Source organism: Primorskyibacter flagellatus, assembly GCF_048268605.1.
Taxonomy (GTDB): domain Bacteria; phylum Pseudomonadota; class Alphaproteobacteria; order Rhodobacterales; family Rhodobacteraceae; genus Primorskyibacter; species Primorskyibacter flagellatus.
Genome location: NZ_JBLWVF010000009.1, coordinates 1 through 55,807, shown reverse-complemented (window position 1 = coordinate 55,807; position 55,807 = coordinate 1). Strand labels below are relative to the sequence as shown.

The window sequence follows — 55,807 nt, the reverse complement described above, 5'->3', positions numbered from 1 at the left end:
GCTGCGCGATGACGTGCCGCCGGGCGCAGGGGAGTTCCGGGGCGGTATCGGCGTGGTAAAATCGCAGCGTGTCCTGACGCCGGGCTTCATCACACATGAAAGCGAACGCCACACCGAAGCACCTTGGGGCATCTTTGGCGGCCATGAGGGTGCCGTAGGCAAGTGCCTGCTTTACAACTATGCAACGCCGGATGACGTGACCGAAATGCACTCCAAGTTTTCCGGTCTGGAGGTCAAGGCGGATGACGTGATGGCCTATTACAGCCCCAACGGAGGTGGTTTTGGCAATCCGCTCAACCGCCCGGCCAAGAAAGTGCTGGAGGATGTGCTTGACGGGTTCTGCACGGTGCAACATGCCCATGACGCTTACGGCGTGGTGATCGATCTGGAGGAAGAGACCGTCGACATCGAGGCAACAAACAAGCTGCGCGAAAAGATGCAGCGCCAGAACTGAACACAGCCCCGGTGCATCACGCACCGGGGTTTTTCGTCGAAAACCAAATATTGAGCGACAACAGGGGATCACACATGACCGTCGTAGACCGGGTACGAGATGCAGAACACGAACGCAGTGCGCTTGTAGAGGAATCCATACTTCCCACACTACAAGGCCAAAGACCCATCGGGATGCTGGGCTATGCCTGGATCTGGGTGGGCATTGCCGTCATCATCGCGACCTATTCGCTGGGCGCGGCGGGGGTCGGCGGCGGTGTGCCCCTGTCCACCGTCATCATCACCATCGCGCTGGCCAATCTGGCAATCGGCGCCTTCATGATGCTGACGGCGGATATTGGCACCGAACACGGCCTGACCTTCGCCGTCTATCTGCGCGCGCCATTCGGTGTGCATGGAACGCATCTTCCCGCCATGTCGCGCGGCGTTGTGGCGGCAATGTGGTTTGGCATCCAGACCTATCTCGGCGCGCTGGCGCTGAACGGCATCGGGCAGTATTTCCTGGGCTTTGACAGCTGGGTGGTCTGGTACATCGTCTTCGCGCTTGTCCAGATCATCAACACGGCCTCGGGGATCAAGTCGGTGGAACGGCTGGCCTCTTTGGCGGCACCTGCAATCATCGGCATTTCGATCTGGATGTATTTCACGCTGGAAGGCGTGGCCGAAACGCAGGGCATCAATATCTGGACCTTCCAGGCCACGGGCGAGATGTCCTTGTTGGTGCTGTTCATCGCCAATATGAGCTTCTGGTCGACAATGGCTATCGACGTTCCGAACCTGACACGTTTCGTCAAGGTGCCGTCCGGCGAGCGTGCCTTTTTCAAGCGCAATCGTAACGTGTTTCTTGCTCAGCTTCTGGCGCTTCCGGTCACGCAAGCCTTCATCGCCGGGCTGGGTGCGGTGTCGTTCATTGCCACTGGTAACTGGAACCCGATCGAAGTGATCCAGGGCGAAGGGCAGGGGTTGTCGCTGGTCCTGTTGCTGGCGCTTGTGGTGCTGGCACAATGGTCGACGAACAACTCTGCCAACCTGATCCCGTCGGCGCTGACCTTCATTAACCTTGCACCCAGAGTGATCAACTACAGGATGTCGGTTGTCCTTGCCGGGATCGTGGGCACATTGTGCTTTCCCTGGCAGATCCTGAACAATCTGTTCGTCTTTCTTGGCTATTATGGCGCATTCCTGTCAGCCATTGGCGGTATCATGGTCGCGGATTACTATCTGCTGCGCAAACGCCGGATCAACGTTCCGGATCTCTTCAAGCTTGACGGACAGTTCCGCTATGCGGGCGGGTTCAATCCGGCCGGATTGATCGCCTGGATCGTGGCAGGCGGGATCGCTGCATATTTTTCGCAATATGCCTTTGTCATCGGCTTTCCGCTTGGGTTGGTTCTGTATGTGGTGCTGATGAAGGTATTGGTGCTTCACGCGCATCCGCAACAGGAAATCGAAAGCGGATATTCTGACGAGTATCTTGCAAGTTCGGAAGGCAAGAGCTGGGTTTACCTGGGCCAGGGTCAATTCGAGCGCCTGAACGAAGCTGAAGCGCAGGGCAGCGCGGTGGGCCGCGAAGACCTCTGACCGCTGCAAAGACACCTCCCCGACTGGTCGCGCCTTGGGGCGCGGCCTTTTTCATTGCATGAGCCGGACTGAAACGTGCCCCCTACCGGGAGGGATGCAGCAGGGTCGCTCCGCGGGCAATCGAGCTACGCGAGTGAGTGCCGGTTGCCTTATTGCCGGGCTAAGGCAGCGGCGACACCCCCAATACGACCGGATGTGCGGCAATCAACATCGCGTATAAGCCTGCGGAGAGGATCCCCCGAATGACAGTTCCGCGCCAGGAGGCCGGGCTGGGTATCATGGGGCTTCTGGTGACACGCTCGCGCAATTCTGCCCATTGATCCGGCCCCATCTCGCGCTTTCGGCGCCGGTCTACCAGCTTCATTCCCAGCAATGCGAACGCGCCGAACACGCCAAAAAGGATCACATGGGCCAAATCGCCGTTGGGCACGAGATGCGCCAGCGCCCACAGCGCCAACGCGGCCAGCAACGGATGGCGCAGCCAGCGGATAAGTCCGGGACGCGCCGGATCGAAGGTGTTGTTGCGCGCCCCGCCAAATGAAAACGGGTTGGGTCGGGCCGCCCCGAAACAGACCAAAATACAGACCGCTGCCATCGCGGTCATGGGCACCCATGTCTGCCAATTGGCGCGAGTCCATAGCTCGACAAATGGCGTCTGCGCCGCTGCCACGATCAGCCAGGCCAGCGCGGCAAGCGAGATCATGGAATACGCGGTGCTGAACCCTCGTCTGCCGAGTATGTTCACGAGCCGCCCCTTGATCGCAGGCCGCAATGGCAAGCTGTGCATGATGAAGAAGGTTGCAAAAGCCGCAAGATAATTTGCCCAGCCCATCAGCTCTTTCCCGGTGTCGGCCGCAGCAGGGAAGGTCCGTACAATACGGCGAAACCTCCATAGGCGCAGATCCAGAGCACCGCCGCACTGGTCAGGAAGGGCAGATCAGGCCAGACTGACGCGCCGACGCGGGCCAGAACGGACAGGACCATCAAACCATAAAGCGCAACCGTGCCACGACCGGCTGTCAGCGTCTGCCCGGTATGTCCCAAGGTAGCGCGCGTCATCACGGCAAGCGTCATCAGGCCGGCGGCACCCGCCATCCACAGGTGCTGTGCCGCATCCGACGCAATACTGCCCGGCCACAGCGTCGCGCAACCAATCGCAACCGCGCCAAGCGGAACAAACCCGTATCCCGCGTGCAGGACCAGCACCAGAGGCTCTGACATGGTGCGCAAACCCTGCCACCGCGCCAAACGCAGTGCATGCAGAAAACCAATACCCAACAACGCGATGCCGGTCAGTTTTGCCATCGGCCAAAGCGTCCACACCACCAGCGTCCCGGCCGTGAGCACAAGCGCGATCCGGTCAAATCGTTGCATCGGTGGGGCAGGGCGCGCCGCGTCGTTGGCTTTGACCAGCCAGTTGCGGGTGAAGCTCGGGATGATCCGACCGCCAATCAACGCGATGAACATGACGATCGCGGCGGTGCCAAGACGCAAGCCGATGCCCTGTGCCGCGACACGCCCGTTGGCCGCGTCCAGAAAAAAGAGCGCATCGGCCAGCACGAAAAGGCTTAGAACGGCCAGTACCCCAAGATTGCGCCAGTTCCGACCTGCGATGATTTCGCGCAGGATCACGGCACCCAGCAGAGTAGGGAGCGCCAGATCGACCACGGCGGCGAAGCCCAGGGGCAGAAGCCCCGAGAACGCCACCGCTACGCGCCCGGCGATCCAGATCAGCGCAAGAAACCCAAGACGCCAACCCGTGACAGGCAATCGCCCCGTCCAGTTGGGCACGGCTGTCAAAAGAAAGCCTGCGAGGATAGCGCCCAGTGTTCCAAAAAGGAACTCGTGCGCATGCCACGATACCGGATCGAACCGCGTTGGCAGACTAAGCCGTCCAGACAGCACAAAAACCCAAAGCATCATCGCGCATACGGCCCAAATGGATGCCCCCAGAAAAAAGGGACGAAATCCATAGGACAGAATTGCGGGGCCGGTCCACCGGCGCATGCTTGTCATTGTTCGTGCCGCCATGGGTGTCAACCTGTGAGAAGGACCGTCGATGCGGTCGGCTTTGAAATTGCCACGGCAGCCATCAACGATCATCCGTTGCCGGTAGCGGATTTTTCTTGACCCAGGCCTCACCCAGATAAGGCATCGCGGGCGCGCCTTGTTCAGACGGCAGACCATAACTCAGCCCGCGCCCGATCCGGTGCGCAAGCGCGGACCAGGCCTGCGCCAGCGGTTGCGGCAGCTCTTGGTCGAGAACGGCGTCGAACAATGACAGCCAGACGGGAAAATGCTGCGATTTTACGTTGCCGGCGGCCCTGTGCACCTGCATCGGGTTGCCGTCATAACAGCGCTGAAGCAGCAGGGCGTTGCGCCAGAACCGACCGATCTTTTCTTCGTGGGTCGACCAGTCGTCGACATGCGCGGCGAAAACCGCGCCGAGCGCCGGATGGCTTCGGACACGGGCGTAGAACTCGGATACGACCCGGTCGATCTGGTCTTCTGTGACGGGAATACGCGGCGGCATGGTCACGCCACGATCACCCAGACGACAAGCAGGCTTGCCACGAGGTAGACAAGCGTGTTGACCATCCAGCGGATGAGGGCGGCTTCGCCCTCCGGGTCGACCCCCAGACGTTCGCAGGCCTTTGTTCCCGGCCAAAGGAATAGTTCGGACAATGTCATCAACTTGATCCTTAATCAGTATTTCTGATGCGTAATATATAGAGCTTTTAAATGCGTATTGTAAATGCTAAATATGTGTCATGCAGTTGGATAAATTTACCGATTACGCCCTGAGGGTGCTGATGACGCTGGCGGTGCGCGCACCGGCGCGTGTGCCTACGTCAGAGATTGCCGCGCTGTACGACCTGTCGGATCACCATCTGTCCAAGGTCGCCACCCAACTGTCTCGCGAAGGGTTTGTCGCGTCTGAAAGAGGACGCAATGGCGGGCTGACCCTGGCGCGGCCAGCAGATCAGATCAGTGTCGGCGCGGTCATTCGGGCGATGAAGCGCGATGATCCGGTCGTGGAATGTTTCGGGCCCAACAAATCTTGCCTCATCCTGCCTGCCTGCGGGTTGCGCGATCCTTTGGCCGAAGCGCAAGAGGCGTTTTTCTCCACCCTTGATCGCTATACCCTTGCAGAGGTAACGCGTTCGCGCAGTGCGCTCGAGGCATTGTTGAAAGTGTGACGCAGAAGATGTCCCTCGGAACAGCGCATGTATCGGGGTCCAAAGGCATCTATCCCATGACAAACATGCCGACCGCGCCGCGTAAGCGCCAAAGTGGCGCTTGCAGCTATCCATACGGTATGCGCAATTGGCCCCGAACCTATCCAAGACACCAAAGCCGGTAAGACAGCCCCATGACCATCGTCACCCGATCCGGAACCCATCTGACCGTTCTTGCGGTTCTGGGTGTGACACATCTGCTGAACGATCTGATGCAATCGCTGATCCCTGCGGCCTATCCGATCCTCAAAGAAGCCTATGCGCTGGATTTCGTCCAGATCGGAATGATTACGCTGACCTTCCAGATCGCCGGAGCCATGCTGCAACCGGTGGTCGGCATGATCACCGATAAACACCCCGCGCCCTATTCACCGGTGGTCGGCATGATGTTCACACTGTCCGGCCTGGTCTGCCTCGCCTTTGCGCTGAGTTACGCGATGATTCTGGTGTCGGTGGCGCTGATCGGGATCGGGTCGTCGATATTTCACCCCGAAGCAACGCGGATGGCGCGATACGCCGCAGGCGGCCGTCAGGGCTTGGCGCAGGGGATGTTTCAGGTGGGTGGACAGGCCGGCGGGGCGCTGGGGCCGGTATTCGCCGCCCTGATCGTCGTGCCGTGGGGGCAGCCGAGCCTGGCCTGGTTCGCGGTCATCGCACTGATGGCGATGATGCTGTTGACGTGGATCGGAAGCAAACAACGCCAGATCAGTGCCGAGTTCGCAGCCCTGCGGGCGCGCAGTAAGGCCAATCAGGTGGCGGTCAGTCATGCGCCCCTGACGATCGGCATCGGACTTGTGGTGCTGACGCTGCTGATGTTCACCAAGAATGCCTACAACGAGAGTTTCCGGTCATTCTACACATTCTACCTGATCGAACGGTTCGATCTGTCGATTCCGGCCTCGCAGATGATGCTGTTCGTGTTTCTGATGGCCGCGGCGGTCGGCGTGTTGATCGGCGGCATGGTCGGCGACCGGATCGGGCGGTATCGGATCATCTGGTTCTCGATGTTGGGGCCGCTGCCGCTGACATTGATGCTGCCATATGTAGACTTGTTCTGGACCGGTGTTCTGACGGTGATGATAAATCTGATCATGGCCAGCGCCTTCGCGTCGATTCTGATCTACGCGATAGATCTGCTGCCCGACCGGATCGGACTGATCGGAGGCTTGTTCTATGGGCTTAACTTTGGACTGGGTGGCGTGGCCGCTGGGTTCCTGGGCGTGCTGGCGGACAGTTACGGGGTTGAGGCGGTGTACCGGTTCTGCTCGATCCTGCCGCTTGCTGGGCTGTTGGCGTGGTTTCTGCCACGGATCGACGACCGGCCGGGCTAGTCCGCGTGCCGCAGTGTATCCGTGCGGTCGGTTGCGTCATTCATGCAGAGATTCGTGGACGCGCGCATCGTAACATTGAATACTGCCCTTGAACCAATGGGCATAAAGGCAAGCGAAAGGCCCGGACATGGAATGGCCTTGGACTTCCGGCGGTTCTGGCCGATATGAGAGGAACCTGTCAGACAGGTAGCGTTACGCGGATATGTCTCTTGCGCATACCTGACATGCCACTGACCGGATTGACCGGACGCCGGGATGTTTCTATCTCGACATGAAAGGTGGACCGCGATGGCGTCGCGGTGGGTGCCTTTAATCCTTTTCCTCCTGAACGCCCGGAATATGCCCGCGTCCCTCAGATGCGGTTCTGTTATGATGAGGTGTTGTGATGATCCAGAATTACGCTCTGCGCAAAATTGGTTCGCTGCCGATGTCGGATGCAACTGTCGGCACGCTGCTGATGATCGTAGCGATGCTGTTGTTGCCGGTCGGGGATACGTTTGCAAAACTGCTGACCGGCACGATGCATCCGGTCGCAGTGGCGATGTGGCGGATTCTGGCGCAGGCTGTCTTTCTGATTCCGGTCGCGTTTTTGCTGCGCAAACGCCTGCGCGGTGCCATGTTCTCGCCGATCGTTGCGTTGTCGGGCGGGTTGCTGGTGATTTCGCTATCAAGCCTGATCGCCTCCTTCTCCGTGATGCCGATCGCCACGGCCATCGCCATCTTCTTTGTCGAGCCGCTGATCCTCACCGTTCTTGCGGGGTTGCTGCTGCGTGAACGGGCCGGACCGCGCCGCCTGATTGCCGTCGGCGTCGGGCTGATGGGTGCGCTGATCGTGATCCGTCCCGGGCTGTCAACCTTTGGCTGGGCCACCGCTTTGCCGTTGCTGTCGGCTTTTGCCTATGCGCTCAACATGATCGTACTGAAGCGGGCCTCGGTCACACGCTCGGCGCTGACGGTCCAGTGCGGTGCGACAATCTATGCCGCGATTGGCATGCTGGTTCTGGTCGGCGGGCTGTCGATGCAGGCCGGCGGAAACATGGTGCCGCCAGCTGGTCAGCTATGGGCCTGGGTTCTGATCCTTTGCGCCGGCGCTGTCGCCGCGACCAGTTTTGTTCTGATCGCCGAGGCATATCGCACGGCGGACGCGACAGCGCTTGCGCCGTTCCAGTATCTTGAGATCGTTACCGCGACGACGCTTGGATTCTTTGTGTTCGGTGACTTCCCCGATATGTTCACCTGGCTGGGGATCGCGATCATTCTGGGCTCTGGCATCTACATCTTCCACCGAGAGGGACAGGCGGACACGTCGGCACCACGGCGGAAGCGGGTCGCGCGTTGACAGAGCTATGCTGCTTGCGGCTGTCACGGGTACTCCAAAAGCCGGAATAAGCCACGCCGCACCTGCGACGTAGGGCTGGTCAATTACCCCTCCGGTTCGAGCAACACGGCGCGGCTGGTCGCAGCACTTGGGGTGGGGGCGCAGCGCATCCCGATCCGGCCAGCCGATCCCATGTCATCGGTGCCAGACCGAAGCGTTCTGAACCGCCCCAGCTATGCCGCCGGTGACGGGCGGGGCGCCGTGCCCAAGCAGGTCATCCGCTTTCTCAACAGCCTATCCGGCCGCGCCTTGCTGCGCTCGATCTGGGCGGATGTATTCGCGCGGAAGCTTGCTCGAACCGACAAGAATGAAATTGCCCGTCGGGTTCGGGAGGCTGCGGAAATGCTCGGGCTCAGCCCTATCTCGCACGCTATCCCCGTCAATTGAGCGGCGGTCAACGGCAGCGTGTGGCGATGGGGCGTGCCATGGTGCGCAAGCCCTCTGTTTTCCTGTTCGATGAGCCGCTTTCAAACCTAGATGCAAAACTCCGCGTCCAGATGCGCTCTGAAATCAAGCAGAACCATCAACGGCTCGGAACGACGACTGTTTATGTGACTCACGACCAGATCGAAGCAATGACCATGGCCGACAGGATCGTGGTATTGCAGGGATGCAGGATCGAACAGATCGGGGCACGCCTCTGGATCTGTCTGATCGCCCGGCAAACCTGTTCGTGGCCGGGTTTATCGGGGCGCCGGCGATGAACAGGTTCGAGGGAACACTGGATGGCAACGAATTCGTTGCCAAAGACGGCTCCCGCATTCCGCTTGGCATCGAAGTACGGAACTCCGACGGGCTGCCCGTGACCTTGGGCATCCGCCCCGAACATCTCCACATCGATGATGAACGAGGTTCGACGGAGGTTTTGACCGTAAGGCCCACGGGGCTGGACACGCAAGTCGTCGTTGGTTTTTGCGGGCAAGAAGGCGACCTGCATCTTTCGACAGCTTTCAGACCTGCCACTCGCTGACCGCACGGACGCGATCGAGTGCCTTCTCCAAAAGGTGCGGTGAAGAAATGGAGCCACTGCACAGATCGATATTTCGAGAAGTCGAACACATCAGATACGTGGCGTGGCCGGATCTGGCCGTCGGAATCAAGTATGGAATCTGTTTGCGCGTCGGAATTTCTCTGGCCGCCGTGACAGGTCTGCCATTGATCGTATACGAGGTGCCAGTGCGCACCGGTAGACCACTCCCCTTGAACAGGTCGCTCGAGCGCATTCTTGATTTGCCGAATGGCGCGGGGATCAAGTTCACCTCAACCGACCTGTTCAAGTTCTTGATGTTGCGTCGCCACCGGCATGCTGAACTATTTTACCGTCGCTCGGCGATGCTCGGTTTCTGATCCGCACTCCTCTCAGTTTCGCCCATTAGGCTCGGGCGCGGCAGCTTCCGGATCTGGCCCGATGCGCGGGTCGAGCGCCAATGCCGTGGGTGAGCTGTCGGGAAGCGGCACGAATTTCTCGCGCTCTGCCCCTGGCAATTGGGGCACCGAGCGAACGTTGGACAAGACGAAAAGCGCGTAGGCTATTGCGATCGCGGATTCGAAGACAAAGAACGATGAAGGTCCAAAAGCCGCCATCAGTCCCGAGGTAAGCAGTGGGCCGATAGTCGCGCCGATGGAATAGACCATCAGCAAGCGCCCTGACGCCGCCACATAATACTTGCGATCCAGCCGGTCGAAGGTCTGGGCGACGCAAAGCGGATAAACGCTGCTGATCGCGCCGCCAAAGGCCAGTGCCATGACCATCAGCGCGATCAACGAAACCCCGTTCGCGATCGAGATCGACAGAAGGCCCCATGACGCGCCCACGGCGATCAGGATGCCTGACATGACGATGCGCCGGTCAAACCTGTCCGCCAGCATCCCGATGGGAACCTGGAAGGCGAGGCCTCCCAAGACCACGACCGACATGAACATGGCCGCTTCGGATACGCTGAGGCCGATCTGGCGCGCAAAGACGATGGCCAGCCCGTAGAACGATCCGATCAGAATGCCGGCAACGCCGGCACCGACCACGCCGACCTTGGAGGCCGCGAAAATCTGTCTCACTCCCAGAACCCGGATATCGCGAAGATCCGGCTTGCCCAAACGCGTCATCGCAATGGGAATGAGTGACAGGCCGATCAGCACCGCAGACAGATCCAACAGCTCGCCATCGCCAACCGGGGCGACGTTCACCAATGACTGACCCAGTGCCATCGCAAGATAGAAAGCCAGCATATAAAACCCGAGAACACGCCCGCGGGCCTCGTTACTGCTGCGCTCGTTCAGCCAACTCTCGACCGAGGTTGTCATGCCGGCAATGCAAAACCCGTTGATGACCCGCAGGATCACCCAGGCGGTCGGGCCAAAGAAGGTGTCATAGGCCAGACAGGTTGCGGCCGTCACCGCCGCAAAGACCGAAAACGCGCGAATATGGCCGATCCGCAGGATGACAATTTTCGACCGGAACCCGCCAAGAGCCAGCCCCAAATAATAGGCGGCCATGATCGCACCGATCAGCGCGACAGGATAGTCAGCAGCTTCCATGCGGAGCGGGAGCACCACACCGAGCAGACTGTTGCCCGCTACAAACGCTGCTGTTCCGCCAAGAAGCGACCTTACCGAAGCCAGCGTTTCGCGTATGTTCTGGGCCATGGTGTCCATCCCGATTTCTTGTCCCCTCAAGAGAGTCGGGACCTGCAACCTGTATAGCGCGAATCTAGGATGTGTAAGTTGGTCATGCAAAAGCCCCGGCCTTGGCCGGGGCTGCATCGAGGCTCGATCACCTCATGCGGGTCTGTGTGGGGCGGCTGGTGGGTCTCCGGTCAGGCCGGCCGTTGCGCTCCGTGTGGTGCGCGACGGGGCGGAGTTCAGATCGGAGCACCATCGTCGAGCTGACGCACGACGCGCGGGATATCCCCGCGATAGATGCCGATATCCCGCAATTCCCGATCGGACAGTGTGTGGAGTTGGTTCGCCGTTTCGCGACGTTTCCACGATCTTTTCATTGTGCGGACCAGCCGGCCCAGAACGCCGGTGGCATTTTCGTATGGCCATTCATGCGCTGCCTGCCGGACCATTTCACGGGTGATATATGCGGACATGTCATCCTCCAATTCAAAACTACTGTTGCCGCGACGACGGCAGCCGCGAATTGGATGTGGAACGCAAAGGTCCAACCCCCGCTTTCGGAAGCCATCGTCCTGTTCATGTGGGCGAAGAGAGATCAAGAAACCCCGAGGCGCAGACAGCACAATGGCTGGCCCGCCCGGGGTTACCGGCGGTTCAGTAGCCTTCCCGCATTCGGCGGGAACCTCATATGGAAGCTGAACTTCGTCATGCTCTACATCTGGTGTGCGTCCAGCGCATTTTCAAGCCTGCTCGGGCCGACTGTGCCTTTTCTGCCACTTCTCGGATCAGGGCCAGGCACTGCTTGGTCGCGGCCCATCAGCGTCCATGACGCCGGACCGAAACGCTTCCGTGTCGATTGATGCTTGCGCTCCGGGCAATTGGGATATTGCAGCCTTATGGATATTATCCTGCTCACGACCATTATCGCGTCGTTGTTCCTGCTGGTCGGCGCGGCGGATCCGCCAGCGCGCTATTTGCGCCTGCGCTACGCGGTGACGAATTGACAGGTGATCCCCGCCCGGTGGGCGCTTACTGAAGTTCGGCAAGCGCCTTCTTGATCTGCTTGAGCATTTCCGCCCGATCCTCACCTTCCATACCCTCATCGGTGGCGCGCATGTAGCTTTTCTTGTCGTCCCGCCATTGTTCGAGCATCGTGATCTTTTCTTCGCGGCTCACCGTATCGTCGCGCAACAGCGCGTCCGGTGTTTCATATTTTCCGAAATACGGCACGGCAATTCTCCTTCGAGTGATTTGAGCGAAGGTTAACTTAAGATAAGTAAAGGCAACAAGAGGTCTGTTACTGGGCGGCCGGTTTGCGAAGCTGTTGGAATTGTCCGAGCATTATTTCCGAGTGACATCAGGCAGGTCTTAAGCCAACATGACGAGGCTGCGGATGAAAAACCGGGAGGGCGTCGATGTTACTGAGCATGCATGAGCAGGAACGGCTTATGGTCTACACGGCCGGCAAGCTTGCGCTGGAACGCAAGGAGCGGGGCCTGAAGCTGAACCTGCCCGAGGCGACCGCGCTGCTGACCTCCTATCTTCTGGAAGGGGCACGCGACGGAAACACGGTCACGGACCTCATGGAGTCTGGGCGCAACGTCCTGAGCCGCGAGGATGTGATGGAAGGCGTGCCGGAAATGATTGCGCAGATCCAGGTCGAGGCGACATTCCCCGACGGCACCAAGCTTGTCACAGTGATGGAGCCGATCAGATGACCCTCAAACTCAATCCCTTCGCCCAGCTTGTGTCTGACAACAAGGATGCCGCCCGGGCGAAACATGTGTCCGACGATCCGGGGCGCGAATACGACCAGACCAGTTCCGACGCGCCCGAGCAGACGAAATCCTCGGGTGTCAGCGCGCCCAGCACACCGCGCCGCCCTGGTGGCGGCACGCGTCAGGCACCGCGTCGGCAGTCCGAGGATGTGCTGGATGAGGTGCGCGATCCGCTGGTGCCCGGCGAGATCCTTTACGGCGAGGGCGATGTCGTGATCAACAAGGGGCTCGAGGTAACGACCATCCGTGTCGCCAATACCTCTGACCGTCCTATCCAGATCGGTTCGCATTTCCATTTTGCCGAAGTGAACGCGGCACTGGAATTCGACCGCGACGCCGCCTGGGGCAAACGCCTTGCGGTGCTGTCTGGCGGTGCCGAGAGATTTGAACCCGGTGCCGTGGCCGAAGTGAACCTGGTACCCATACAGGGCAAGCGCATCGTGCTTGGCCTGCGTGGCCTGTGCAAAGGAGATCTCGACAATGCAAAGGATTGATCGCCGCGAATACGTGGCCTCTTACGGGCCGACCAAGGGCGACCGGATCCGGCTGGCTGACACCTGCCTGACCATCGAGATCGAAGAGGACCGCTCGGGCGGGGGCGACGAATCCGTTTTCGGCGGCGGCAAGTCGATCCGCGAATCCATGGGGCAATCCTCGCATACCCGCGCTGAAGGCACGCCCGATCTGGTCATTACCGGGGCCGTCATTCTGGATCACTGGGGGATCATCAAGGCCGATATCGGCATCCGCGACGGGCGGATCGTGGGGATCGGCAAGTCAGGCAACCCGGACACGATGGACGGGATCGACCCCGCGCTGGTCATCGGCCCCTCGACGGAGATCATGGCGGGCAACGGGTTGATCGCCACCGCAGGCGCGGTGGACACACATGTGCATTTCGTAGGGCCGCAGATGCTCCAAGTTGCGCTGGCCGCGGGCGTCACGACCGTCACCGGCGGCGGCACCGGCCCGACCGAGGGGTCCAAGGCGACGCTGGCCACGCCCGGTTCCTGGTGGATGGAGCGGATGCTGGAAGGCTTCGATCCATGGCCCGTCAACGTTCTGTTCCTGGGACGCGGCAACACCATGTCCAAGGAAGCGATGTGGGAACAACTGCGCGGCGGTGTCGGCGGCTTCAAGGTGCATGAGGATTGGGGTGCAACCCCCGCCGCCATCGACGCCTGCCTGTCGGTGGCCGAGGAATCCGGCGTACAGGTCGCCATCCACTCGGACACGCTGAACGAGGCAGGCTTTGTCGAGGATTTGCTGAAGGCGGTCGCTGGCCGCACCTTCCATGCCTTCCATACCGAGGGCGCGGGCGGCGGGCACGCGCCCGACATCATCTCCATCGCGGGCGAACGCAACGTGCTGCCCGCTTCGACCAACCCGACACGGCCCTTCACGAAAAACACCGTGGCGGAGCATCTGGACATGGTGATGGTCGCCCATCACCTGAACCCGCAGGTTCCAAACGATCTGGCTTTTGCCGAAAGCCGGGTGCGGGCGGGCACGATTGCCGCCGAGGATATTCTTCAGGACATGGGCGCGATTTCCATCATGTCGTCGGACGCGCAGGCGATGGGCCGGATCGGTGAAACGGTCATGCGCACATGGCAGACCGCGCACCAGATGAAGAAGCTGCGCGGCTCGGCCCCCGGCGACGACCGCGCCGACAACCATCGGGCGCGCCGCTACGTGGCGAAATACACCATTTGTCCCGCCGTGGCGCACGGGATGGAGCGCGAAATCGGCTCCATCGAAGTGGGCAAAAAGGCCGATATCGTGATGTGGCAACCGGCGCTGTTTGGGGTGCGACCCCACACCGTATTCACCGGCGGCATGGTGGCCACGGCGGCACTGGGCGATCCAAATGCTTCGATCCCGACACCGCAGCCGGTGATGGAGCGGACCGGCTTCAACGTCCATTCGCCCGCGTCGGGTGCCACCAGCCTCGCCTTCGTTTCGCAGGCGGCGATCGACGACGGGTTGGCGGACCGGATCAACACCAACCGCAAATTCGTTGCCATCGAGAGCACGCGCGGACGTGGCAAGGAGGACATGCCGGAAAACACCGCCCTGCCGAAGATCGAGGTCGATCCCGACACCTATTCGGTGAAAATCGACGGCGAGATCGCCGATCACGAACCGGCCGATGAAGTGCCGATGGCACAGCGATACTTCCTGTTCTGAGATGGAAACCGCCGGCATGGAAAGGCAAGCAGCCCTGTTGCTGCTGGCGGATGGTCGTCTGCCTGCCGGGGGCTATGCCCATTCCGGCGGGCTGGAACCTGCTGTCACGGCGGGACGCGTCGCCGATATGGAGGGGCTCGAGAAATTCCTGACTGGCCGCGCGGAAACCACCGGGTTGATCGCAGCGGCTTTTGCGGCAACGGCTTGCGCGCGGGCGGCCGCCGATGATCTCAGCGATCTGGCGACGCTGGAGGTGGAGCTTGACGCGCGCACGCCATCGCCCGAATTGCGCAAGGTCTCGCGCGATCTGGGGCGACAATTGCGCCGCGCCATGAGCAGTATCCATCCGCATCCGTTTTTTGCTGCTCTGGGCACTGCGCCGCATCAGCCCATCGTGATGGGAGTCGCGGCGGCGGTTCTGGGTCTTGGCCCGCGCGATGCCGCGCTCGCGATCCTGCATGAAAACAATTCCGGCGCGGCGGCAGCGGCGGCCAAGCTGATGCGGGTCGATCCGTTCGATGTGCATGCCATCCTTGCCCGGATGACGACACGGCTGGATGCGCTGGCGGGGCGGGCCGCGGTGGCTGCGGAGGGCGCTCCCGCCGATCTGCCGTCGCCCGGCGCACCCTTGTCCGACATCGCCGCCGAGCATCACAGGAGGCGGGATGTACGACTCTTCGCGTCATAACCCGACCCACGGCCCCATCGGTGCCATGTCCGCGCGCGCGGTGCTGTCCAGCGAGCTTGGCCCGAAGGGCAGCAGCCGTATCGGCACGCTGCGATCCGACGGGTCTTTGGTCCTTCGCAAGAGCAATCCCAAGGGGCCCGAACCGCTGGCCCATCGGCGGCCCGACGTTGCCCGCGTCGCGCTCGCGGCAGGAACAGCAGGACCACTGGGAGGGGACGATTATGCGCTCGACGTGCTGGTTGGGGCAGGCAGCACGCTGGTGCTGCAAGAGGTCTCGGCCATGCTGGTGCTGCCAGGGCTTGGTGGCGCGGGGTCGCATATGGCGATCAGCGTGACCGTGGAGGCGGGCGCAACCTTCATCTGGCTGGCCGAGCCGATCATCGCGGCGCATCGCTGCAACCACCGCCACGATGTGCGGATCGCCCTTGCGCCCGATGCCCGGATGATCCTGCGCGAGGAGATGCTTTTGGGCCGTCATGGCGAAGCCGCCGGCGATTTCGCAAGTCGGCTGCGCGTCACGCGTGGCGGCGCTGCCCTTTATGACCAGCAGATTGATTTCGGGCCCGCGAGCGATGGCTGGGGCGGGGCTGCCGTGTTGGGGAAGAACCGCGCGGTCGGCTCGGTGATCGCGGTCGATCCCGACTGGTCCGACGCGGTGCCTGCGGCATTGCCCTATGACACGAACGCCGCCCTGACACCGCTGGCCGGGCCGGGCGTCGCCATCGGCGCGGTCGCACCCGACAGCCTTTCCCTGCGCCATCTTCTGACGCGCGGCATCAACGAACTCGGGCCCCCCTGGGCCATCTGAAGGAGACCAACCCATGCATGACGAGACCACAACAGCCCCGCAAGCCCGTGCGCTACGCCTTGGCGTTGCCGGTCCCGTGGGCACCGGCAAAAGCTCGGTGATCGCCACGATCTGCCGACACCTGCGCGACGAGTTTGCGCTCGGGGTCATCACCAACGACATCTATACCGACGAGGACGCGCGGTTCCTGAAATCCGAAGGCGTGCTGCCCGAAGAGCGCATTCGCGCCGTCGAGACGGGCTCTTGCCCGCATACCGCGATCCGCGATGATGTGACGATGAATCTGATGGCGGTCGAGGACATGGAACGCGATTTCGCGCCGCTCGACATCGTTCTCGTGGAAAGCGGCGGCGACAACCTGACCGCGACATTCTCGCCCGCGCTGGTGGATGCGCAACTCTTCGTGCTGGACGTGGCCGGCGGCGGCGATGTCGCACGCAAGGGCGGACCGGGGATCAGCGGTGCCGACCTCCTGGTCATCAACAAGATCGATCTTGGGCCGTATGTGGATGTGGATGTCGAGCAGATGGTCACCGACGCCGAAAAGGCCCGTGACGGTGGGCCGGTCCTTGCGCTGTCGCGGAAACATCCCGATACGGTGGAAAAACTATGCGACTGGGTACGCGAGATGCACAAGACCTATGCCGGCGGCGGCCACATTCCCGTCGATCCCGGTCCGATGGCACCGCATCATCATGCGCATGACGACGGTCATACCCATAGCCACGAATAATGGCCGGGATCAGACGGACGAAGTGACTGCAATCTGAAAGGTGCCGATGGACAGTCTGGGCTGGCAGATAAAACATGCACTGCGCATGGTCGTGTCTGGTTCGGGTGCATACCTACTGGTGTTCTCGCTTGGTCTTCAGGTGGATTTCTCGGCGGTCATAACCGCCATTTTCGTCACCCAAAGCAATGTCGGCGGGTCGTATCGCGTCGCGGTCGAGCAGTTCTTCGCGGCGATTGCCGGCGCGGTCTGCGGAGCGGGTGCCGCCGCGCTGATTCTGCCGCAGGATCCTGCATCGACGGCCATCGCGCTGGTCATCGCCCTGACGCCGCTGGCCCTTCTTGGTGCCCGTTCGCCCGGTTTTCGGGTCGCACCGATCAGCGCCGTCATCATCCTGCTGGAAGGGCCGGGATTCGAACTCCATACGCTGACGCTCGCCCTTGACCGGGTGCTGGGTGTCGCGCTCGGCTGTGGTGCCGGTGTGGTGGTGTCCCTGACGGTGTTTCCCGCGCGCGCCTTGTCCGCCGCTGTTGAAACAGCCGGTCGGGTCACGGCCTTGCTGGCCCGGCAGATGCAGATCCTATCAAGGAACGAGCCATCGCTTCGTGGTGAACACGGCGCTCTTGCGGCGCAGGTGCGCGAAAACCTCGTGCGGCTTGATGAACTGGTGGAGGAAGCCGAGCACGAGCGACGAGGAAGATCCACACGCTATTCCGGCACACCGCGCCTGCTGCGGGCTCTGCGGAGACTGCGCCACGATACGGACATGCTGCGGCGGGCAGGCCGCGATATCAGCAGTGACGCGCTGCCAGCCAGCATTGCCACACCTTGGTGCGAGGCCGCGGGTAGCGCCGCCAAAACCTTGCGCGGTATTGAACGCCTTCTTGCCGGCGGGAACGTTCCCGAGGATTTCGACACACTCACCCCCGCCGTGCGCGCCTATCTCGGCACCTTGGAGGATATACGAAAAAGCGGCGAGGCGGCGACGCTTCCGCCCGCCACCCTTCGGCGCATGTTCGGGATCGGGTTCACGCTAGATCAGTTCCGGCGGGATATCGGCGACATGATCGAGATCGCACAAGAGGTGCCGAAGCCAAGGCCCGGTCTTGTCGCGGCGATGAAAGGCTGGCGGTCGGCACGCGGCTGATGCAGGCGCATTGGGCCGAACGACTTGCCGAATTTCGCGACAAGCCCTACGGGACATCGCCTGCGGGGCTTTGTTACTTCCCGCAGGGTAGTAGCGCCGCGCTCAGCCTTCGCCGACCCCCTTTTCGATCCTTTCGCCCAGCGTCTCGTCGACGTTACGCCAATACTCGAACGCGCGTTTCAGCACCTTTTCGGATACACCGTCCTTGAGGTGGCCGACGACATTGCTGACCAGCCGGTCGCGGGCGGCATCATCCAGCACATCGCGCACCAGGGTGCCGGCCTGCCCCCAGTCGTCGTCATCCTCGCGCAGGGTATAGGCTTGGCGAACCATGTCGCCATCGGCATACCACAGTCCGGCATCGTCGGTGAGCGAGGGATCGGCGGCCGGTCCGCCGTAGGAATTGGGCGCATAGACCGGATCCGAGACGTTCTCGACCCGCATCGCGCCATCCTTGCTATAGCTGTGGACGGGTGATTTGGGTCGGTTGACCGGGATCTGCTTGTAATTCGCGCCCAACCGCGCACGGTGCGCATCCGAATAGGAAAAGCCGCGCCCCAGCAGCATCTTGTCAGGGCTCAGGCCGATGCCGCGCACCAGGTTGCTTGGTTCGAACGCCGCCTGCTCGATTTCGGTGTGGAAATCGGTCGGGTTGCGGTCCAGCGTCAGCTTGCCCACCTCGATCAGCGGGTAATCAGCATGGGGCCAGACCTTCGTCAGGTCGAACGGGTTGAAGCGATAAGTCCGCGCATCTTCGAAGGGCATGATCTGCATCTTCAGGGTCCAGCTGGGATAATTCCCGTCGCGGATCGAGTTGAACAGGTCGCGGCGATGGTAATCGCCGTCGGTGCCGGCCAGCCGGTCGGCCTCTTCCTGGGTCAGGAAATCGTTGCCCTGATCGGTCTTGAAGTGGTATTTCACCCAGAACTTCTCGCCATCCGCATTGACCCACATGTAGGTATGGCTGGAAAAACCATCCATGTGCCGCCAGGTCTTGGGAATGCCGCGGTCACCCATCAGCCAGGTGACCTGATGCGCCGATTCCGGCGAGAGCGTCCAGAAATCCCACTGCATGTCGTGGTCTCGCAGACCCGAGTCGGCGCGGCGCTTCTGCGAACGGATGAAGTGCTGGAATTTCATCGGATCGCGCAGAAAAAAGATCGGCGTGTTGTTGCCGACCATGTCGTAATTCCCCTCACTGGTGTAGAATTTCAGCGAAAAGCCGCGCGGATCTCGCCAGGTGTCGGGGCTGCCCTGTTCGCCGGCAACGGTCGAAAACCGGATCAACGTATCGGTCTTCGTGCCAGGCTGAAACAAGGCGGCCTTGGTATATTTGCTGACATCCTGCGTCACTTCGAAATGGCCGAACGCGCCTGCCCCCTTGGCATGTGGCTGGCGTTCGGGGATGCGTTCGCGGTTGAACTGCGCCATCTGCTCGATCAGGTAGTGGTCGTGCAAAACGATCGGGCCATCGGCACCGATGGTGAGCGAATGCTCGTCACTAGCGACTGGAATGCCCGCATCGGTCGTGGTGGGTTTTTTGGCGTCGTCGGTCATGGTCATATCTCCTCACGCTTACGGTACACCGAATCTCCGACAAGCCTAGCAGGAATCAGACTTCTTTTGTGGGCGCTCCTGTTTCAGCGGCAATAAGAAGCAACAGCCAACAGCGGGATCGTCAGCGCAAGAGGCATCCATGACCAGCGGCGGGCATGATGAGCACTCACATCGGCATTCCGTTCGGCGACTGGATGGGCCACTCGGTTTTTGGCTGAGGGCAGTTTGCGTTGGCAACGCCGGCGGTCTGGATCCGTCGCCCTTAACTTCACGCGCGGCTGGCGTCGGCCGTGAACCCATGAGGTATTTGGCATTACATGCAATAATGACGGCAATATTATCGCCCTGCACCGCAACAAATAGACACTCCATATCGGACGTAGGCAAACACGAATACACTGGAGGCACAGAATGGGTACCCAGCTAGTTTGAAGGCTGAGCATACGCTCTGCGGAACACAAAGGAGCGCGCTGGCGTTTAACCCCCGGACCTAGCACGTCCCCATCTTGACCCAAGAGGAGAATGATAATGTCTGTCAAACTTGCCATAATCTACTATTCCACCTACGGCACCAATCATCAGATGGCCTCCATCGCGGTCGAAGCGGCAAAGGACGCAGGTGCGGAAGTGCGCGTGCTGAAAGCGCCGGAAACTGCACCCGAAAGCGTTGTAGCGGGTCAGGACGCGTGGAAAGCACAGGCCGAAAAGACAGCAGATATCCCTCAGGCATCCGTCGAAGACATGGAATGGGCGAATGCCTATCTTATCTCCGCCCCCACCCGGTTCGGCGTCATGGCCAGCCAGATGCGCGCCTTCATCGACACGCTGGGCGGCATCTGGAGCAAGGGCGGTTTGGCGAACAAGCCGGTTTCGGCGATGACATCCGCGCAGAACACCCATGGCGGGCAGGAAACGACGCTGATGTCCTTCTATGCCACGGTCATGCACTGGGGCGGGATCGTCGTAGCACCCGGCTATACCGACGAGGTGATCTACAAGACCGGCGGCAACCCCTATGGCTACAGCCACAATGCTGGCGAGGATTTCTCGGACGAGGCCAAAACCGCCATCGGCCATCAAGCGCGGCGTCTGGTCGAGATTGCGGGCAAGCTGGCCTGAGGTTTGCCTGCCGCAATCAAGCCCGCATTTTCTGAAAGGATGAACACATGATGGAACTTCACCTCGATGGAGCTTTGAAATGAGCTATTCCCCATGCCCCGATCCTGTCTTGGGGGACGCCGAAGGTGTAGATGCCATCGAAACCCTGATCGTGCCGCGCGCTGTCGACCTGGGCGAGATGGAGGTGCGTCGCGCGCTGCCGTCGACCAAGCGTCAGATGGTCGGGCCCTTCATCTTCTTCGACCAGATGGGACCGGCGGAATTTCTGACCGATCAGGGGATCGACGTACGTCCGCATCCGCATATCAACCTTGCCACGCTGACCTATCTGTTCGAGGGCGAGATACTGCATCGCGATTCACTGGGAACCGAACAGACCATCCGCGCCGGTGCGGTGAACTGGATGAAGGCGGGGCGCGGCATCGTTCATTCCGAGCGTACATCGCAGGAGCGCCGGAACACCGGCCAGCGGCTGTTTGGTCTGCAGACATGGGTGGCCTTGCCCGAGGCCGACGAGGAAACCGCGCCCGATTTCATCCATTACGGGGCGGACACATTGCCGATGCTCGACAGCGACGGGATCAAGGCACGCATCATCGCGGGGGAGGCTTTCGGGCAGAAAAGTAGTCTTAAAACGGCGTCCGAAACCCTCTATGGCGATGTTGAATTGCAGGCGGGTACAAGCGTGCCGATCGATGCCACCTATGAGGAACGTGCGCTTTACACGATTTCCGGCGAGATTGAGATCGCGGGCGACCGGTTCGGCAAGGGCCAGCTTCTGGTGCTGCGCCCCGGCGATGCGATCACGGTCAGGGCCAGCAAGGCCGCACGGTTCATGCTGTTTGGCGGCGCGCCGATGGGCGGGCCGCGCTATATCTGGTGGAATTTTGTGTCGTCCCGACCCGAACGTATCGAAACGGCGAAACAGGAATGGGCCAGGGGCCGGTTTGACACAGTGCCGGGGGACGAGGCCGAATTCATCCCGCTGCCTGAGAGCATCGGCAAACCGCGCCGCGCTTCCGGTGGGGTCCGCTACCCCTGAACCTGAGACAGGAAAGGGCGCAACATAGCGCAAACGATCCCCGGCCTGCATCACGGCACTGTCATTCCCGGCGCGCCGGGTCGCGGCAGATATCGCCCATGCCGACTTCCCGCGCATGTTCTGGACACTCGAAAAGCAAAACCAACGTGTCATCCTGCGCAATGAGCTGTGCACGCTGTGTGACCGATACCTGAAGTGCGCTCCCAGCGACAAAAATGTGCCGATAATAGACGTTATGGTAATACGATCTGTCATTTGCCACCGCCGATTTCGCTTCTTCTTGCCTGAGATTGTTAGCCAGATTTCATCAAGCTTGGCTTCGAACGCGATCAAAAGGTTTGCGCCTTGACCTGAAAGCCAGAGATTTCACCCCAGGGCTGACTCTGCCTGCCTGATTGACGTCCATAACGCACATAGGCACGCATGATCGGGTCGCCTTTCCGACTGTTTCTATCAACTTTTAGCTTGACCCATCTAACTCGGCTGATAAACGATCAGACTGTCCAGCCAGCGCGCAGCCATAACAAGCGCCAGCCAGCATCGCATGAAAATTCTGACTGGAGGGTGCCATGGCTTTGCGCGCATCAACTCTCGCCCTTGCCTGCCTTTGCGCGTCGCCGCTCGCGGCGCAGGAAGACGCGGCGGGTAAGCTGACCATCGAGCTGAACTCGGTCGAGCCCGAGCAAGATAATTGCCGCATGAGTTTTGTCATTCTGAATGGCCATGATGTCGACATCAAATCCGCCGTGTTCGAGGCGGTGCTTTTTGACATTGACGGCCGCGTTGATCGCCTGACGCTATTCGATTTCGGTTCTCTGCCTGCCAGCCGCCCGCGAGTGCGCCAATTCGTCGTGCCTCAGCTTGCTTGTGACCAGCTGGCGCGGGTTCTGATAAACGGTGCGCAGACCTGCGAGACGGACGTGGCGCGCAAGGACATTTGCACCGAATCCATTGATCTGAAATCCAGGTTAGAGATCGAGGTGGTCGGATGATGCAATCGCTGGTCGAGGCCATTCAGCGGATCGCCGATCTGGGCGGGCCTGTTGTGCTCCTGCTTTGTGCATTGTCCATCGTCGTAATGACAGTGGTTCTGTACAAGCTCTGGCAATTTACCACCGCAGGCGTCGGGCGTCACAAGGCGCTTCGCGACGCTGTGGCCGCGTGGGACGCAGGCGACCGTGCGGGTGCGCGCAGTTACCTGAACCGGTCGCGCAGCTATCTGTGCCCGGTCGTGGACATGGCCATGTCCGGGCAACGCGATGGCGAACGTCTGGAAGCCGAAGCCGAGCTTCGCTTTGCCAAGCTGGAGCGCGGCTTCCGCCTGCTGGATTCTGTGGCGCAGCTTGCGCCGCTTTTAGGACTGTTTGGCACGGTCATTGGCATGATTTCGGCGTTTCAGGCGCTTCAGGACGCGGGCGCGCAGGTTGATCCCTCCATTCTGGCCGGGGGCATCTGGGTGGCGTTGCTGACCACCGCAGTCGGGTTGGCCGTCGCCATGCCGACGGCCCTGATCCTGAGCTGGTTCGAGGCCCGGATGGATGCCGAAAGGGTGCTGGCGGGCAAAGCCCTGCGCACCATCCTTGCCCCCACGGGCCGCACCGCTGACCTGCAAGATGTGGCCACAGGTGCCGCGGTTCATGCGTAGACGCACCCGCCGCAGACGCTTGTCGATGACATCGCTGATCGATGTTATCTTCTTGCTGCTGTTGTTTTTCATGCTCAGTTCGACATTCACCCGGTTTTCCGAAGTCGAATTGGCCGCCGGGGGCGCAGCGGGTGCCGCAACTGCGTCCGACATCCGTCCCTTCTTCCTGCGCTTGGGCACCGACAGCCTTGACCTCAACGGGCGTGATATTGCCTTCGCCAGCTTGGCCGACGGGTTCGGCGAGGATGCGGCCCCTGTGGTGTTGGTCTCGATGGTGCCATCGGTGACAGCGCAACGTCTGACGGACTTACTGGTTGCCCTTCGGGCCGTTCCGGGCGCGAAAGTCACCGTTCTGGAGAGATCCTGATGCGGCGCCTGAAATCCAGTTCCGAACGCGAACCGACCACTGCGCTTATCAACATCGTCTTCCTGATGTTGATTTTCTTTCTTGTTGCCGGAACGCTCGCGCCGTCGCTGGACAAGGACCTGAAGCTGGTCCGCACGAAAGACCTTGACCGGCATGCTCCGGCAGATGCGCTTGTGGTGCATCCGGATGGCCGTTTGTCCGTGCGCGGCATGGATGTCAATGACGCAGCGACATATTTCGCAGGGCTGGACAAAGACGCGCGCAAGCGGGTTCGGGTCGTCCCCGATCAAGACCTGCCCGCCAGCGCGTTGGTGGCCTTGGGTCGAGACCTGCGCAGTGCCGGCGCAGAATCTGTCGTCATCGTGACCGAGAGGGGGCTGGAATGATTTCGACCTCCCGCTCCGTGAAACTGGCATGTGTGCTGTTGGCAGCAAGTGCCCATGCCGCTTTGGCACTGGCTTTGATGACCAATGATCCGGTCAGAACGGAGGGCGCGCCCGGCAGCGCGGATGTACAACTGGGGTCGTCCTTTGCGGATATGGCTGCGGGGACGATGACAAACGAAAGCGTTGAGAAGGCGATTCAGCCTGACAGCGCCGCGCGCCCGCTACAGCCTGACCAAGCAACGCCATCCCCTGGCGAACGCCTGAAGGTGACCAAGGCCGCGCCTCCGGAAACGACGCTGCCCAATCCGGATGCGATCACCAAAGCCGTGCAACCAGCGCCCCCGTCTCCCTTGACGGTTCCCGTTGCGCCTCTCGCGCCCAGTAGCACCATTCAAGCCACGCGCCAAACGGCAGCACCGCCGCGGTCGTCTGCGCCGACATCACGAGAAATGATCAAAGCCGAAGCGACAAATGCAACGGCTGTAGCGCGCTCCCTGCGCCCCATGGCCCGTAGCCGCGAAGTCGAAGAAAAGGCGCAACGACAGGCCGAAGCCGAAAAGGCCACCAAGCCCAAACAAACCGAACAGCCACGCGGCAATTCCCAGAGAAACGCCCGTGCAGGTGCCACAACCGGGACACGCACTGCGAAGTCCAAGTCCAGCGGGTCCGGCGGGAAAAAGCCCAACGCCAGTGGCAATGCGGCAGTGAGCAACTATCCTGGCGTGGTCATGTCCTGTGTGTCTCAGTCTGGTCGCCCAAACGTCCGTGGACGCGGAACCACGCGTGTGTCGTTCAGCGTTGCGAACAACGGGCGCATTACAAATGTCGCTCTGGCGGGCGCATCGGGGAATTCACGACTTGACCGGGCGGCCCTTGATCTTGTGCGACGGGTTCGGTCCTGCCCGCCCCCACCTGCGGGGGCAAGACGGAGCTTTTCCATCGGGATCTCGGCGCGTTGAGCCGGGTGGTCGCCACATCGCACTCTGGGTGAACGGACCCTGTTTAGCAGTATGCGCAGAACGAAGTGGCCGCTGCGCCGGACGTTGGGACATTCACCAGAAGCGTATTGACGAATAGCCAACAGATATACGTCGCCTTGCTGGAAGGCCCAAGATGTCCAGCCGAGACAATCGGCCGGACACAATGTCAGAGTGATCAGTTCTGCAAGTAGACTTCGAGCGAATCGTCCAGTGCATCTTTCCAAGGCGTGTGGTGAACCGGGGCCATCGTATTTGTGATGACCGACCGATAGGAGTTGTCGCGAAACGCCATGATGTCATCCATCTTGTGCTGTTTCCACGCAAAGAACGCGGCGCAAGCGCCATCCACATCAAAACTGGGATAGTCCGTTTCGGCAATCAGTTCCTTGATGTAGTCGCCTTGATACTGGATTGCATATTTCACATCATCGCTGGCTTCTTCGCGCTCCATGCGTTCCTTCACGTCGTCCGTGAGGGTTTTCATGTCAGTCGGCACTTGCAGTTTGCCCATGATCGCATCGCGAACCCACCATGCCTGAGCGTCGAACATGTTGAAGGTGAACCATTGGTCCTGCATACCGATGTAGAACATCTTCGTGTTCTTTACGAAAACCACGCCCTTGTAGAGATCGGACGACGCCAGCCGGTTGGCCGTTTTCAGGCGCAGATCGTCTGGGAGATAGTTGAAGAAGTGCTTGTAGCCGGTGCAAAGGATGATCGCATCGACATCGCGCGACGTGCCGTCCTTGAAATATGCGGTCTTCTCGTCAACGCGCTCAAGGGCCGGAACTTCGTCCCAATTGTCAGGCCATTCAAAGCCCATCGGCGCGGTGCGATACGACGAAGTAACTGATTTGGCACCGTATTTCCAGCATTGCGACCCGATATCCTCTGCCGAATACGATGCTCCGACAACAAGGATGTCCTTGCCTTCGAATTCGCGCGCGTCGCGGAAATCGTGCGCATGAAGGATTCGCCCGTTGAATGATTCGAATCCGTCATATTCCGGGACGTTCGGTGTTGAAAAGTGACCCGAGGCGCAGATGACGTAGTCAAAATCCTCTTCGTAGGTTGTGTCCTTGATCTGGTCATGCACCGTGATGGTGAAATTCTCTTCGGCTTCGTTGTAGCGCACCCAACGGATCGGTGAGTTGAAGCGGATCCAGTCGCGGATGCCCGCCTTTTCAACCCGACCCACAATATAGTCGAAAAGAACCGCGCGAGGAGGATAGGAGGCGATTTGCTTGCCGAAGTGCTCTTCAAAGGAATAGTCTGCAAACTCAAGACCTTCCTTCGGACCGTTTGACCAAAGGTAACGGTACATGGAGCAGTGCACAGGCTCACCGTGCGCATCCAGCCCGGTACGCCATGTGTAGTTCCAAAGGCCACCCCAGTTGCTCTGCTTTTCGAAGCAAACGATTTCAGGGATCTCTTCGCCGTTCTGATGTGCAGACTGGAAGGCTCGCATCTGGGCCATGCCCGAAGGACCGGCTCCGATGATGGCAACACGCTTGGCAGTCATATGTGATTCTCCTGTGGTATGGACCAAATAGTCGTTTGTGGTTCTTTTGGTTCCGCAAATGGTGCAATTCATTATACCAAAATGTCAACATTATTCCAATTTGGACCGAAAGATGATGAATTCGTCTGTCTTTACTGCTAACCCGGAAACATGATGCCTTCCAGTTTTGCACATCAACTTGCGGTTTCTTCGGCCTTTCCCCGTTTGTCGGTGGGCATGAACGAGCCCGTGAAGATCGGATTTCTTGCACCGTTGAGCGGGCCGGTTGAATCGTGGGGCCTGCCTGGCCTGAACGGTTGCCAGATATGGGTCGACTCGTTGAACCGGTCCGGAGGCGTGATGATCAGCGGGCGGCGCTATCCGGTCGAACTCCGGGCGTATGACTGCGGTTACAATGCCGACCGCGCACAAAATGGCGCGCGCCATCTGGTCGAAGAAGAAAATGTAAAGCTGCTGTTGATGCTCGGCGGCGATACGATCACCCCGATTCTGGATTATCTGAACGGACGGAAGATCCTGACATCGACATTGCTGCCCAGCGACCTGTCACCGGACACGCCGTTCTTGATTGCCCCCAGCGAGTTGCATCCGATCTACAACGTCACCGGGGTTGAATGGCTCTCCGCCAACCGGCCAAATCTGAAGACTGTCGCACTTTGCAGCCAACAAGACGCGCTTGGCCTGCCCTCTCTGGCGACCTATCGCGCGGCTTTCGGGTGTGCCGGCATGTCTCTGATCAAGGAAGTGCAGTATTCGGCGGAATCGACGGATGTCAGATCAATCGTGCAGCCGATGCTGGACGCCAACCCGGACATCCTGTGCTGGTGCACAAGCTATACGCCGATGGTTCATGCGATGACCGAATACGCCCATGCGCATGGGTTCAAAGGCCAGATCATGTCCTGCACGCTGGATCATTATGAACGCCTCGTGGCGCGCACCTCCGTCGAGTTCATGGAAGGTACGGTCTTTCAGTTTCCCGATTTCGATGATCCCTTGCTGCGCGAAAAGACGTTTTTCTTCAACCAGCCGCATGTGTTCTTCGAGGAATATAACCGCCGTTTTCCTGACAGCTGGAGCGCGGTGAGCTGGGAATATGCCGCCATTCTGGACATCTGGCATTCGGCTGTCGAAAAATGCAACAGCGTCAACTCGGTCTCGGTCCTTGCGGCGATGAAACAGCTTGGCCACGTCTCGCACGCATTCGGTCCGGCGCATTGGTGGGGGCACGATATGTTCGGAATCGACAACGCCCTTGTCGGGGATTGGCCGGTTGTCTCGATCAGCAAGGGCAAGGCCCGCGTCGTTGCCTTCGGCTCCATTCCCGACTGGCTGGCGCGTCACGGCGAAACTCTGAAGCAGGAAATGTCAGATTTGGGGCAGCTTTGGGATCAACGTCTGGTCACCGATGCCCCGCGTCCCGGCTTTATCTGCGAACCTCCGTCGGTCTGATCAGAGATTCTGCAACAGCAGCTTCTGCTCTTCGATCAAATGTAATTTGATAAACTCGACAGCACGCTCCACATCGCGCGAAGCGATGGCGTTGAACAGGACATTGTAGCGCTGCTGATAATCCAGAATCCGTTTTGGTGTCAGGTGCCGCCGCAACAGCGTTGTCCGAAACGAGGTCCGGCAAGATTCGATCGCCAGATTGTAGCACGACGCCAAAAGCGGGTTCCGCGTTCCGGTCGCGATTTTGCGGTAGAAGTTCTCTTCGCATTTGATGAATTCCAGCACATCCGTGCGCACGCCTTCGATTTCGGACATCAACCGTTCAAGGTCGCTTATGTCGCGCGGGGTCATGTTGATGACGGCAAGCCGCACCATTTCCGGCTCCAGGATGCCGCGAACGACCAGATGATCCAGCGGGCTTGTTTCAAAGGCCACCGCAATCTCCGGGCTCTCGGTCTCTGCCTCGGATTGGTAGGTCACGAAACTGCCGCTGCCGGGACGGCGATTGATTACGTCGCGGGCCTCAAGAACATCCAGCGCTTCGCGCACCGTATTGCGCGCAACGCCAAGCTCTGCGGCCAGCGCCCTTTCGGAGGGTAGCCGCGTGCCCAACGGATATTCCTCGTTTTTGATCTGTGCGAACAATCGGTCGAGCACGACCTGCACCGTCGCACCGACCGAATGGCTGGCGATGATTTGCGAGGTTATCGTCGGGGGGTTGTCGTTCATTGGTTCTGTTTCCGGTGCGGCTCCAGCGTCTGGCGCGGGACAAAATTTCGATTCCTGTTACTGGACGGGGCACCGCCAGAAGACTTCACATAGCAGGCCGGTCGGGCGGCTTGGGTGCAGAAGGTATCGGCGCGTGACGGCGCATACCAGCAAGTAATCGGTTCAAAACAGTCTATTTTGGTTCACTCCAATGTCAGATTCCTTCAATAATATTATACCACTTTAGAGCCACCCACAACTTTCAGAAAGCCAATCTGTAAATTGTTAAAATAATATTCTTGTGTGGAAAATGCTATCCTGTTAGCTTTTTTAAGAGAACCATGAAGAAATTTGGGCATGCCACCGTCAAGAGTGGGCCGGAGATCATCCGGAAATTGGCCTGAAATTGGTTTCTTCGCAAACCGCACTGATTGCGGCAACCAACAGGAGAGATTGATGTTTCCCAAGGGATTGAAAAACGGCTTTTCGCGCCGCACCTTTCTTAAGTCTACGGCCGCAACAGCACTCAGCGCGGGCCTACCGTCCATTGCGCTCGCTGCCGGCGAAACGGTCAAGATCGGCTTTCTTGCACCTTTGACGGGGGCGACCGCCGCATGGGGCGCGCCAGGTCTAAGCGGGTGCGAAATCTGGGCCGAGAAGGTCAACGCTGCTGGTGGCATCAAAATTGGTGACGACAGTCACCACATCGAATTTGTCGCCTATGACAACGAATATGACCCGGCAAAAGCCCGCACAGGTGCCACCAAACTCATCCGCGAAGACGGCGTGAAATTCGTGATGATGCTGGGCGGTGACACATGGCCGGGCGTTCAGCCCGTCGCGGACCGGACCGGCATGCTTTTCTCGACGCTGCTTCCGTCTGATCTCTCGCCCGATACCGAAACGCTTCTTGCCCCGACCGAGGTTCATCCGATCTATCTGGTGACGGGCGTGCAATGGCTGGCAGAAAACAAGCCGGAACTGAAAACGGCCGTGATGTGCGCGCAGGACGATGCGCTTGGCCTGCCTTCGGTAGCAACCTATCTTGCCGCATTCGAGGCCGCAGGCATCGAGATGCAGGATGAGCCACTTCTCTTTGATCCGGCGACCACTGATTTTGCGCCGATCGTCACGCGGCTGCTGTCAACCAGCCCAGACATTGTCTGCCTTGACACCTGCTATTCCGACTATGTGCATCCGATCTGCGAACAACTGTTCCAGCAGGGCTATAAAGGCCAGATCATTTCGGCAACGGCAGATTTCTACGACCAGATGATTGCCAAGACGTCCAAGGAGTTCATGGAAGGGTTCATCTTCCAGTTCCCGGATTTCGACGATCCGGCCCTGAATGCCGACAACATCAACTTCAAGGATGCCAACGGGTTCTATGCTGAATACAACAAGCGGTTCCCCGGTCAGTGGGGCGCTGTAAGCTGGGAATATGCGGCAATCATGGAGCTGTGGAAAGACGCGGCGGAAAAGGCCGGGTCGGTAGAACCCGACGCCGTGCTGGCCGCGATGACAGAAGGCGGCAAGGGCAAGCACGCTTTCGGCGACGCCGACTGGTGGGGCGAAGAGATGTTCGGCATCAACAACGCGCTGGTTGGTGACTGGCCGGTTGTCGTGATCGAAGATGGCAAAGCGGTCATCAAAGGGTTCAAGTCGATCCCCGACTGGTACGACCAGCACGGCGATCTGCTGATCAAGCATATGTCTGCCTATGATCAGATGTGGAATCAGCGCAGCTGAGCCTCTTTCCCGGATACCCGCAGCGACGGTGCTGACCGCGCTGCGGGAACCCTGCAAAAAATGAGTATTCGTGATGTTTGAACTTCTGGCCCAGACCGGCCTGAACGCCGCCTATGCTGCGTCCTATATTTCGCTTGTGGCCGTCGGGCTGGTCCTGATCTTTGGCGTCATGGGCGTGATCAACTTTGCACATGGCGAGCTGTTCATGGCCGGCTCTTACGTTGTTGTCGCCCTTTATGCCGATAGAATGGTTCCTTTTTTTGTGGCCGTGGTGGCAGGTCTGATATTTGTCGGCATTCTCGGGCTCATCATGGAGCGCGCGCTGTTTCGGCCCTTGCGCGACAATCCGTTGGGCGGACTTGTGGCCTCGATCGGCTTTCTGCTGATCCTGCAAGCCCTCGCAGTGCTGGGTTTCGGTGTACGGATGGAATATGTTCCGCCCCTCACCCAGGATGTCATCGTTTTCGCTGACAAGATCAGCATACCCGTCGCGCGCCTGTATGTGATCATTGCCGCGGTCGTGATGCTTTCGGCGCTGTGGTATTTCCTCAAGCGCACCCGCTTTGGCTGGGCGCTACGCGCCTCGGCGCAGGATCCCGAAGCTGCCGCGCTGCAAGGCATATCTGTCACGCAGACAGCGATGATTGCAATGTTCATCGGCGCGGGATTTGCCGGGCTGGCCGGGGCGCTGACCGCGCCGCTGGTTTCGGTAAACCCGCATATGGGGCACACCATCATCGTCACAGCGTTCATCGTCATCATCGTGGGCGGTGTCGGATCTCTGGAAGGGGCGGTGGTGGCTTCGGTCGTCTATGCCTTCGTGCACACTTTCGTGACAACCTTCTATGACGGCGTTTTGGCGGATATCACCGGGCTTTCCCTGATGCTGATCGTGCTGATCGTCAAACCCACAGGCCTGTTCGGGAGTGCGGATCGTGCGTAATCTCCTTATCTGGGCCGTCGTAGCCGTCGCATTGATCATCCTGCCCAATCTGGTCAGCTTTTCGCAGCAGGAAGTGCTGGTATTCCTGACGATCAATATCCTTGTCGTGGCCTCTTACCGGTTGCTGACGCTGACTGGTGAATGGTCGCTTGGCCATGTCGTCATCATGGGCGTTGGTGCCTATGCTTCGGCGCTGGTGACAAAGGAATTGGGCCTTTGGGTGCCGTTGGGCATTCTGGTGGGCGGCGCTTCGGCGGCATTCATCGCCTTTTTGCTCAGCTATCCGCTGTTCCGGATGAAGGGCTTCTATTTTCTGATCGGCAGTTTCGCGGCGGGCGAGATCATCCGCCTCTTGTGGAAGCGCTTTCGTGATCCGTTCGGCGGTGCCAAAGGGATCAAGGGCATTGATCCCATGCCGGACTTTTCCATTGGCATCTACCAGTTCGATTTCTTCGAGCCGGTCAGCTACTTCTACTTCTCCGCTGTCGTGGTCGCGCTGTGCCTGTGGATCCTGTGGCGGATCGAGAAATCGCCGGTCGGCCTTACCTTTCACGCCGTTCATTGGCAGGACAAACTTGCACAGGCATCCGGCGTGAACCTGCGCAGCTACCGCACGCTGGCCTTCGTGATCGCCAGCGGGTTTGCAGGGATCGCCGGCGCACTGCTTGCGCATTACATCGGCACGATCAACCCCAACAGCTTTGATGTCGAGGTGATGGTGTTCGTTCTGACCTGGGCCATTGTCGGCGGCACAGGCACATTTTACGGCCCGATCCTGGGATGTATCGTCCTGACCATCCTGAACGAAATCGTGCTGCGCGAGCTTGGCCTCGAACAGACGCGGCCGCTGATCTACGGCCTGATCCTGATCCTGTCGATCCTGTTCATGCCGAACGGGTTGGAGAGCATCGTGCAGAAATTCACCCGTCGAAAGGAAGCCAAATGACCTCCCTTCTCGAAGTGCAGAACCTCACCATGCGGTTCGGCGGCCTGACGGCCGTCGACGGCCTGAACTTCAAGGTCGAAAAGGGCCACATTCACGGTCTGATCGGACCGAACGGTGCCGGCAAAACCACAACCTTCAACATGATCTCGGGCTTTTATACGCCAAGCGACGGCAAGGTTTTGCTGAACGGCGAGGAAATCTCGGGCCTGCCCATGCACCACGTCGCCAACCGTGGCATCGTGCGCACCTTCCAGCATTCGACGCTTTTTGGCGAACTTTCGGTGCTGGACAATGCGCTGGTCGGCACGCATATGACCTTCCGGCCAAACATCTTTGCAGCCATCCTGGGCCTTGACGGCGCAGCCCGGCGGAATGCGCTTGACCGGGCCAGGTCGTCGCTGGAGTTTTTCGGCCTGGGCGGTCTTGAAAACGAGCTTGCGGGCGATCTGTCGCACGGGCATCAACGCGCGCTTGGCATGGCGGTGGCCTATGCCTCGCGCCCCGACCTGATCCTGCTGGATGAGCCTTTTACCGGGATGAACCCCGAAGAGACCCGACAGATGATGGAACTGATGCGCCGTCTATGCGCCGAAGGGACAACGATCCTGCTGGTGGAACATGACATGCAGGCGATCATGGGCCTGTGCGACAACATCACCTGTATGAGTTTCGGAAAATTCCTGGCCGAAGGCGGACCGTCCGAGATCCGCAATCATCCCGACGTTATCGAAGCCTACCTGGGAGGCGCGCGCCATGTTGCTTGAACTGCGCGACATAAGTGTGAATTACGGTAAGATTTCCGCAATCCGCAATATCTCGATTGGCGTTCCCGAAGGTCAGATCGTGACGATCATCGGCGGCAACGGGGCGGGCAAGACGACCACGCTGCGGGCAATGTCCGGAATGCTGCCGCTTCACTCGGGTGAAATCCACTTTGATGGAAAACGCATCGACGGGATGGCCTCGCACAAGATCGTCGCGAACGGCATCGCGCATGTGCCCGAAGGCCGCCGCATCTTTCCCGACATGACGGTCGAGGAAAACCTGCGCACGGGTGCGTTTCTGCGCAAAGATCGCGACAAGATCGAAGCCGACCTTGAGGATGTCTTCAAGCGGTTTGAACGGCTGCGCGAACGGCGGCGGCAGCGGGCGCAAACCATGTCCGGGGGTGAGCAGCAAATGCTTGCGATCGGGCGGGCGCTGATGTCTGACCCGCGCATTTTGCTGATGGACGAACCGTCCATGGGTCTTGCCCCCGTGATCGTCGAGGAAATCGCACAGATCATCGAAGAGATAAACGCGCGCGGGCTTTCGGTGGTATTGGTCGAACAGAATGCTGTGTTGGCGCTGGAATTGGCAAACCATGCTTATGTTCTGGAATCCGGCAATATGGCGCTAGAGGGACCGGCGGGGGATTTGCATGACAACGAACACGTTCGGGCGGCGTATCTGGGGCTTTGATCGCAGCGATGCCGAGATGAGGATGGCGCGCGCGGCTGGCTGGTCGCGCGCCGATCTGGTCTGGGAACGGTTGCTTGAGGCGGGAAATATCGCCTGGGCGGAGGACGCGCGGGCCAAAGCTGCAAGCCGCTTTCGTCAGGCCGATCTGTTGGCGCGCCTGTGTTTTGACCGGAACGATCTGCGGCGCGCGACATGCCACGCAAACCTGTCACTGCTTGCCATGGCCGGGAACAAGCCACGCCGTGCCGCGCGCCATCAGGCCCGCGCCTTGCATATCTGGAAAACCGCCGCCGGACAGATCGCAGCGATGAAAGTCGCACCTCGCTCGCGCAGTTCGCTGTTTCATCTGCGGCTGGAGGCCAAACACCGCGACACGTTTCACGACAACATGCGCAAACGGTTCACCAATTTTGCCGCCGAAACCGAAGAGACTTTGCGTCTTTTGACCGCCCCTGCCCCGTCAAGGCATCGCCATTTCGGACGTTGGCGCGGCGAAAGACCGAACGTCTATGACGACACCCGCAAGATCATGGGTGCTTGCCTGCTGATTATCGACCGGGCCTGACAAACGCGAAAGCCCCGAAGCCTGGTCGGCCTCGGGGCTTTTTAGTGGGCGCGTTTTACTCTCAGTCGTAATTGCCCTTCACGCGCTCTTTCTTCGGGTCGAAATGCGGGAACGGCACGATGGTGGCTTTCAGGCGCTTCTGTTCGCCATCCAACTGACCCACTTCGATCTGTGTCCCGATTTCCGCGTGTGCAACGTCGATCCGCGCCAACGCAATGACTTTGCCGAGAACCGGCGATTTCATGGCCGATGTGATTTCGCCGATCTGGGGCTTTCCGACGCGAACGCAGTCACCGGGAACGGGTACAATACCGCCTTCCAGATCCAGTCCGACCAGTTTCCGCGACGGTGTCGCCTTGCGACGCTCCAACGCGGCGCGACCGATGAAGTCATCCGTCTTGCTTTTCAGCGGAACGGTAAATCCAATGCCGGCTTCCATCGGGTCGGTCTGTTCGTCGAATTCGGAACCGGCAAAGATCAGCCCGGCCTCGATCCGCAGCATGTCCAGCGCGGCCAGACCCAGCGGGATCATGCCCATCGGTTCGCCGACCTTCCAGATTGCGTCGAACACCTCTGTCGCGTCCTTGGGATGGCAGAACACCTCGTATCCGAGTTCGCCGGAATAGCCGGTGCGGCTGACCACAACGGACGGGCCGTTGAATTCATGCAGGCGCCCGATCGTCAACCGGAACCATGCCAGTTCCTCGACGGTTGCCTGCTGCGGCGGTGTCCAGATCACCTGCTTGAGAATGTCACGCGATAGCGGGCCCTGAACCGCGATGTTGCAAAGATGGTCCGTGGAGGCCCGCACCCACGCGTTCAAGCCACGCTCGACCGCCTGCTTGCGCAGCCACAGACCGGATTGGTCGTTGCCGCCGATCCAGCGAAAGTTCGTTTCGCCCAGACGGTAAACCGTGCCGTCGTCGATCATGCCGCCATGTTCATAACACATCGCGGTATAGACAATCCCGCCGACCGACAGTTTCTTGATGTCGCGGGTGACGCAAAGCTGCATCAGCTCTTCGGCATCCGGGCCAGTGACTTCGTATTTGCGCAGCGGCGACAAATCCATCACCACGGCTTTTTCGCGCGCGGCCCAATATTCGGCAATGGCACCGTGATTGGTCATCTGGTTTGGCAACCAGTACCCCTGATATTCAGTGAAATCGCGCGTATGGCGCGCAAAAGACTCGTGAAATCCTGTCTTCTTGGTCTCTTCCATATCCGCCTCCGGAGTCTTTCGCCAACCGATAGAGCGGCTGAATTCGTTGCTTTTTTCGTAAGTACGGACCTGAATATCCGTGGGGTTCCAACCATTTGCCGGGTCCACATCACATGGACAGGCCGTCGAAATGCAGACCAGATCGGTCAGCGCGCGCAACAACACGTAATCCCCCGGACGTGAATACGGGTCATTCATGCTGATCGCATTCGTATCGTCCAGCATCGTGTTGAAGAAGAAGTTGATCGCGGGCCAGCCGCCGCGCGGCCGCACGTCATATTGCGCCAGTTCGATGTTCATATTGTCTGAACAGTTGACGTGACCCGGATAGCCGAGGTCTTCGTAGTAACGCGCGGTACAGGACAGGCCGAACGTGTCGTGCCGCCCGACAGTATCGCGGACAATTTCTACGATCCGCTCCTGATCGGAGTTGAAGTATTTGGCGAACAGCCCAGGCTCAGGATAGAGCGACCCCACCATCGAGCGTGTTGTGGTCGGGTCGATTTCACGTTCCAGCCCGCGGTCCAGCGCGCGATGCGAAAACGCCTGAAAATCCGAACATTCCCGGCCCTGTACATCCAGAACCTGGATGTACTGACCAGCGCGCACTTCATAAGCCTTCGCTTCGCCCGGCAGAATGTTGAAATCCAGCAGCGGATCGGCCAGCGGTTCGGGCGGCAACAAGCCGCCTTTCACCTCGCCCGGATCGGCGCGTTTCACATAAAGCGCGACTTCGGTCGGTGCCCATTGTTCATGCGGCTCCATCGGTGCGCCGGGTGCGCAGACGATCAGCAGGCCATCGGACGTGGCTGTAAATGTCTGGTAATCGCCCGCATGGGACCCGTCTGCGAAAACCACTGTGCCGTCGGCCTTGGCAATGTCGAATCCGGCCGCCTCAAGCGCCTTTACAACCTTGGCACCAGAAGGGTCGCCCAGCAACGCCGCCTTCAGACCGGCAGGATCCCGCCCGCCTTTTGCACCGATCATTCCGGCATCCGAACTGCCGTCCGGAGAAAAGAAGACCAACTCAACCGGTTGCAGGCCTTCACGGTCCTGTACGGTGATCTCGTCCCCTTTCAATATTCTGACCGCGCGGCTACCTCCGCCGGGCACCGGATGTCGCTCCACTCCATGCGGCAGGATGGGCAGTCCGGGTGTCACCACGCCGGCACGTTCATAAGGGGTTTGGAAAATCGGCTTGATAGTCATGTTCATGGAAGTCATCCCACTCGGCATTGGCGGAAGTGAACGTTTCAGGCCCTCTAGGCGTGAAATGGCGTAGATTTTCGATCCGTCCGAGTCTGCCTCGAACTGGATCTCATACTGCCTCTGAATCTGCTTTTCTTCGAATGTTATTTTGATATTCTCTGCCCGCATTAATTAGCGCCAGATATACGTTGGCGGCAGCCCTCTGGATGTTAGTCAAGAACGTCGCAACCCCCAACGAAACGGTGGTCGGAAGATGAAAAAAGGCAACCCCGCACTGCCGCCGCTGGACTATCTGCTGGCGTTCGAAGCAGCGGCGGAACACATGAGTTTCGTCGGCGCATCCAGCAAACTGAACATCAGCGAAACCGCGATCAGTCGGAAAGTGCGGCTGCTTGAATATCACTATAATGTGCCATTGTTCATGCGCGGCCACCGATCCATCCATCTGACGCCACAGGGCGAACGGTTCTTGAACCTGATAAAGCCCGCCTTGCAAAGCTTGCGTGACACGTCGCGGCGCATCGTGTCGGAAGACCAGATCAAATCCGTCACACTGGCGGCGACGAATTCGGTCGCGGCGCTTTGGCTTATGCCGCGCCTACAGGTATTCCGTCGCGACAACCGAAGCATCAAGATCAAGCTTGTTGCCTCGGACGACGATTCGGAATGTCTGAGCGATACCGTGGATCTGGCAATCCTGCGCGGAAATGCTGAATGGCCAAGCCATGAGGCGCAACATTTATTTGGAGAAACCGTTTTCCCGGTCTGCTCGCCTGACTATCTTGCCGCCAATCCGTCAGCATCAAGTCTTGCAGCGTTAGGCGAGCAGGACCTGATAGAAGTGAGTTCGGAACACAAGGAATGGATGAACTGGAAATCCTGGGTGTCCGAAGTCGACGCCAGCGGGAGCGAACCGGAACAGGCTGCGCTTTTCAACACATATCCGCTGGCAATACAGGCCGCAGTAGATGGGCTGGGATTGGCACTTGGCTGGGGCCATCTTGTCGACGGACATCTTGAAAAAGGCACGCTGGTGCGCCCGATGGGTGATTTGCGGGTGCGGACCAATGAAGGATATTACCTGCTTCGTCCCAAGAAAAGGGAACGGTTCGACGAATGTCAGATCGTCGAAAAATGGCTGACCGATGTCGCAGCGGCCTTGCCCAGCTATGCGGACTGACAGCACAGAAATCTGACAAATGTCGGATTTGAACAGGTGTACGTCCGATCAGAACCTTAACATTTCAGCTGAACGGCTCAATATCGTGTCTCAAATGAATGAGGTCGTTCCATGCGGTATTCGGGTCTACGAGTCATCAAGGAAGCTTTGACAGGGCACAAGGGCTGGAAGCCCGCGTGGCGAGATCCTGAGCCTCAGTCTTCCTATGACTACATCATCATCGGTGGCGGAGGCCACGGGCTGGCCACTGCCTACTATCTGGCCAAGGAATATGGCAAAAGCCGGATTGCTGTTCTTGAGAAAGGCTGGATCGGTGGCGGCAATGTGGGCCGCAACACCACGATTATCCGGTCGAATTACCTGCTGGATGGCAACGAGCCATTTTATGAATACTCGCTGAAACTCTGGGAAGGGCTGGAGCAGGAACTGAACTACAACGCGATGGTCAGCCAGCGCGGGATTCTCAACCTGATCCACACCGATGCACAGCGCGATGCCTTCACCCGGCGCGGCAATGCGATGATCCTGAACGGCGCCGACGCCGAGATGCTCAGCGTCGATCAGATCAAGGCGCGGTATCCGTTCCTGAACTTCGACGACGCGCGCTTCCCGATCAAGGGCGGTCTGGCACAGCATCGTGGCGGCACCGTGCGCCATGACGCCGTGGCCTGGGGCTATGCGCGCGCCGCCGACAGTCTTGGCGTCGATATCATCCAGAACTGTGAAGTGACCGGCTTTCGCATCGAGAATGGCAGTTGCCTGGGCGTCGAGACCTCGCGCGGGTTCATTGGTGGCACCAAGGTTGCCAGCTGCGTCGCGGGATCGTCGTCCCGGCTGATGTCGAAGGCGAATATGCGGCTGCCCATCGAAAGCACCGTGTTGCAGGCCTTTGTGACAGAAGGTCTGAAACCGGTCCTGCCCGGCGTCATCACCTACGGGGCGGGCCATTTCTACTGCAGCCAGTCCGACAAGGGCGGGCTGGTCTTCGGCGGCGATCCAGACGGCTACAACAGCTACGCGCAGCGCGGCAATCTGCCCGTGGTCGAGGATGTCTGCGAAAGCGGCATGGCCTTGATCCCGGCCCTTGGCCGCGCGCGATTGTTGCGGATGTGGGGCGGCATCATGGACATGTCGATGGACGGCTCCCCTATCATCGACCGCACCGACATCAACGGGCTCTATTTCAACGGCGGCTGGTGCTACGGCGGCTTCAAGGCAACGCCGGCATCGGGCATGTGCTACGCCCACCTTCTGGCCACCGACGCCCCGCATGAATTCGCCACCGCATATCGTTTTGATCGGTTCCGCCGCGGATACATGATCGACGAAAAAGGTATGGGCGCACAGCCCAACCTGCATTGAGGAGCCGACAGACATGATTATCAATCACCCGCTTCTTGGCCCCCGCGACGCGCAGGAATTCACGTTTCTTGGCGATGCCTCGCTGATCGACCGACCCGATTGGGAGGCAGAGGATGCAGCGGAACAGTTCTACGAATACGCGTATCTGCGCGACAATCCGGCCGGGCTGCACCGCGAGCTGTGGTTCCATGAGACAGGCGACCGATCATGGCTTGTGGTCACACGCAACACGCTGACGCACGAGATTACGAGCGTCGAAATGGCCTCCGATGTGGCCCGCAGCAAGGGGCGCAGCAAATGAGCGACAACAAACAGACGAATCGCCTGACCGGCGGCCAGATCGATACTTCGCGGTCTCTGAAATTCAGCTTTGACGGCAAAAGCTATGCGGGTCATCCCGGTGATACGCTTGCCTCTGCGCTGCTGGCCAACAATGTCCGGCTGATGGGCCGGTCGTTCAAGTATCACCGTCCGCGCGGCGTGCTGGGGTCCGGCAGTGAAGAACCCAACGCGCTGGTCGAGCTGCGCAGCGGCGCACGGCAAGAGCCGAACACGCGCGCGACCACGGCGGAACTTTTTGACGGGCTGGAGGCGAAAAGCCAGAACCGCTTTCCGTCGCTGAAATTCGACGCCATGGCGATCAATGATCGGTTTTCGAATTTTCTGACTGCCGGTTTCTACTACAAAACGTTCATGTGGCCGGCCGCTTTCTGGGAAAAGCTGTATGAGCCGATCATCCGCAAGGCCGCAGGGCTTGGTTCACTGTCGTTGCAGGAAGATCCAGATGAATATGACAAGGGTTTTCTGCACTGTGATCTGCTGATCATCGGCGGCGGACCTGCGGGGCTTGCTGCGGCTCTGCGCTCGGGACGTGCCGGGGCGCAGGTGATCCTTGCCGACGAAGATTTCGTCTTTGGCGGCCGCCTGAATGCCGAAACCTACGAGATCGGTGACCAGTCCGGACAGGCATGGACCGCAGCCGCCATCGCGGAACTGGAGGCGATGCCGAATGTGCGCTGCATGGCGCGCACCAGCGTGCTGGGCGCGTTTGACCACGGCATTTACAGCGCGGTGGAGCGTGTCAGCGATCACCTCGCCGTGCCGCCCAAGGGCAAGCCGCGACAGATCCTGTGGCGCATCTATTCCAAGCGGGCATTGGTCTGCGCGGGGGCGATCGAACGTCCGATCGCGTTCGAAAACAATGACCGCCCCGGCATCATGCTGGCAAGCGCCATGCGCGCCTATGCCAATCGCTGGGCCGTGACCGCAGCGCCGCGTGTGGCCGTCTTCACCAATAACGATGACGGGCACCGCACCGCGGTCGATCTGTTGGCCAAGGGCGTCAAGGTCACAGCCGTGATCGACACCCGCACGGATGCCCCGCGCATCGCTGATTGCGAGTTGCTGGCGGGTGCGCAGGTCATTGATACCGCGGGACGTCTGGGCCTGAACTATGTCAAGATCCAGCAGGCCGACGGCAGCGAACGCACCATCGAATGTGGCGCGCTTGGTGTGTCGGGCGGATGGAACCCCAATGTTCACATGACTTGCCATCAGCGCGGCCGTCCTGTGTGGAATGACGCAATCGCCGCATTCGTGCCGGGCGACACCGGCACGCCGGGAATGTCCGTCGCCGGCGCGGCGCAAGGTGACTTTTCAACCGCGGCCGCCTTGCAGACCGGCAGCGACAAGGCTGCCGCCGCTTTGCACGAACTGGGCATTGATGCACCCGCTATCGACCTGCCCCAGGCCGAGGATACGCCAGTAAATCTGCAACCGTTCTGGTATGTCAAACACGGCAAGGGCCGCGCGTGGCTGGACCAGCAGAACGATGTGACCGTCAAGGACGTCAAGCTGGCGCATCAGGAAAACTTCCGCTCTGTCGAACATCTCAAGCGCTATACGACGCTGGGCATGGCCACGGATCAGGGCAAGACCTCCAATATGGGCGGCCTTGCAATCATGGCGGAACTTGCGGGCAAATCCATCCCCGAGGTCGGCACGACCATGTTCCGCCCACCCTATACGCCCGTCCCGATGGGCACGATGGGTGGCCGCGCGCGCGGCAAGCATTTCCACCCCGTCCGCGAGACACCAAGCCACAAGTATTCCACCGAGAACAACGCAACCTTTGTCGAAGTCGGCAACTGGCTACGCGCGCAATGGTTTACCAAACCCGGTGAAACCCATTGGCGGGAAACTGTCGATCGCGAAGTCAATGCGGTGCGCGGATCGGTTGGTGTCTGCGACGTGACCACTTTGGGTAAAATCGACATCCAGGGCACTGACGCGGCGCAGTTTCTGAACAAGGTCTATGCCAACGCATTCGCCAAACTGGCCGTCGGCAAGACGCGCTACGGGCTGATGCTGCGCGAGGACGGCATTGCGATGGATGACGGCACCACCGCCCGCCTGGCCGAAGATCAGTTCGTGATGACGACGACCACAGCCAACGCGGTCAATGTCTACCGGCATCTTGAATTTGTTCGCCAATGTCTGTTCCCGGACATGGACGTGCAACTGATCTCGACGACCGAGGCCTGGGCACAATATGCCGTGGCAGGGCCGAATTCCCGCAAGCTGTTGCAAAAGATCGTGGACCCTGAATTCGACATTTCCAACGAAGGGTTCGAATTCATGGCCTGCCGCGAGATCACCGTCTGCGGTGGCCTGCGCGCGCGCCTGTTCCGGATCTCTTTTTCCGGCGAACTTGCGTATGAAATCGCCGTCCCGACACGTTATGGCGATGCGCTGTTCCGCAAGATCATGGAGGCGGGCCAAGAATTCGATGTCGTGCCATACGGCACCGAGGCTCTTGGCGTGATGCGTATCGAAAAAGGCCATGCCGCAGGCAATGAGCTGAACGGCACGACCACGGCACTGAACCTTGGTATGGGCCGCATGGTGTCCAAGAAGAAAGATAGCATCGGATCCACCTTGTCAGAACGCGAAGGCCTGAATCAGCCGGATGCACTGATGCTGGTCGGGTTCAAGCCAGTCAACAACGCAGACAAGGTCACGGCCGGCGGTCACCTGATGACAAAGGGCACGCCGAAGGATGCCGAACATGATCAGGGTTATATCACCTCCGCTGCCTTCTCTCCGAGCCTTAATTCGTCCATCGGGCTTGGCTTTCTCAAGGATGGTGGCAACCGTCTTGGCGAGGTCATGATCCTTACGACACCGCTGACAGGGGCTGATGTCGAGGTTGAAGTCGTCAGCGCCCATTTCGTCGATCCCGAAGGAGAACGGCTCCGTGCATGATTTGAAACCGCTCACACCGCTTGGCAGCACCACTGCGCAAATCGACAGATTCGCCGGGTTGACCATCTCCGAATGTCCCGATTGGGCGCTGGCATCCCTTGCCGCCCGACGCGGACGCGAGCAAGACACCGCGACCGCTGCGCAAAACCTGCTTGGCGCGTCATTGCCCGATGTCGCCGCCTCTGCGACGAGCGGTGATTTCACCGCGTTCTGGACCGGACCGCAGCAATGGATGATCGAGGCGCCGCATGACCGCCACGAAGAACTGGCAGCAGAGGTCAAATCTGCTGTTGGCGACGCGGCGTCGGTCACCGAACAGACCGATGGCTGGTGCCGATTCGACCTTGAAGGAACGCGCTGCCACGACGTTCTGGAACGTTTGTGCAACGCGGATACCCGTGCAATGACACAAGGTCAGGTCACGCGAACACGGCTGGAACATCTGGGATGTTTTCTGATCTGCCGCACGAAAGACGCGCATTTCAGCGTGATCGGTCCGCGTTCATCGGCAGGTTCGATTCATCATGCCCTGACCGTCGCTGCGGCCAGTGCTATTTGAACGGGGTCACAGTCAACGGCACCCGCGTTAGGTCGAAGGAATCGAGACGTTGTTCTCGACCCGGAACATATTGATGGTCTTTCGATCTTCGCGGGGACTGATGCCGAACGCATCCCGGTAATGGCGCGTCATTGGTGCGGCGCTGACATAGCCGACCGCGTTTGCAATTTCCGACATCGTGTCGCGGGAATACAGCACAAGTTGCCGGGCAGCCTTCATTCGCAGCGCGCGATAATAATGCGACGGGCTTTGGCCAGTGGTCTGCTTGAACACGCGCTCAAGCTGACGGGTCGAAACACCAACTGCCTGCGCAACATCGTCCAGCCCGACCGGGTCCTGAATATGCTCGGCAAATATCTCCACAGCTTGCGCCACGGCGGGGGGCAACATATCGGATGTGCTTTGCTTTCCGACAGTCGGAATTTTCTGCCGAACCCCTGCCCCACGCACAAGCGGATGCTGGAACCAGCAGGCCACTTCGGTTGTAACCTCTTCGCCAAGCCGTTCTTCGATCAGATGCAACATCAGATCGAACGCTGCGGCCGATCCTGAAACGGTCAGACGCCCCCGATCTATATTGATCACGTCGTCGGTCATGACATGGTCAGGAAACTCGGCAGCGAATGCCGCTTCGTAGCACCAGTGAACGCTACATTTGTAGCCCGATAAAAGCCCCGAACGTGCCAGAGGGAAAACGCCTCCGCTGATACTGCCCATATGCACGCCATGGCGTGCCAGACGCCGCAAGTGGCCATCTGATGCCTTTTTATCCACGAACCGTGATTGCGGGCTGCTGAGCAGGAAGAGGAAATCCAAGTCCGCCGCCTGGTCCAATGAGGAGTCCGGGTCAAACCCGACATCCGCACTTGACGACACCCGAGACCCTGTCTCGGAAAATAGTAGCCAGGAAAAGGCCTTTTCTCCCGCGATTTCATTCGCGGCTCGCAACGGTTCTATTGCAGATGTCAGACAGGCCATCGGAAAACCGGGATAGATCAAGAACCCCAATGACGTTGATTTGTTGGTACCATTCATGGCTGCTACCTGTGTGCATAATGCCAGCGCAATCTATTGTGCGCCGGTCTGCGGTTGAAGCAGATTCCCTTCAACTATATGTTACGTTGAAGGGATTGAAGGTAAAGGCGATACATAATGAAGAAGGCGAAGAGCGAGGCCGACAGGTCGTCAAAAGTATTGTCTCAAAACCCCCATAAGGTCGGCGGCGAACGAGAAAAAGTTCTTGAAGTCGCCATCGGCAAAGAAGTCAGAGCCTTTCGTCGACAGCAAAATATGACGGTATTCGAACTTGCCGAAGCAACAGGCCTTTCGATCGGCATGTTGTCCAAGATCGAAAACGGCAATACGTCGCCGTCGCTGACCACGTTACAGGCCTTGTCCCATGCGCTTAGCGCGCCGTTGACTTCGTTCTTCCGCGGATTTGAAGAAAGCCGAAGCGCGGTTTTGACCAAAGCCGGTGAAGGCGCAGAAATATCGCGCCGTGGCACACGCGCAGGGCATCAGTACAATCTACTGGGTCATATCGGCTCGAATGCCAGCGGTGTGGTGGTCGAACCCTACCTGATCACATTGTCAGAAGAATCCGATATTTTTCCGGTCTTTCAGCATGACGGAATTGAGACGATATACATGCTGGAAGGTGAAATCGACTATCGGCATGGCAACGACCTTTATCCGCTAAGGCCCGGTGATACGCTGTTTTTTGATGCCGATGCCCCACATGGCCCGGAAGTGCTGGCAAAGCTGCCGGCACGCTATCTTTCGATTATCGCCTATCCGCAATCAAGCTGAAGCGCTTGTCGCCTTTGTGATATGGAATCGGGCCTGGTGAGCACCATCGCGAAATAGAGCACCAGTCAAGCTGACGATAACGAAAGCGAAGATGTCCTCTGTGCGGGATTGCCACGCGCGTTGCGGACAATCCCCGACAACACCGGCATTTACCGCGGCAGGCAACCCAGCCGCGGAACTGTGCAATCGCCCTAGTCCGGCCAGACGCCATCCGATGTGGGTGCGCCATCATCGAACTTCGACAGGTAGTCGACAATGAGCGGGCGGTTGTCGATGAAGCCTTTATAGGTGGCCAGTTCTTCCGGAACATCGCGGATGACACGATGCAGGCGACGGCCCCATTTGGGAATGGTGACCAGGTCTTCCAGCGAAATCAGATAGCACCGGATCGGAAAAACCATCCCGTTTGAACGCGGGAGCCGAAAAAAGGTCTGCAATTCAACCCGCAGATATTGTTTCTGGCCAACATTTTCTGGTGTCAGCGTCGTCTTCTGCACACCCCATTTATGATAGTTTTCCGGGCTGGTATCGAGCAGCGGATTGACCGTCATCGTCCAGTTCAGGCGCCGCGCCGGCATCCCCTGCTGGATGTTCAGCAGGAACTTCAGCGCCCGCTTGAAAACCCCCATCTCGGCTGCGAGTGGCACGGGCGCGTGCCATTCGAAGAAATTCATCCCGATGTCGAAATCCAGCGACCAATCGGCCTGGGTCGTGACCGTGCCGGCATCCATCCACAGGTTTTCATCCCGCTGGTCCAGCAAGGCGAAATCGCCCTGAGTCTGGCGGGTGATATACTCCATCGGCCCATAAGGCAGCGTCGATTCGTCCATGAAAACGAACTTCTGCTCGATTCCCAAAGGCTTGTTGATCCAGTGCCAGTTGTTGCCATCACGGTGTAGCTCGAACAGGTCCGGATAATCCTCGGATTTCGAGACCATGATCAGTTCAAGCAAGTCCCAGCCTGCCAGCGTCATATGCGGCAGGGACTGGCAGCGCAGCGGATCCTCGTCCAGCACAAGTGCCCGGTCTTTCATCTCCGAGATGTAATGTTCATCCACGTCAAAGCGCTTTTCATAGATGCTGCCCTCTGGGCCGCCTTGATGCTGCTCCATATTGACCGAATACATGTAACTGTCTTCATGGAACGGGAACGGAAAGCGTTTGATCGCCCGCTCGGAGTTCGTGAAAGTGTAATCGTCGCGGAATGTTTCGTCGTTGAATTGAATGGTCATCGCGGTCTCTCCCTATCGGTCCAACACGATAATCCTGCCCTCGAATCTGCTGACGCAGGGCATGATTTTCTTGCCGCTCTCCTTTTCGTCGTCCTCAAGCCAGTGATCCCTGTGCAGGATCTCTCCATCGGCTTCCAGAACGTCCGTTTCACATTGCCCGCATGCACCGCCGCGGCACAGATACGGCGCATCGACACCGGCAGCTTCAATCGCTTCAAGCAAGCTCTGGTGTTCGCCGACTTCGAACTCCAGGTCGGACTTCGCCAGTTTCACCGTGAACGGCTTGCCAGATTGCGGGGCGAGGAATTCTTCGTAATGCACCGCTTCGCGCGGCCAACCCAGACGCTCTGCCGTGTCGCGCACCCAGTTGATCATGCCTTTGGGGCCACAAATGTAGATATGCGTACCCAGGGGCTGGCCATCCAACAGGTTTTCCAGATCAAGGGCTTGCCCGTCATCGTCGAAATAGACATGCACATTGTTGGGATGCGCCGTCGTCAGATCGTCGACATATGATCCCAACGCCTGATTGCGACAGGCATAGTGCAGCTCGAAGCGCCCGTTGGTGGCAGAAAGTTGTTTGATCTGTGCCAGAAACGGGGTGATCCCGATGCCGCCCGCGATCATCAGATGCTTGTGCGCGCGCAGGTCCAGCGCGAACAGGTTGACCGGATAGCTGATCACCATCTCATCGCCGATCCGCACATTCTTATGCAGGAAAAGCGACCCGCCCCGCCCGGCATCGTCCCGCCGCACCGAGATGGTATAGGCATGACGGTCTGCCGGGTCCGACATCAGGGAATAGGGGTTCAGGCGGGTTGTTTCGCCATCCTTCATCTCGATCACGGTATGTGCCCCGCCCGAGAATGTCGGTAGCAATCCGCCATCCGCGCGCTCGAACTTGAACCGCGTGACCAGCTCATTAAGCGGTACGATGTCGGTGACAACGACGTCAATCTTGTTGGTTCCGGCGCTCATGAGTACAACTCCCGCTTTGGAGGCACGTTGCCTGGGTCTTCGGCATCAACACAAACGCCCTGGAACGCAGCGATCCGGCGGGAATAATGATCGCGCACAAATAGGTTCAGCCCGCAATGCGAGCATGTGAACGGATCTGTCACAACATTTTCGGTGATGCCTTTGCAATGCACACATTGCATGCGCCGCGCGACAGAACCACGATGTTCGGTCTGGATCGCGGTATGCGGAATGCCGGCGTTGGTGGCTTCTGACATTGCCTGCCCCATCAGCCCTTCGGTGCCTGCCAGGTAGACCTGCAAACCCATATGGGCGTCCTGCAATATCCTGCGCAGACGCGGGACGGCCGCGCTATAGCTTGGCCCGACATAGAGTTTGGAAGGTGAAAATGCCTTTAGCTTTTCAGCATACCCGGTGTCGTCTGCGGCAGGGAAATACATGATATGGGCATGCGCGATCAGATCTGGATCTTTTTCCACAAGATCAAACAGCGCCTCGGCGCCCTCGGCGTCCGCGATCATCAGATGGTGCTTGCCGGATCGCGGCGCCAGCGTTCCGTAGACGGGTCTGCTTGTGATCGATGGCGGGAATTTGAACGTGCTCATCCTTGATTAACTTCCCCTGCTGGTATGATTATTTACAAAGGCGCGGCGTATTGAACGCCGCGCCGAAGCTGTGATCAACCCTTGGCCGTACGGCGCTTTTTGTCCGGGTCGTGGAATGGCAGCGAATGTGCAACGCATTTGATCTCGCCGCTTTCGTTCTTCACGGTCATCTGGGTGCCATCCACCGCGCAATCAACGGGCATCCGGGCGATGCCGACGTTCCACTCGTTCAGCGGTGAATACATCCCGATCGTCACGACGCCCACCTGCTTGCCGTCCTTCAGCAAAGGCGCGCCTTCTTCGGCAGGCTCTTTGCCCTCCAGTTTGACACCGTAGATCTTGAACCGCTCCTTGCCTTTGAGGCGGTAATGTTCCTCGGCACCGCGGAACCCGGTCTTGCCCGGCGATACGGTGAAATCCAGGCCCAGCTCCCAAAGCGTATCGCCGGCCTTTTCATTCTCGAACGGATACATTTCCGAGTTGTCATACGGATAGAACAGCAGATAGCTTTCCGCACGCAGCAGATCGAGCGTGGTGAAACGTGTCGGGATGATGCCCTTGGGCTTGCCCTTTTCAACCAGCGTATCCCAGATATGCGGTGCGTCCTGCCCGCGGCAGAAAATCTCGTAGCCGCGCTCACCGGTATAGCCCGTGCGCGAAATCGTCACCGGCTTGTCGAACAGTGTTGTGTGCTGGTGGCTGAAATAGACCTGATCGCGAATGCCCGGCACGCCCTGCTCTTCCAGGAAGTCGACGGCTTTCGGACCCTGCAACGAGATGTCGTGCAGATTGTCGTCGAAACGCACATCCACGTCGCGACCCGTTGCCGCCATGGTCAACTGCTCATGGCCGCCGCCTGTACCGTGAACGACCATCCAGGAGTTCGGCCCCATCCGGTAGATCACGCAGTCGTCGATGAACTTGCCTTCATCATTGAGCATACAAGCATAGGACGAACGGCCTGGCTTGATCTTCTCGACGTTGCGCGTGGTGGCGCGGTCGATCACATGCGCGGCATGCGGGCCGACCAGATGCACCTTGTGCAGCCCGGAAACGTCCATGAACCCGGCATTCGTCCGAATCGCCATGTATTCCTCGGTCTGGTCCTTGTCATAGGTCCAGGCCGTACCCATTCCGCCCCAGTCCTCCAGATTGGACCCCATTGCGCGGTGACGGTCGGCCAGGGCCGAAAACCTCCAGGATGCTGTCATGTCAAACTCCTTGATTCACTACGACCACTGACGCGCAGAGGCCGTTTCATTCAATTCCGGGCCTGGGGCGATAGCCCCAGCCGATGAAACCAAACCAAGCCTAACCATCTTCCAGCCCATATTAGCGAAAAATTACTGAAGGCGTTGGCTGCAAAATTCATCGGCATCCCTCTGAACAGTTGACAGGTGTAACTCAAAAAAAGCAATACTTAACGAAAAATAGTTTCCTGACAGGCAAGTTTTGCCATACTTAATGATCGAACGGGCCGAGCTTTCGAAAGAAACTTACCACCGCAAAAACGATAAAAAATCACCAACAAGGAGCAACATGATGGTTTCAACAACCGAAAACGCCACGCAATCTGCGGGTGATGGCACCCTCCACCGAGCGATCGGGTGGAAAGACGCCTTCTGGATGGCCTCGGGCGTGCCTGCACTCGTCCTGTTTTCCATTGGAGGAATCGCCGCAACAGTAGGAAACCCGTCCTGGGCCATATGGATGCTTTCCGTGTCCTTCGGCTTCCTGCAAGCCTTTGTGTATGCCGAAATCGCCGGGCTTTTCCCCAGCAAGTCCGGCGGTGCGTCGGTCTATGGGGCCGCTGCATGGGTGCGCTATTCCAAGGTGATCGCGCCGCTGTCGGTCTGGTGCAACTGGCTGGCCTGGACGCCGGTTCTGGCGATCGGCGGCGGTCTGGCGGCGGGATATGTTCTGACATCGCTGTTCGGAGCTGATGCGACCGTCAATGCGTGGCAGATTACATTGCTTAATCTGGACTTTCTGAACGAAGGACTGACCCTTCGGATCAACGCCACCTCCATCGTGGGCACCGTGATTTTGCTCCTGGTCTTCATGGCCCAGCATCACGGCATTTCCCGCGCGGCCAAGATCCAGACAATCATGGGCGTCGCCGTGATGATCCCGCTCCTTATCGTGGGGCTTGTTCCGATTCTCTCTGGTGATGTTCTTTCGACGAATCTTCTGCCCCTCGTTCCCAACACGGGATCGTGGAATATCGAGGGCACCACACTGTTTCTGGGCGGGTTGTTCATCGCCGCATGGTCGGCCTACGCCTTCGAAACCGCGATCTGCTATACCAGCGAATTCCGCGACCCTCAGCGCGACACCGTTCGCGCGATCATTGCCGCAGGTGTTGTTTGCGTTGTGATCTACACGCTGGTCCCGATCAGCTTTCAGGGCGTTCTGGGCGTTGAAGGCATGCTGGAGCCTGGGATCGTTGACGGCTCTGCCGTGGCAGGTGCCATGGCCGGCATGGTCGGCGGTGGTTCCATCATTGCCAAGATCATGGTTGTGATGCTGTTTCTGGCACTGGTGCTGGCGATCATGACCTCGATGGCGGGATCGTCACGGACACTGTATCAGGGATCGGTGGATGGCTGGTTGCCGAAATTCCTGTCGCGCACCAACGAGCACGGCGCGCCGGTCAACGGCATGTGGACTGACCTTGGCTTCAACCTGATCCTGCTGATGATGTCCGATTACCTGTTCGTCCTGGCGGTTTCGAACTGCTGCTATCTGGTGTTCAACTTCCTGAATCTGCATTCGGGATGGCTGCACCGGATCGACAACGCCAATGCAACCCGTCCCTGGAAGGCCCCGACGATCATGCTTTGGATCGGTGGCGGACTTGCCTTCGTGAATGCGGTTCTGCTGGGTGCCGGAGCGAACGTATGGGGTGAAGGCACGATGCGCTCTGCGATCATCGCGATCGCGATCATTCTGCCCGTCTTCGCCTATCGTCACTATATCACCGACAAAGGTCAGTTCCCCGCCAAGATGCTTGAGGATCTTACGATCGGAGGCAACACGGATATCAAGATCCGTAAGGCGGGCATGAAGCCTTATCTTACGCTTGCGGCCGGGATTGCGGTGGTCATAGCGGCCAATCAGATCTTCCAACTTGGGTAATCGTTGTTGAATCCACCCCCACGGCGCGCACGAAATCAGCATGTGCGCGCCGTTCCTCTTGTGAAAATAATATTCTTCCTAGTTGAATATTCTTTTGCCGAGTGCTAACCTAGAAAATGAAACTCGCAGAAAGGATCAAAGCGATGTGTGGTATCGTTGGACTCTTCCTAAAGGATAAATCGCTCGAACCTAAATTGGGCGAAATGTTGACCGATATGCTTGTGACCATGACCGACCGGGGGCCCGATAGCGCCGGGATCGCGATCTATGGCAACGGGTCTGATGAAGGCGCCAAGATCACGGTGCAATCCGACAACGCAGACAAGGACTTTGCCTCGATCGGTGACGAACTGGGTCACGCGATCGGTGCCAATGTCAAAGCCGAGCGCAATGACACTCATGCCGTTCTGTCGATGCCCGCCGACAAGATCGCCCATGCCAGAGAGATCCTGAGCGAAATCCGCCCGGACGTCCGGGTGATGAGTGCTGGCTCGTCGCTTGAGATCTACAAGGAGGTCGGCCTGCCAAAGGACGTGGCGGCCCGTTTCCACGTCGAGAAGATGAGCGGAACGCACGGCATCGGTCACACGCGCATGGCAACCGAATCGGCTGTCACCACAATGGGTGCACACCCGTTCAACACCGGTTCCGATCAGTGTCTCGTGCACAATGGTTCCTTGTCGAACCACAATTCCCTGCGCCGCAAGCTGCGCCGGAACGGCATCCTCATTCAAACCGAAAACGACACCGAAGTGGGTGCAGCCTATCTGACATGGAAGATGCAGAACGGCGCCACACTGGGCGAAGCTCTCGAATCCTCTCTGGATGATCTCGACGGCTTCTTTACCTTCGTCGTGGGCACAAAGGACGGCTTTGGTGTCGTGCGTGATCCCATCGCCTGCAAACCCGCCGTCATGGCAGAGACAGATCAATATGTCGCTTTCGGATCGGAATACCGTGCGCTGGTAAACCTGCCCGGCATCGAGACCGCCCGCGTCTGGGAGCCGGAGCCCGCCACCGTATATTTCTGGTCCCATAGCGACGATCCCACCAAAATCGAGAAGGCCGCCTGAGATGCAGACCATAGACCTTGAGGCAAAAGGGCTTCGCGCCCTTAACGAGCAGCTGCACGCCCAGACTGCTGACACCAACCAGACCGCATGGGAAATTGTGAACGCCAGAGGCAGCCACGCCATTGCGGTCGGTCTGGACGCTCCTATCGAAGTGACGGTCAAGGGATCGACCGGATACTATTGCGGCGGCATGAACAAGCAGGCGACGATCAATGTGCACGGCTCTGCCGGGCCTGGCGTCGGTGAGAACATGATGTCCGGCACCATCGTCGTTGACGGCGACGCCAGCCAGTATGCCGGTGCGACCGGTCACGGCGGATTGCTTGTCATCAAAGGCAATGCGTCTTCGCGTTGCGGTATTTCGATGAAGGGCATCGACATTGTCGTGCATGGCAATATCGGCCACATGTCGGCCTTCATGGCACAATCGGGCAACCTTGTGGTGCTCGGGGATGCCGGGGATGCGCTTGGCGACAGTTGCTATGAGGCGCGGCTTTTCGTGCGCGGCAAGGTCAAGAGCCTCGGCGCGGATTGCGAAGAAAAGGAAATGCGGCCCGAACATATCGAAATCCTCAAGGATTTGCTGGAGCGCGCAGGTGCCGATGCCAAGCCGGAAGAATTCACCCGCTATGGCTCGGCTCGCAATCTTTACAACTTCGACGTCGATAACGCGTCGGCCTACTGAGGAACATGTCCATGAAAGACCAGGAACACAGAGGCATTCCGCAGACGACGCCGCGTCAGTCCGCGACATTCTCACAGGACGTCAACAGCGACATCCGCCGCGCCGCCGCGACGGGTATCTATGACATCCGCGGAGGTGGCGCGAAACGCCGCGTCCCCAACTTCGACGATCTGCTTTTCATGGGTGCGTCTATCTCGCGCTATCCGCTGGAGGGCTACCGGGAGAAATGTGAAACGAAAGTGACGCTTGGCACCCGTTTCGCGAAAAACCCGATCGAACTTGATATCCCGATCACCATCGCGGGCATGAGCTTTGGCGCGTTGTCCGGTCCTGCGAAGGAAGCTCTTGGCCGGGGCGCAAACGCAGCGGGCACTTCGACAACCACCGGCGACGGCGGCATGACCCCCGAAGAGCGCGGGCATTCCTCCAAGCTGGTCTATCAGTACCTCCCCTCGCGTTACGGGATGAACCCCGACGATCTGCGCAAGGCCGACGCCATCGAGATCGTCGTCGGACAAGGTGCAAAGCCCGGCGGCGGCGGCATGCTGCTGGGGCAGAAGATTTCCGACCGTGTGGCGGAAATGCGCAACCTTCCGAAAGGGATCGACCAACGCTCGTCCTGTCGCCACCCCGACTGGACCGGCCCCGACGATCTTGAAATCAAGATCCTCGAACTGCGCGAGATCACCAACTGGCGCGTGCCGATCTACGTCAAGATTGCCGGTGCACGGCCCTATTTCGATACCACGCTCGCGATCAAGGCAGGTGCCGACGTCGTCGTGCTGGACGGCATGCAGGGTGGGACGGCAGCCACACAGGATGTCTTTATCGAACATGTGGGACAACCGACTTTGGCTTGCATCCGCCCCGCCGTTCAGGCCCTTCAGGATATGGGAATGCACCGCGAAGTGCAGCTTGTCGTCTCCGGCGGTATCCGGTCGGGTGCCGACGTGGCCAAGGCGCTGGCACTGGGTGCAGACGCCGTGGCAATCGGGACCGCCGCGCTGATCGCGCTTGGCGATAACGATCCCAGATGGGAAGCGGAATACAACAAGCTTGGCACGACAGCAGGTGCCTATGACGACTGGCACGAAGGGCGCGACCCTGCCGGGATCACCACGCAGGATCCCGAGTTGATGGCGCGTTTCGATCCGGTCGAAGGTGGGCGTCGCCTGAAGAACTATCTCAAGGTGATGACGCTTGAGGCTCAGACGATTGCACGGGCCTGTGGCAAAAACCACATGCACAACCTGGAGCCGGAAGATATGGTTGCCCTCACAATGGAGGCCGCCGCAATGGCGCAGGTTCCGCTGGCGGGGACCAACTGGTATCCCGGCAAAGGCGGCTTCTGAAGCACAGATCATGCGACACCTGTCCGGGTGTCGCATTTTTCACATTGGGGACGGACCGCAAAAAGGCCGCCCAAACAAGCCAAGAAACTGGGAGAGAGTTCTGATTATGGCAAAAGATCAACTTGTTCAGACATCTGAAATAGACCTTGAGGCGTGGGGAAAAGAGCGCGGCATCAAGTATTTCATGGTCAATTTCACCGATCTTTTGGGAGCGCAGCGCACCAAGCTGGTGCCGATCCGCGGGATTGCGGGAATGCAGGAAGGCGGCGCAGGTTTCGCGGGTTTTGCCGGCGGTATGGATTACACGCCTGCCCATCCGGACATGTTGGTGATGCCCGATGCCGATGCCGCGATTCAGGTGCCCTGGCAGCCCGACATGGCGTGGGTTCCTGGCAACCCCGTGATGAAGAATGAATATTCCGCACAGGCACCCCGCAACGTGTTGCGCAACCAGATTGCCGAAGCGGCAGAGCTGGGCCTGCACGTCAAGATCGGTGTCGAGCCGGAATTTTCCCTGCTGACACCTGATGGCAAGGCGCTGGCCGATGAGCTCGATACGCGGGTCAAGCCCTGCTACGATCAGCAGTCGATGATGCGGAACTATCACATCATCCGCGAGATCAGCGAATACATGCTGCAACTCGGCTGGGGCAACTACCAGAACGACCACGAAGACGCCAACGGCCAGTGGGAAATGAACTGGGATTTCGACGATGTGCTTGCGATGGCCGACCAGCTCAGCTTCTTCAAGTTCATGGCGAAATATGTCGCTGAAAAGCACGGTATGCGGGCAAGCTTCATGCCCAAACCATTGCCGACCCTGACGGGCAATGGCCTGCATGCGCATATCTCGGCTTGGGACGGAACGGGCGAGGATGCCAAAACCAACCTCTTTGCCGGGTCCGATGACACTCCGACAGGACGGTACGGTTTGTCCGAAACCGGCAAACACTTCCTTGGCGGTATTCTTAAACACGGAAGCGGCATGGCCGTGATCTGTTGTCCAACCGTCAACAGCTACAAGCGTATCGGCGCGCCAAGCACTGCGTCCGGATCCACATGGGCACCCAACAGCGTGACCTGGGCCGGCGATAACCGCACGCATCTGGTGCGCGTACCCGGCGGCGGACGCATGGAACTTCGTCTGCCCGACGGCTCCACAAACCCGTATCTGATGCCGGCCGTGATCATGGCGGCAGGGATTGACGGTATCCGCACCAAGGCCGATCCCGGCGAGGCCAAGGAAATCGACATGTATGTCGATGGCCATCAGGTAAAGGACGCACCGAAACTGCCGCAGAACATGCTGGATGGTCTGCGCATGTTCGAGGCGGATACCGTCCTGACTTCAGCGATGGGTGACGAATTTTCCAGCGCCTTTCTCAAGCTGAAGAACAAAGAGTGGGGCGAGTATTCAAGCCACTTCACCGAGTGGGAAAGACAGCACACGCTGGATATCTGACCGTCAAGAAACGAAGCTAAAGAAAAAACCGCACCGACCGTCAGCGTCAGGTGCGGTTTTTGTTTGGATCTACCTGTCGAGCTGCCCCAATGCACGCCCAGCAGTATGGCAACGTCATAATGTTTGGCTGAAGCGTTCAGAAACCGAGCTTTTCTTGTCGCCGCCGACTCTTTCAGAGGGAGGGGCACTCAAGCACGACGACAAGAACCAGAACGTGTGAGGGGCCAGTCCCTCACACTCCCCTGAGTATTTTCGCCAATGAGAATTTGAACGAAGGCCTGGCGAGAGAAGGC

At 59.2% G+C, this 55,807-nt stretch carries 57 protein-coding genes (1 of these 57 cut by a window edge); 41 read left to right on the top strand and 16 right to left on the bottom strand.

All coding sequences use genetic code 11. The features are described 5' to 3' along the window. Window positions 1–454, top strand: the final stretch of a protein-coding gene (locus ACN0WV_RS11565; RefSeq protein WP_417605883.1) for a hydantoinase B/oxoprolinase family protein. Its footprint begins 1,334 nt before the window's first position; 454 of the gene's 1,788 nt are visible here — the last part of the coding sequence; its start codon lies beyond the left edge, outside the window; the stop codon is at window positions 452–454. 74 nt (window positions 455–528) lie between these two features. Continuing rightward, window positions 529–2,034 (top strand): NCS1 family transporter, encoded by a 1,506-nt coding sequence (locus tag ACN0WV_RS11560; protein ID WP_417605881.1) that lies wholly within the window; start codon window positions 529–531, stop codon window positions 2,032–2,034. 160 nt (window positions 2,035–2,194) lie between these two features. Here ACN0WV_RS11560 and ACN0WV_RS11555 read toward each other — a convergent pair whose 3' ends face one another. The 4 genes from ACN0WV_RS11555 to ACN0WV_RS11540 all read right to left on the bottom strand — a co-directional run bounded on the left by ACN0WV_RS11555 (window position 2,195) and on the right by ACN0WV_RS11540 (window position 4,725). Continuing rightward, a complete protein-coding gene (locus ACN0WV_RS11555; RefSeq protein ID WP_417605879.1) occupies window positions 2,195–2,866 on the bottom strand; it encodes an NnrU family protein in 672 nt (223 codons plus the stop codon). Continuing rightward, window positions 2,866–4,041 carry an NnrS family protein gene (locus tag ACN0WV_RS11550; protein ID WP_417606023.1) on the bottom strand — a complete coding sequence of 392 codons (1,176 nt, stop codon included), beginning with the start codon at window positions 4,039–4,041 and terminating at the stop codon, window positions 2,866–2,868. The genes ACN0WV_RS11555 and ACN0WV_RS11550 overlap by 1 nt, the downstream gene beginning before the upstream one ends. An 85-nt stretch (window positions 4,042–4,126) precedes the next feature. Next, on the bottom strand, window positions 4,127–4,567 hold the full coding sequence (locus ACN0WV_RS11545) for a group III truncated hemoglobin (RefSeq protein WP_417606021.1): 441 nt from the start codon (window positions 4,565–4,567) through the stop codon (window positions 4,127–4,129). 2 nt (window positions 4,568–4,569) lie between these two features. Beyond that, on the bottom strand, window positions 4,570–4,725 hold the full coding sequence (locus ACN0WV_RS11540; RefSeq protein WP_179141555.1) for a hypothetical protein: 156 nt from the start codon (window positions 4,723–4,725) through the stop codon (window positions 4,570–4,572). Between the two features lie 80 nt (window positions 4,726–4,805). On the opposite strand from ACN0WV_RS11540, the gene ACN0WV_RS11535 reads away from it, so the two are divergent. The 7 genes from ACN0WV_RS11535 (at window position 4,806) to ACN0WV_RS11505 (ending at window position 9,329) form a co-directional block, all read left to right on the top strand. Continuing rightward, window positions 4,806–5,234 (top strand): RrF2 family transcriptional regulator, encoded by a 429-nt coding sequence (locus ACN0WV_RS11535; protein WP_084354956.1) that lies wholly within the window; start codon window positions 4,806–4,808, stop codon window positions 5,232–5,234. A 173-nt stretch (window positions 5,235–5,407) separates the two neighbouring features. Then, window positions 5,408–6,604: an MFS transporter gene (locus tag ACN0WV_RS11530; RefSeq protein ID WP_417605876.1), complete on the top strand. Its 1,197-nt coding sequence runs from the start codon at window positions 5,408–5,410 to the stop codon at window positions 6,602–6,604. A 385-nt stretch (window positions 6,605–6,989) separates the two neighbouring features. Further along, window positions 6,990–7,943 carry a DMT family transporter gene (locus ACN0WV_RS11525; protein ID WP_084354954.1) on the top strand — a complete coding sequence of 318 codons (954 nt, stop codon included), beginning with the start codon at window positions 6,990–6,992 and terminating at the stop codon, window positions 7,941–7,943. 75 nt (window positions 7,944–8,018) lie between these two features. Beyond that, window positions 8,019–8,369 carry a class Ib ribonucleoside-diphosphate reductase assembly flavoprotein NrdI gene (locus tag ACN0WV_RS11520; RefSeq protein WP_417606020.1) on the top strand — a complete coding sequence of 117 codons (351 nt, stop codon included), beginning with the start codon at window positions 8,019–8,021 and terminating at the stop codon, window positions 8,367–8,369. Between the two features lie 38 nt (window positions 8,370–8,407). Beyond that, window positions 8,408–8,686 (top strand): hypothetical protein, encoded by a 279-nt coding sequence (locus tag ACN0WV_RS11515; protein WP_417606024.1) that lies wholly within the window; start codon window positions 8,408–8,410, stop codon window positions 8,684–8,686. Next, window positions 8,656–8,952 carry an ATP-binding cassette domain-containing protein gene (locus ACN0WV_RS11510; protein ID WP_417605874.1) on the top strand — a complete coding sequence of 99 codons (297 nt, stop codon included), beginning with the start codon at window positions 8,656–8,658 and terminating at the stop codon, window positions 8,950–8,952. The genes ACN0WV_RS11515 and ACN0WV_RS11510 overlap by 31 nt, the downstream gene beginning before the upstream one ends. Before the next feature lie 47 nt (window positions 8,953–8,999). Further along, a complete protein-coding gene (locus ACN0WV_RS11505; protein ID WP_417605872.1) occupies window positions 9,000–9,329 on the top strand; it encodes a dihydrodipicolinate synthase family protein in 330 nt (109 codons plus the stop codon). A 12-nt stretch (window positions 9,330–9,341) separates the two neighbouring features. Here ACN0WV_RS11505 and ACN0WV_RS11500 read toward each other — a convergent pair whose 3' ends face one another. From ACN0WV_RS11500 to ACN0WV_RS11490, 3 genes are all read right to left on the bottom strand, one after another. Further along, window positions 9,342–10,625: an MFS transporter gene (locus tag ACN0WV_RS11500; protein WP_417605870.1), complete on the bottom strand. Its 1,284-nt coding sequence runs from the start codon at window positions 10,623–10,625 to the stop codon at window positions 9,342–9,344. Between the two features lie 215 nt (window positions 10,626–10,840). After that, complete coding sequence (locus tag ACN0WV_RS11495) at window positions 10,841–11,074, bottom strand: DUF1127 domain-containing protein (protein ID WP_084354952.1); 234 nt, start codon at window positions 11,072–11,074, stop codon at window positions 10,841–10,843. A gap of 556 nt (window positions 11,075–11,630) precedes the next feature. Then, window positions 11,631–11,831, bottom strand: a complete 201-nt coding sequence (locus ACN0WV_RS11490; protein WP_116599083.1) for a hypothetical protein — start codon at window positions 11,829–11,831, stop codon at window positions 11,631–11,633. Between the two features lie 185 nt (window positions 11,832–12,016). On the opposite strand from ACN0WV_RS11490, the gene ACN0WV_RS11485 reads away from it, so the two are divergent. From ACN0WV_RS11485 to ACN0WV_RS11455, 7 genes are all read left to right on the top strand, one after another. Next, complete coding sequence (locus tag ACN0WV_RS11485) at window positions 12,017–12,319, top strand: urease subunit gamma (RefSeq protein ID WP_084354950.1); 303 nt, start codon at window positions 12,017–12,019, stop codon at window positions 12,317–12,319. Between the two features lie 233 nt (window positions 12,320–12,552). After that, window positions 12,553–12,873 (top strand): urease subunit beta, encoded by a 321-nt coding sequence (locus ACN0WV_RS11480; protein WP_417606018.1) that lies wholly within the window; start codon window positions 12,553–12,555, stop codon window positions 12,871–12,873. Then, window positions 12,860–14,569: an urease subunit alpha gene (locus tag ACN0WV_RS11475; protein ID WP_417605867.1), complete on the top strand. Its 1,710-nt coding sequence runs from the start codon at window positions 12,860–12,862 to the stop codon at window positions 14,567–14,569. Before ACN0WV_RS11480 ends, ACN0WV_RS11475 begins: the two co-directional genes overlap by 14 nt. A gap of 16 nt (window positions 14,570–14,585) precedes the next feature. Beyond that, complete coding sequence (locus tag ACN0WV_RS11470) at window positions 14,586–15,257, top strand: urease accessory protein UreF (RefSeq protein ID WP_417605865.1); 672 nt, start codon at window positions 14,586–14,588, stop codon at window positions 15,255–15,257. Next, entirely contained in the window at window positions 15,235–16,065 is an 831-nt protein-coding gene (locus tag ACN0WV_RS11465) for an urease accessory protein UreD (RefSeq protein WP_417605864.1), read from the top strand. Before ACN0WV_RS11470 ends, ACN0WV_RS11465 begins: the two co-directional genes overlap by 23 nt. 13 nt (window positions 16,066–16,078) lie before the next feature. Then, on the top strand, window positions 16,079–16,798 hold the full coding sequence (gene ureG / locus ACN0WV_RS11460) for an urease accessory protein UreG (protein ID WP_084354946.1): 720 nt from the start codon (window positions 16,079–16,081) through the stop codon (window positions 16,796–16,798). Between the two features lie 46 nt (window positions 16,799–16,844). Further along, window positions 16,845–17,942 (top strand): FUSC family protein, encoded by a 1,098-nt coding sequence (locus ACN0WV_RS11455; protein WP_417606016.1) that lies wholly within the window; start codon window positions 16,845–16,847, stop codon window positions 17,940–17,942. Between the two features lie 102 nt (window positions 17,943–18,044). Here ACN0WV_RS11455 and ACN0WV_RS11450 read toward each other — a convergent pair whose 3' ends face one another. Then, on the bottom strand, window positions 18,045–19,499 hold the full coding sequence (locus tag ACN0WV_RS11450; protein ID WP_417605862.1) for a catalase: 1,455 nt from the start codon (window positions 19,497–19,499) through the stop codon (window positions 18,045–18,047). A gap of 528 nt (window positions 19,500–20,027) precedes the next feature. On the opposite strand from ACN0WV_RS11450, the gene wrbA reads away from it, so the two are divergent. The 7 genes from wrbA to tolA all read left to right on the top strand — a co-directional run bounded on the left by wrbA (window position 20,028) and on the right by tolA (window position 25,017). Beyond that, the gene (gene wrbA / locus ACN0WV_RS11445) at window positions 20,028–20,618 is read left to right on the top strand and encodes an NAD(P)H:quinone oxidoreductase (RefSeq protein WP_417605860.1); all 591 of its coding nucleotides are present in this window, start codon (window positions 20,028–20,030) and stop codon (window positions 20,616–20,618) included. Between the two features lie 79 nt (window positions 20,619–20,697). Further along, a complete protein-coding gene (locus tag ACN0WV_RS11440; protein WP_417605858.1) occupies window positions 20,698–21,660 on the top strand; it encodes a pirin family protein in 963 nt (320 codons plus the stop codon). Between the two features lie 569 nt (window positions 21,661–22,229). After that, the gene (locus ACN0WV_RS11435) at window positions 22,230–22,652 is read left to right on the top strand and encodes a hypothetical protein (protein WP_084354845.1); all 423 of its coding nucleotides are present in this window, start codon (window positions 22,230–22,232) and stop codon (window positions 22,650–22,652) included. Next, entirely contained in the window at window positions 22,649–23,305 is a 657-nt protein-coding gene (locus ACN0WV_RS11430; RefSeq protein ID WP_417605856.1) for a MotA/TolQ/ExbB proton channel family protein, read from the top strand. The genes ACN0WV_RS11435 and ACN0WV_RS11430 overlap by 4 nt, the downstream gene beginning before the upstream one ends. Further along, on the top strand, window positions 23,298–23,672 hold the full coding sequence (locus tag ACN0WV_RS11425) for a biopolymer transporter ExbD (RefSeq protein ID WP_235866701.1): 375 nt from the start codon (window positions 23,298–23,300) through the stop codon (window positions 23,670–23,672). The genes ACN0WV_RS11430 and ACN0WV_RS11425 overlap by 8 nt, the downstream gene beginning before the upstream one ends. Beyond that, a complete protein-coding gene (locus tag ACN0WV_RS11420) occupies window positions 23,672–24,058 on the top strand; it encodes an ExbD/TolR family protein (protein ID WP_417605853.1) in 387 nt (128 codons plus the stop codon). The genes ACN0WV_RS11425 and ACN0WV_RS11420 overlap by 1 nt, the downstream gene beginning before the upstream one ends. Beyond that, window positions 24,055–25,017 carry a TonB family protein gene (tolA, locus tag ACN0WV_RS11415; protein WP_417605851.1) on the top strand — a complete coding sequence of 321 codons (963 nt, stop codon included), beginning with the start codon at window positions 24,055–24,057 and terminating at the stop codon, window positions 25,015–25,017. Before ACN0WV_RS11420 ends, tolA begins: the two co-directional genes overlap by 4 nt. A 196-nt stretch (window positions 25,018–25,213) precedes the next feature. Here the strand turns inward: tolA and ACN0WV_RS11410 are convergent, their stop codons facing one another. Continuing rightward, window positions 25,214–26,560 (bottom strand): NAD(P)-binding domain-containing protein, encoded by a 1,347-nt coding sequence (locus tag ACN0WV_RS11410; protein ID WP_084354854.1) that lies wholly within the window; start codon window positions 26,558–26,560, stop codon window positions 25,214–25,216. Between the two features lie 150 nt (window positions 26,561–26,710). On the opposite strand from ACN0WV_RS11410, the gene ACN0WV_RS11405 reads away from it, so the two are divergent. Continuing rightward, the gene (locus ACN0WV_RS11405) at window positions 26,711–28,012 is read left to right on the top strand and encodes an ABC transporter substrate-binding protein (protein ID WP_417605849.1); all 1,302 of its coding nucleotides are present in this window, start codon (window positions 26,711–26,713) and stop codon (window positions 28,010–28,012) included. Here ACN0WV_RS11405 and ACN0WV_RS11400 read toward each other — a convergent pair whose 3' ends face one another. After that, window positions 28,013–28,741, bottom strand: coding sequence for a FadR/GntR family transcriptional regulator (locus ACN0WV_RS11400; protein ID WP_084354857.1), 729 nt, complete (start codon window positions 28,739–28,741; stop codon window positions 28,013–28,015). Window positions 28,742–29,176: 435 nt separating this feature from the next. Between ACN0WV_RS11400 and ACN0WV_RS11395 the strand changes: the two genes are divergently transcribed. The 6 genes from ACN0WV_RS11395 to ACN0WV_RS11370 all read left to right on the top strand — a co-directional run bounded on the left by ACN0WV_RS11395 (window position 29,177) and on the right by ACN0WV_RS11370 (window position 34,384). Beyond that, complete coding sequence (locus ACN0WV_RS11395) at window positions 29,177–30,469, top strand: ABC transporter substrate-binding protein (RefSeq protein ID WP_417605847.1); 1,293 nt, start codon at window positions 29,177–29,179, stop codon at window positions 30,467–30,469. Window positions 30,470–30,542: 73 nt separating this feature from the next. Further along, the gene (locus ACN0WV_RS11390) at window positions 30,543–31,412 is read left to right on the top strand and encodes a branched-chain amino acid ABC transporter permease (protein ID WP_084354860.1); all 870 of its coding nucleotides are present in this window, start codon (window positions 30,543–30,545) and stop codon (window positions 31,410–31,412) included. Further along, on the top strand, window positions 31,405–32,358 hold the full coding sequence (locus ACN0WV_RS11385) for a branched-chain amino acid ABC transporter permease (RefSeq protein WP_417605845.1): 954 nt from the start codon (window positions 31,405–31,407) through the stop codon (window positions 32,356–32,358). Before ACN0WV_RS11390 ends, ACN0WV_RS11385 begins: the two co-directional genes overlap by 8 nt. Then, window positions 32,355–33,122: an ABC transporter ATP-binding protein gene (locus ACN0WV_RS11380; RefSeq protein WP_084354862.1), complete on the top strand. Its 768-nt coding sequence runs from the start codon at window positions 32,355–32,357 to the stop codon at window positions 33,120–33,122. Before ACN0WV_RS11385 ends, ACN0WV_RS11380 begins: the two co-directional genes overlap by 4 nt. Then, a complete protein-coding gene (locus ACN0WV_RS11375; protein WP_084354863.1) occupies window positions 33,112–33,819 on the top strand; it encodes an ABC transporter ATP-binding protein in 708 nt (235 codons plus the stop codon). Before ACN0WV_RS11380 ends, ACN0WV_RS11375 begins: the two co-directional genes overlap by 11 nt. Next, window positions 33,779–34,384 carry a tetratricopeptide repeat-containing protein gene (locus ACN0WV_RS11370; protein ID WP_417605843.1) on the top strand — a complete coding sequence of 202 codons (606 nt, stop codon included), beginning with the start codon at window positions 33,779–33,781 and terminating at the stop codon, window positions 34,382–34,384. The genes ACN0WV_RS11375 and ACN0WV_RS11370 overlap by 41 nt, the downstream gene beginning before the upstream one ends. A gap of 61 nt (window positions 34,385–34,445) precedes the next feature. Here ACN0WV_RS11370 and ACN0WV_RS11365 read toward each other — a convergent pair whose 3' ends face one another. Continuing rightward, window positions 34,446–36,815, bottom strand: coding sequence for a DUF1989 domain-containing protein (locus ACN0WV_RS11365; protein ID WP_417606014.1), 2,370 nt, complete (start codon window positions 36,813–36,815; stop codon window positions 34,446–34,448). Between the two features lie 253 nt (window positions 36,816–37,068). On the opposite strand from ACN0WV_RS11365, the gene ACN0WV_RS11360 reads away from it, so the two are divergent. The 5 genes from ACN0WV_RS11360 to ACN0WV_RS11340 all read left to right on the top strand — a co-directional run bounded on the left by ACN0WV_RS11360 (window position 37,069) and on the right by ACN0WV_RS11340 (window position 43,180). Beyond that, on the top strand, window positions 37,069–37,995 hold the full coding sequence (locus ACN0WV_RS11360) for a LysR substrate-binding domain-containing protein (protein WP_084354865.1): 927 nt from the start codon (window positions 37,069–37,071) through the stop codon (window positions 37,993–37,995). 111 nt (window positions 37,996–38,106) lie between these two features. Then, on the top strand, window positions 38,107–39,357 hold the full coding sequence (locus ACN0WV_RS11355) for a sarcosine oxidase subunit beta family protein (protein WP_084354866.1): 1,251 nt from the start codon (window positions 38,107–38,109) through the stop codon (window positions 39,355–39,357). 13 nt (window positions 39,358–39,370) lie between these two features. After that, window positions 39,371–39,658, top strand: a complete 288-nt coding sequence (locus tag ACN0WV_RS11350) for a sarcosine oxidase subunit delta (RefSeq protein ID WP_417605841.1) — start codon at window positions 39,371–39,373, stop codon at window positions 39,656–39,658. Further along, entirely contained in the window at window positions 39,655–42,621 is a 2,967-nt protein-coding gene (locus ACN0WV_RS11345) for a sarcosine oxidase subunit alpha family protein (RefSeq protein ID WP_417605839.1), read from the top strand. Before ACN0WV_RS11350 ends, ACN0WV_RS11345 begins: the two co-directional genes overlap by 4 nt. Then, complete coding sequence (locus ACN0WV_RS11340) at window positions 42,614–43,180, top strand: sarcosine oxidase subunit gamma (protein WP_417605837.1); 567 nt, start codon at window positions 42,614–42,616, stop codon at window positions 43,178–43,180. Before ACN0WV_RS11345 ends, ACN0WV_RS11340 begins: the two co-directional genes overlap by 8 nt. Window positions 43,181–43,207: 27 nt before the next feature. On the opposite strand, the gene ACN0WV_RS11335 is transcribed toward ACN0WV_RS11340, so the two are convergent. Then, complete coding sequence (locus ACN0WV_RS11335) at window positions 43,208–43,996, bottom strand: GlxA family transcriptional regulator (RefSeq protein ID WP_417605835.1); 789 nt, start codon at window positions 43,994–43,996, stop codon at window positions 43,208–43,210. 336 nt (window positions 43,997–44,332) lie between these two features. Between ACN0WV_RS11335 and ACN0WV_RS11330 the strand changes: the two genes are divergently transcribed. Further along, entirely contained in the window at window positions 44,333–44,989 is a 657-nt protein-coding gene (locus ACN0WV_RS11330) for a helix-turn-helix domain-containing protein (protein WP_084354871.1), read from the top strand. 191 nt (window positions 44,990–45,180) lie between these two features. On the opposite strand, the gene ACN0WV_RS11325 is transcribed toward ACN0WV_RS11330, so the two are convergent. From ACN0WV_RS11325 to ACN0WV_RS11310, 4 genes are all read right to left on the bottom strand, one after another. Continuing rightward, a complete protein-coding gene (locus ACN0WV_RS11325; RefSeq protein WP_084354872.1) occupies window positions 45,181–46,221 on the bottom strand; it encodes a heme-dependent oxidative N-demethylase family protein in 1,041 nt (346 codons plus the stop codon). 12 nt (window positions 46,222–46,233) lie between these two features. Then, the gene (locus tag ACN0WV_RS11320) at window positions 46,234–47,199 is read right to left on the bottom strand and encodes a PDR/VanB family oxidoreductase (RefSeq protein WP_417605832.1); all 966 of its coding nucleotides are present in this window, start codon (window positions 47,197–47,199) and stop codon (window positions 46,234–46,236) included. Next, a complete protein-coding gene (locus tag ACN0WV_RS11315; RefSeq protein ID WP_417605831.1) occupies window positions 47,196–47,804 on the bottom strand; it encodes a dimethylamine monooxygenase subunit DmmA family protein in 609 nt (202 codons plus the stop codon). Before ACN0WV_RS11315 ends, ACN0WV_RS11320 begins: the two co-directional genes overlap by 4 nt. Window positions 47,805–47,878: 74 nt before the next feature. Next, window positions 47,879–49,015 carry an aminomethyl transferase family protein gene (locus tag ACN0WV_RS11310; RefSeq protein WP_084354875.1) on the bottom strand — a complete coding sequence of 379 codons (1,137 nt, stop codon included), beginning with the start codon at window positions 49,013–49,015 and terminating at the stop codon, window positions 47,879–47,881. Window positions 49,016–49,346: 331 nt separating this feature from the next. On the opposite strand from ACN0WV_RS11310, the gene ACN0WV_RS11305 reads away from it, so the two are divergent. The 5 genes from ACN0WV_RS11305 (at window position 49,347) to glnT (ending at window position 55,514) form a co-directional block, all read left to right on the top strand. Then, the gene (locus tag ACN0WV_RS11305; RefSeq protein ID WP_084354882.1) at window positions 49,347–50,942 is read left to right on the top strand and encodes an APC family permease; all 1,596 of its coding nucleotides are present in this window, start codon (window positions 49,347–49,349) and stop codon (window positions 50,940–50,942) included. 143 nt (window positions 50,943–51,085) lie between these two features. Next, entirely contained in the window at window positions 51,086–52,015 is a 930-nt protein-coding gene (locus ACN0WV_RS11300) for a class II glutamine amidotransferase (protein ID WP_084354876.1), read from the top strand. Window position 52,016: 1 nt separating this feature from the next. Continuing rightward, a complete protein-coding gene (locus ACN0WV_RS11295; protein ID WP_084354877.1) occupies window positions 52,017–52,700 on the top strand; it encodes a GltB/FmdC/FwdC-like GXGXG domain-containing protein in 684 nt (227 codons plus the stop codon). A gap of 11 nt (window positions 52,701–52,711) precedes the next feature. Further along, window positions 52,712–54,052: an FMN-binding glutamate synthase family protein gene (locus ACN0WV_RS11290; protein ID WP_084354878.1), complete on the top strand. Its 1,341-nt coding sequence runs from the start codon at window positions 52,712–52,714 to the stop codon at window positions 54,050–54,052. Window positions 54,053–54,158: 106 nt separating this feature from the next. Then, complete coding sequence (glnT, locus tag ACN0WV_RS11285; RefSeq protein WP_417605828.1) at window positions 54,159–55,514, top strand: type III glutamate--ammonia ligase; 1,356 nt, start codon at window positions 54,159–54,161, stop codon at window positions 55,512–55,514. The last annotated feature ends 293 nt before the right edge of the window (window positions 55,515–55,807 follow it).

Excerpts from the sequence above, each read along its gene's own strand:
- ACN0WV_RS11330 (WP_084354871.1), top strand. The coding sequence starts at position 44,333 with ATGAAGAAGGCGAAGAGCGAGGCCGACAGGTCGTCAAAAGTATTGTCT.
- ACN0WV_RS11555 (WP_417605879.1), bottom strand. The coding sequence starts at position 2,866 with ATGGGCTGGGCAAATTATCTTGCGGCTTTTGCAACCTTCTTCATCATG.
- ACN0WV_RS11310 (WP_084354875.1), bottom strand. The coding sequence starts at position 49,015 with ATGACAGCATCCTGGAGGTTTTCGGCCCTGGCCGACCGTCACCGCGCA.
- ACN0WV_RS11360 (WP_084354865.1), top strand. The coding sequence starts at position 37,069 with ATGAAAAAAGGCAACCCCGCACTGCCGCCGCTGGACTATCTGCTGGCG.
- ACN0WV_RS11475 (WP_417605867.1), top strand. The coding sequence starts at position 12,860 with ATGCAAAGGATTGATCGCCGCGAATACGTGGCCTCTTACGGGCCGACC.
- ACN0WV_RS11305 (WP_084354882.1), top strand. The coding sequence starts at position 49,347 with ATGGTTTCAACAACCGAAAACGCCACGCAATCTGCGGGTGATGGCACC.
- ACN0WV_RS11550 (WP_417606023.1), bottom strand. The coding sequence starts at position 4,041 with ATGCGCCGGTGGACCGGCCCCGCAATTCTGTCCTATGGATTTCGTCCC.
- ACN0WV_RS11315 (WP_417605831.1), bottom strand. The coding sequence starts at position 47,804 with ATGAGCACGTTCAAATTCCCGCCATCGATCACAAGCAGACCCGTCTAC.
- ACN0WV_RS11355 (WP_084354866.1), top strand. The coding sequence starts at position 38,107 with ATGCGGTATTCGGGTCTACGAGTCATCAAGGAAGCTTTGACAGGGCAC.
- ACN0WV_RS11530 (WP_417605876.1), top strand. The coding sequence starts at position 5,408 with ATGACCATCGTCACCCGATCCGGAACCCATCTGACCGTTCTTGCGGTT.
- ACN0WV_RS11290 (WP_084354878.1), top strand. The coding sequence starts at position 52,712 with ATGAAAGACCAGGAACACAGAGGCATTCCGCAGACGACGCCGCGTCAG.
- ACN0WV_RS11540 (WP_179141555.1), bottom strand. The coding sequence starts at position 4,725 with ATGACATTGTCCGAACTATTCCTTTGGCCGGGAACAAAGGCCTGCGAA.
- ACN0WV_RS11455 (WP_417606016.1), top strand. The coding sequence starts at position 16,845 with ATGGACAGTCTGGGCTGGCAGATAAAACATGCACTGCGCATGGTCGTG.
- ACN0WV_RS11325 (WP_084354872.1), bottom strand. The coding sequence starts at position 46,221 with ATGACCATTCAATTCAACGACGAAACATTCCGCGACGATTACACTTTC.
- ACN0WV_RS11515 (WP_417606024.1), top strand. The coding sequence starts at position 8,408 with ATGGTGCGCAAGCCCTCTGTTTTCCTGTTCGATGAGCCGCTTTCAAAC.
- ACN0WV_RS11545 (WP_417606021.1), bottom strand. The coding sequence starts at position 4,567 with ATGCCGCCGCGTATTCCCGTCACAGAAGACCAGATCGACCGGGTCGTA.
- ACN0WV_RS11370 (WP_417605843.1), top strand. The coding sequence starts at position 33,779 with ATGACAACGAACACGTTCGGGCGGCGTATCTGGGGCTTTGATCGCAGC.
- ACN0WV_RS11505 (WP_417605872.1), top strand. The coding sequence starts at position 9,000 with ATGGAGCCACTGCACAGATCGATATTTCGAGAAGTCGAACACATCAGA.
- ACN0WV_RS11425 (WP_235866701.1), top strand. The coding sequence starts at position 23,298 with ATGCGTAGACGCACCCGCCGCAGACGCTTGTCGATGACATCGCTGATC.
- ACN0WV_RS11400 (WP_084354857.1), bottom strand. The coding sequence starts at position 28,741 with ATGAACGACAACCCCCCGACGATAACCTCGCAAATCATCGCCAGCCAT.
- ACN0WV_RS11525 (WP_084354954.1), top strand. The coding sequence starts at position 6,990 with ATGATCCAGAATTACGCTCTGCGCAAAATTGGTTCGCTGCCGATGTCG.
- ACN0WV_RS11405 (WP_417605849.1), top strand. The coding sequence starts at position 26,711 with ATGATGCCTTCCAGTTTTGCACATCAACTTGCGGTTTCTTCGGCCTTT.
- ACN0WV_RS11350 (WP_417605841.1), top strand. The coding sequence starts at position 39,371 with ATGATTATCAATCACCCGCTTCTTGGCCCCCGCGACGCGCAGGAATTC.
- ACN0WV_RS11500 (WP_417605870.1), bottom strand. The coding sequence starts at position 10,625 with ATGGCCCAGAACATACGCGAAACGCTGGCTTCGGTAAGGTCGCTTCTT.
- ACN0WV_RS11535 (WP_084354956.1), top strand. The coding sequence starts at position 4,806 with ATGCAGTTGGATAAATTTACCGATTACGCCCTGAGGGTGCTGATGACG.
- glnT (WP_417605828.1), top strand. The coding sequence starts at position 54,159 with ATGGCAAAAGATCAACTTGTTCAGACATCTGAAATAGACCTTGAGGCG.
- ACN0WV_RS11345 (WP_417605839.1), top strand. The coding sequence starts at position 39,655 with ATGAGCGACAACAAACAGACGAATCGCCTGACCGGCGGCCAGATCGAT.
- ACN0WV_RS11320 (WP_417605832.1), bottom strand. The coding sequence starts at position 47,199 with ATGAGCGCCGGAACCAACAAGATTGACGTCGTTGTCACCGACATCGTA.
- ACN0WV_RS11375 (WP_084354863.1), top strand. The coding sequence starts at position 33,112 with ATGTTGCTTGAACTGCGCGACATAAGTGTGAATTACGGTAAGATTTCC.
- ACN0WV_RS11300 (WP_084354876.1), top strand. The coding sequence starts at position 51,086 with ATGTGTGGTATCGTTGGACTCTTCCTAAAGGATAAATCGCTCGAACCT.
- ACN0WV_RS11430 (WP_417605856.1), top strand. The coding sequence starts at position 22,649 with ATGATGCAATCGCTGGTCGAGGCCATTCAGCGGATCGCCGATCTGGGC.
- tolA (WP_417605851.1), top strand. The coding sequence starts at position 24,055 with ATGATTTCGACCTCCCGCTCCGTGAAACTGGCATGTGTGCTGTTGGCA.
- wrbA (WP_417605860.1), top strand. The coding sequence starts at position 20,028 with ATGTCTGTCAAACTTGCCATAATCTACTATTCCACCTACGGCACCAAT.
- ACN0WV_RS11395 (WP_417605847.1), top strand. The coding sequence starts at position 29,177 with ATGTTTCCCAAGGGATTGAAAAACGGCTTTTCGCGCCGCACCTTTCTT.
- ACN0WV_RS11560 (WP_417605881.1), top strand. The coding sequence starts at position 529 with ATGACCGTCGTAGACCGGGTACGAGATGCAGAACACGAACGCAGTGCG.
- ACN0WV_RS11470 (WP_417605865.1), top strand. The coding sequence starts at position 14,586 with ATGGAAAGGCAAGCAGCCCTGTTGCTGCTGGCGGATGGTCGTCTGCCT.
- ACN0WV_RS11440 (WP_417605858.1), top strand. The coding sequence starts at position 20,698 with ATGAGCTATTCCCCATGCCCCGATCCTGTCTTGGGGGACGCCGAAGGT.
- ureG (WP_084354946.1), top strand. The coding sequence starts at position 16,079 with ATGCATGACGAGACCACAACAGCCCCGCAAGCCCGTGCGCTACGCCTT.
- ACN0WV_RS11420 (WP_417605853.1), top strand. The coding sequence starts at position 23,672 with ATGCGGCGCCTGAAATCCAGTTCCGAACGCGAACCGACCACTGCGCTT.
- ACN0WV_RS11380 (WP_084354862.1), top strand. The coding sequence starts at position 32,355 with ATGACCTCCCTTCTCGAAGTGCAGAACCTCACCATGCGGTTCGGCGGC.
- ACN0WV_RS11485 (WP_084354950.1), top strand. The coding sequence starts at position 12,017 with ATGTTACTGAGCATGCATGAGCAGGAACGGCTTATGGTCTACACGGCC.
- ACN0WV_RS11435 (WP_084354845.1), top strand. The coding sequence starts at position 22,230 with ATGGCTTTGCGCGCATCAACTCTCGCCCTTGCCTGCCTTTGCGCGTCG.
- ACN0WV_RS11450 (WP_417605862.1), bottom strand. The coding sequence starts at position 19,499 with ATGACCGACGACGCCAAAAAACCCACCACGACCGATGCGGGCATTCCA.
- ACN0WV_RS11365 (WP_417606014.1), bottom strand. The coding sequence starts at position 36,815 with ATGACTATCAAGCCGATTTTCCAAACCCCTTATGAACGTGCCGGCGTG.
- ACN0WV_RS11465 (WP_417605864.1), top strand. The coding sequence starts at position 15,235 with ATGTACGACTCTTCGCGTCATAACCCGACCCACGGCCCCATCGGTGCC.
- ACN0WV_RS11390 (WP_084354860.1), top strand. The coding sequence starts at position 30,543 with ATGTTTGAACTTCTGGCCCAGACCGGCCTGAACGCCGCCTATGCTGCG.
- ACN0WV_RS11495 (WP_084354952.1), bottom strand. The coding sequence starts at position 11,074 with ATGTCCGCATATATCACCCGTGAAATGGTCCGGCAGGCAGCGCATGAA.
- ACN0WV_RS11295 (WP_084354877.1), top strand. The coding sequence starts at position 52,017 with ATGCAGACCATAGACCTTGAGGCAAAAGGGCTTCGCGCCCTTAACGAG.
- ACN0WV_RS11410 (WP_084354854.1), bottom strand. The coding sequence starts at position 26,560 with ATGACTGCCAAGCGTGTTGCCATCATCGGAGCCGGTCCTTCGGGCATG.